General features: G+C 61.2%; 48 protein-coding genes and 2 pseudogenes (1 of these 50 running past the window's edge). 23 read left to right on the forward strand and 27 right to left on the reverse strand.

Annotated features, from left to right (window positions below):
- Nucleotides 1–165: 165 nt before the first annotated feature.
- The gene (locus HX814_RS25100; RefSeq protein ID WP_177009505.1) at nucleotides 166–1,026 is read right to left on the reverse strand and encodes a universal stress protein; all 861 of its coding nucleotides are present in this window, start codon (nucleotides 1,024–1,026) and stop codon (nucleotides 166–168) included.
- A gap of 151 nt (nucleotides 1,027–1,177) precedes the next feature.
- On the opposite strand from HX814_RS25100, the gene HX814_RS25105 reads away from it, so the two are divergent.
- Nucleotides 1,178–1,780 carry a tRNA-(ms[2]io[6]A)-hydroxylase gene (locus HX814_RS25105; RefSeq protein WP_008431008.1) on the forward strand — a complete coding sequence of 201 codons (603 nt, stop codon included), beginning with the start codon at nucleotides 1,178–1,180 and terminating at the stop codon, nucleotides 1,778–1,780.
- Here the strand turns inward: HX814_RS25105 and HX814_RS25110 are convergent.
- On the reverse strand, nucleotides 1,736–2,935 hold the full coding sequence (locus HX814_RS25110; RefSeq protein WP_177009506.1) for an MFS transporter: 1,200 nt from the start codon (nucleotides 2,933–2,935) through the stop codon (nucleotides 1,736–1,738). The two genes, HX814_RS25105 and HX814_RS25110, sit on opposite strands and share 45 nt — an antisense overlap.
- Nucleotides 2,936–2,966: 31 nt before the next feature.
- A complete protein-coding gene (locus HX814_RS25115) occupies nucleotides 2,967–3,353 on the reverse strand; it encodes an ectoine synthase (RefSeq protein WP_003217559.1) in 387 nt (128 codons plus the stop codon).
- A gap of 246 nt (nucleotides 3,354–3,599) precedes the next feature.
- Between HX814_RS25115 and HX814_RS25120 the strand changes: the two genes are divergently transcribed.
- On the forward strand, nucleotides 3,600–4,307 hold the full coding sequence (locus tag HX814_RS25120) for a winged helix-turn-helix domain-containing protein (protein WP_003217561.1): 708 nt from the start codon (nucleotides 3,600–3,602) through the stop codon (nucleotides 4,305–4,307).
- Nucleotides 4,308–5,585, forward strand: a complete 1,278-nt coding sequence (locus HX814_RS25125; RefSeq protein ID WP_177009507.1) for an ATP-binding protein — start codon at nucleotides 4,308–4,310, stop codon at nucleotides 5,583–5,585.
- A 135-nt stretch (nucleotides 5,586–5,720) separates the two neighbouring features.
- Here the strand turns inward: HX814_RS25125 and HX814_RS25130 are convergent, their stop codons facing one another.
- Together HX814_RS25130 and HX814_RS25135 are read right to left on the reverse strand one after the other, a co-directional pair.
- Nucleotides 5,721–6,524, reverse strand: coding sequence for a MipA/OmpV family protein (locus tag HX814_RS25130; RefSeq protein ID WP_087693017.1), 804 nt, complete (start codon nucleotides 6,522–6,524; stop codon nucleotides 5,721–5,723).
- Nucleotides 6,525–6,530: 6 nt separating this feature from the next.
- A complete protein-coding gene (locus HX814_RS25135; protein WP_177009508.1) occupies nucleotides 6,531–8,354 on the reverse strand; it encodes a serine hydrolase in 1,824 nt (607 codons plus the stop codon).
- 197 nt (nucleotides 8,355–8,551) lie between these two features.
- Between HX814_RS25135 and HX814_RS25140 the strand changes: the two genes are divergently transcribed.
- Complete coding sequence (locus HX814_RS25140; RefSeq protein WP_177009509.1) at nucleotides 8,552–9,223, forward strand: DUF3313 domain-containing protein; 672 nt, start codon at nucleotides 8,552–8,554, stop codon at nucleotides 9,221–9,223.
- Between the two features lie 30 nt (nucleotides 9,224–9,253).
- On the opposite strand, the gene HX814_RS25145 is transcribed toward HX814_RS25140, so the two are convergent.
- From HX814_RS25145 to HX814_RS25155, 3 genes are all read right to left on the reverse strand, one after another.
- Nucleotides 9,254–10,654 (reverse strand): DUF1254 domain-containing protein, encoded by a 1,401-nt coding sequence (locus HX814_RS25145; RefSeq protein ID WP_003217572.1) that lies wholly within the window; start codon nucleotides 10,652–10,654, stop codon nucleotides 9,254–9,256.
- A gap of 233 nt (nucleotides 10,655–10,887) precedes the next feature.
- Nucleotides 10,888–11,247: a response regulator gene (locus HX814_RS25150; RefSeq protein ID WP_003217574.1), complete on the reverse strand. Its 360-nt coding sequence runs from the start codon at nucleotides 11,245–11,247 to the stop codon at nucleotides 10,888–10,890.
- 216 nt (nucleotides 11,248–11,463) lie between these two features.
- Nucleotides 11,464–15,030: a hypothetical protein gene (locus HX814_RS25155; protein ID WP_256344040.1), complete on the reverse strand. Its 3,567-nt coding sequence runs from the start codon at nucleotides 15,028–15,030 to the stop codon at nucleotides 11,464–11,466.
- 280 nt (nucleotides 15,031–15,310) lie between these two features.
- Between HX814_RS25155 and HX814_RS25160 the strand changes: the two genes are divergently transcribed.
- The 5 genes from HX814_RS25160 (at nucleotide 15,311) to HX814_RS25180 (ending at nucleotide 21,863) form a co-directional block, all read left to right on the forward strand.
- Entirely contained in the window at nucleotides 15,311–18,808 is a 3,498-nt protein-coding gene (locus tag HX814_RS25160) for a response regulator (RefSeq protein ID WP_177009510.1), read from the forward strand.
- Nucleotides 18,809–19,624, forward strand: coding sequence for a protein-glutamate O-methyltransferase CheR (locus HX814_RS25165; RefSeq protein ID WP_003217583.1), 816 nt, complete (start codon nucleotides 18,809–18,811; stop codon nucleotides 19,622–19,624).
- Complete coding sequence (locus HX814_RS25170; RefSeq protein ID WP_008431027.1) at nucleotides 19,621–20,220, forward strand: chemotaxis protein CheB; 600 nt, start codon at nucleotides 19,621–19,623, stop codon at nucleotides 20,218–20,220. Before HX814_RS25165 ends, HX814_RS25170 begins: the two co-directional genes overlap by 4 nt.
- Complete coding sequence (locus HX814_RS25175; protein ID WP_003217587.1) at nucleotides 20,214–21,407, forward strand: hybrid sensor histidine kinase/response regulator; 1,194 nt, start codon at nucleotides 20,214–20,216, stop codon at nucleotides 21,405–21,407. Before HX814_RS25170 ends, HX814_RS25175 begins: the two co-directional genes overlap by 7 nt.
- Before the next feature lie 78 nt (nucleotides 21,408–21,485).
- On the forward strand, nucleotides 21,486–21,863 hold the full coding sequence (locus HX814_RS25180) for a response regulator (RefSeq protein WP_003217591.1): 378 nt from the start codon (nucleotides 21,486–21,488) through the stop codon (nucleotides 21,861–21,863).
- A gap of 30 nt (nucleotides 21,864–21,893) precedes the next feature.
- Here HX814_RS25180 and HX814_RS25185 read toward each other — a convergent pair whose 3' ends face one another.
- From HX814_RS25185 to HX814_RS25200, 4 genes are all read right to left on the reverse strand, one after another.
- The gene (locus tag HX814_RS25185) at nucleotides 21,894–23,564 is read right to left on the reverse strand and encodes a response regulator (RefSeq protein WP_008431031.1); all 1,671 of its coding nucleotides are present in this window, start codon (nucleotides 23,562–23,564) and stop codon (nucleotides 21,894–21,896) included.
- A complete protein-coding gene (locus HX814_RS25190; RefSeq protein WP_102369051.1) occupies nucleotides 23,561–25,063 on the reverse strand; it encodes an ATPase domain-containing protein in 1,503 nt (500 codons plus the stop codon). Before HX814_RS25190 ends, HX814_RS25185 begins: the two co-directional genes overlap by 4 nt.
- A gap of 111 nt (nucleotides 25,064–25,174) precedes the next feature.
- The gene (locus HX814_RS25195) at nucleotides 25,175–26,233 is read right to left on the reverse strand and encodes a lipopolysaccharide assembly protein LapB (RefSeq protein WP_102369052.1); all 1,059 of its coding nucleotides are present in this window, start codon (nucleotides 26,231–26,233) and stop codon (nucleotides 25,175–25,177) included.
- A gap of 75 nt (nucleotides 26,234–26,308) precedes the next feature.
- Entirely contained in the window at nucleotides 26,309–27,199 is an 891-nt protein-coding gene (locus HX814_RS25200) for a bestrophin family protein (protein ID WP_177009511.1), read from the reverse strand.
- A 517-nt stretch (nucleotides 27,200–27,716) separates the two neighbouring features.
- Here HX814_RS25200 and HX814_RS25205 point away from each other — a divergent pair.
- Genes HX814_RS25205 through HX814_RS25225 form a run of 5 tightly spaced genes read left to right on the forward strand, consistent with a single transcriptional unit; the run spans nucleotide 27,717 to nucleotide 33,272 of the window.
- The gene (locus HX814_RS25205; protein WP_177009512.1) at nucleotides 27,717–29,366 is read left to right on the forward strand and encodes an AMP-binding protein; all 1,650 of its coding nucleotides are present in this window, start codon (nucleotides 27,717–27,719) and stop codon (nucleotides 29,364–29,366) included.
- A 22-nt stretch (nucleotides 29,367–29,388) separates the two neighbouring features.
- A complete protein-coding gene (locus HX814_RS25210) occupies nucleotides 29,389–30,156 on the forward strand; it encodes an SDR family NAD(P)-dependent oxidoreductase (protein WP_177009513.1) in 768 nt (255 codons plus the stop codon).
- Between the two features lie 11 nt (nucleotides 30,157–30,167).
- Nucleotides 30,168–31,352, forward strand: coding sequence for an acetyl-CoA C-acyltransferase (locus tag HX814_RS25215; RefSeq protein WP_008433457.1), 1,185 nt, complete (start codon nucleotides 30,168–30,170; stop codon nucleotides 31,350–31,352).
- A gap of 9 nt (nucleotides 31,353–31,361) precedes the next feature.
- Nucleotides 31,362–32,489, forward strand: a complete 1,128-nt coding sequence (locus HX814_RS25220; protein ID WP_008433455.1) for an acyl-CoA dehydrogenase — start codon at nucleotides 31,362–31,364, stop codon at nucleotides 32,487–32,489.
- Between the two features lie 9 nt (nucleotides 32,490–32,498).
- Nucleotides 32,499–33,272 (forward strand): enoyl-CoA hydratase, encoded by a 774-nt coding sequence (locus HX814_RS25225; protein ID WP_177009514.1) that lies wholly within the window; start codon nucleotides 32,499–32,501, stop codon nucleotides 33,270–33,272.
- 141 nt (nucleotides 33,273–33,413) lie between these two features.
- On the opposite strand, the gene HX814_RS25230 is transcribed toward HX814_RS25225, so the two are convergent.
- The 12 genes from HX814_RS25230 to arnC all read right to left on the reverse strand — a co-directional run bounded on the left by HX814_RS25230 (nucleotide 33,414) and on the right by arnC (nucleotide 46,705).
- Nucleotides 33,414–34,565, reverse strand: coding sequence for an acyl-CoA dehydrogenase family protein (locus HX814_RS25230; RefSeq protein WP_134326621.1), 1,152 nt, complete (start codon nucleotides 34,563–34,565; stop codon nucleotides 33,414–33,416).
- 3 nt (nucleotides 34,566–34,568) lie between these two features.
- Complete coding sequence (locus HX814_RS25235) at nucleotides 34,569–35,672, reverse strand: enoyl-CoA hydratase/isomerase family protein (protein ID WP_102604351.1); 1,104 nt, start codon at nucleotides 35,670–35,672, stop codon at nucleotides 34,569–34,571.
- A 124-nt stretch (nucleotides 35,673–35,796) separates the two neighbouring features.
- Nucleotides 35,797–36,513: an HPP family protein gene (locus HX814_RS25240; RefSeq protein ID WP_102369056.1), complete on the reverse strand. Its 717-nt coding sequence runs from the start codon at nucleotides 36,511–36,513 to the stop codon at nucleotides 35,797–35,799.
- Between the two features lie 176 nt (nucleotides 36,514–36,689).
- On the reverse strand, nucleotides 36,690–36,869 hold the full coding sequence (locus HX814_RS25245) for a type VI secretion system contractile sheath small subunit (protein ID WP_256344058.1): 180 nt from the start codon (nucleotides 36,867–36,869) through the stop codon (nucleotides 36,690–36,692).
- 521 nt (nucleotides 36,870–37,390) lie between these two features.
- Nucleotides 37,391–39,013, reverse strand: a complete 1,623-nt coding sequence (locus HX814_RS25250) for a phospholipid carrier-dependent glycosyltransferase (protein WP_177009515.1) — start codon at nucleotides 39,011–39,013, stop codon at nucleotides 37,391–37,393.
- Between the two features lie 3 nt (nucleotides 39,014–39,016).
- On the reverse strand, nucleotides 39,017–40,396 hold the full coding sequence (locus HX814_RS25255) for a UDP-glucose/GDP-mannose dehydrogenase family protein (RefSeq protein ID WP_177009516.1): 1,380 nt from the start codon (nucleotides 40,394–40,396) through the stop codon (nucleotides 39,017–39,019).
- Nucleotides 40,393–40,806: a 4-amino-4-deoxy-L-arabinose-phosphoundecaprenol flippase subunit ArnF gene (arnF, locus tag HX814_RS25260; protein WP_177009517.1), complete on the reverse strand. Its 414-nt coding sequence runs from the start codon at nucleotides 40,804–40,806 to the stop codon at nucleotides 40,393–40,395. The genes HX814_RS25255 and arnF overlap by 4 nt, the downstream gene beginning before the upstream one ends.
- A complete protein-coding gene (arnE, locus tag HX814_RS25265) occupies nucleotides 40,803–41,150 on the reverse strand; it encodes a 4-amino-4-deoxy-L-arabinose-phosphoundecaprenol flippase subunit ArnE (RefSeq protein WP_003217625.1) in 348 nt (115 codons plus the stop codon). Before arnE ends, arnF begins: the two co-directional genes overlap by 4 nt.
- A complete protein-coding gene (arnT, locus tag HX814_RS25270) occupies nucleotides 41,147–42,802 on the reverse strand; it encodes a lipid IV(A) 4-amino-4-deoxy-L-arabinosyltransferase (protein ID WP_177009518.1) in 1,656 nt (551 codons plus the stop codon). Before arnT ends, arnE begins: the two co-directional genes overlap by 4 nt.
- Complete coding sequence (gene arnD, locus HX814_RS25275) at nucleotides 42,799–43,683, reverse strand: 4-deoxy-4-formamido-L-arabinose-phosphoundecaprenol deformylase (protein WP_023658828.1); 885 nt, start codon at nucleotides 43,681–43,683, stop codon at nucleotides 42,799–42,801. The genes arnT and arnD overlap by 4 nt, the downstream gene beginning before the upstream one ends.
- Nucleotides 43,683–45,674, reverse strand: a complete 1,992-nt coding sequence (gene arnA, locus HX814_RS25280) for a bifunctional UDP-4-amino-4-deoxy-L-arabinose formyltransferase/UDP-glucuronic acid oxidase ArnA (RefSeq protein WP_177009519.1) — start codon at nucleotides 45,672–45,674, stop codon at nucleotides 43,683–43,685. Before arnA ends, arnD begins: the two co-directional genes overlap by 1 nt.
- Nucleotides 45,671–46,705, reverse strand: a complete 1,035-nt coding sequence (gene arnC, locus HX814_RS25285) for an undecaprenyl-phosphate 4-deoxy-4-formamido-L-arabinose transferase (RefSeq protein WP_003217633.1) — start codon at nucleotides 46,703–46,705, stop codon at nucleotides 45,671–45,673. Before arnC ends, arnA begins: the two co-directional genes overlap by 4 nt.
- Before the next feature lie 469 nt (nucleotides 46,706–47,174).
- On the opposite strand from arnC, the gene HX814_RS25290 reads away from it, so the two are divergent.
- From HX814_RS25290 to HX814_RS25300, 3 genes are all read left to right on the forward strand, one after another.
- The gene (locus tag HX814_RS25290) at nucleotides 47,175–47,963 is read left to right on the forward strand and encodes a M949_RS01915 family surface polysaccharide biosynthesis protein (protein WP_023658829.1); all 789 of its coding nucleotides are present in this window, start codon (nucleotides 47,175–47,177) and stop codon (nucleotides 47,961–47,963) included.
- Nucleotides 47,964–48,066: 103 nt separating this feature from the next.
- Complete coding sequence (gene xerC / locus HX814_RS25295; RefSeq protein ID WP_087692998.1) at nucleotides 48,067–48,981, forward strand: tyrosine recombinase XerC; 915 nt, start codon at nucleotides 48,067–48,069, stop codon at nucleotides 48,979–48,981.
- Between the two features lie 115 nt (nucleotides 48,982–49,096).
- On the forward strand, nucleotides 49,097–49,321 hold the full coding sequence (locus tag HX814_RS25300; RefSeq protein ID WP_003217639.1) for a DUF2188 domain-containing protein: 225 nt from the start codon (nucleotides 49,097–49,099) through the stop codon (nucleotides 49,319–49,321).
- Nucleotides 49,322–49,440: 119 nt separating this feature from the next.
- Here HX814_RS25300 and HX814_RS25305 read toward each other — a convergent pair.
- Nucleotides 49,441–49,752: pseudogene (locus HX814_RS25305) on the reverse strand (SDR family oxidoreductase); the annotation flags it as partial.
- On the opposite strand from HX814_RS25305, the pseudogene HX814_RS25310 reads away from it, so the two are divergent.
- Nucleotides 49,753–49,902, forward strand: a pseudogene (locus HX814_RS25310) (DUF2188 domain-containing protein); the annotation flags it as partial.
- Between the two features lie 119 nt (nucleotides 49,903–50,021).
- Here HX814_RS25310 and HX814_RS25315 read toward each other — a convergent pair.
- A complete protein-coding gene (locus tag HX814_RS25315; RefSeq protein WP_003217640.1) occupies nucleotides 50,022–50,879 on the reverse strand; it encodes an SDR family oxidoreductase in 858 nt (285 codons plus the stop codon).
- A 99-nt stretch (nucleotides 50,880–50,978) separates the two neighbouring features.
- Complete coding sequence (locus HX814_RS25320) at nucleotides 50,979–51,251, reverse strand: DUF2790 domain-containing protein (RefSeq protein ID WP_008433423.1); 273 nt, start codon at nucleotides 51,249–51,251, stop codon at nucleotides 50,979–50,981.
- 229 nt (nucleotides 51,252–51,480) lie between these two features.
- On the opposite strand from HX814_RS25320, the gene HX814_RS25325 reads away from it, so the two are divergent.
- The 5 genes from HX814_RS25325 to HX814_RS25345 form a co-directional block, all read left to right on the forward strand.
- Nucleotides 51,481–54,402 (forward strand): TonB-dependent receptor, encoded by a 2,922-nt coding sequence (locus HX814_RS25325; RefSeq protein WP_023658830.1) that lies wholly within the window; start codon nucleotides 51,481–51,483, stop codon nucleotides 54,400–54,402.
- Nucleotides 54,403–54,571: 169 nt separating this feature from the next.
- On the forward strand, nucleotides 54,572–55,333 hold the full coding sequence (locus HX814_RS25330; RefSeq protein ID WP_008433419.1) for a GntR family transcriptional regulator: 762 nt from the start codon (nucleotides 54,572–54,574) through the stop codon (nucleotides 55,331–55,333).
- Nucleotides 55,330–57,060 (forward strand): fumarate reductase/succinate dehydrogenase flavoprotein subunit, encoded by a 1,731-nt coding sequence (locus HX814_RS25335; RefSeq protein WP_177009520.1) that lies wholly within the window; start codon nucleotides 55,330–55,332, stop codon nucleotides 57,058–57,060. Before HX814_RS25330 ends, HX814_RS25335 begins: the two co-directional genes overlap by 4 nt.
- 40 nt (nucleotides 57,061–57,100) lie before the next feature.
- A complete protein-coding gene (locus tag HX814_RS25340) occupies nucleotides 57,101–57,346 on the forward strand; it encodes a ferredoxin family protein (protein ID WP_003217650.1) in 246 nt (81 codons plus the stop codon).
- Between the two features lie 122 nt (nucleotides 57,347–57,468).
- Nucleotides 57,469–57,671, forward strand: the 5' end (the start) of a protein-coding gene (locus HX814_RS25345; RefSeq protein ID WP_177009521.1) for an ABC transporter substrate-binding protein. The gene runs 1,204 nt beyond the window's last position; 203 of the gene's 1,407 nt are visible here — the first part of the coding sequence; it begins with the start codon at nucleotides 57,469–57,471; its stop codon lies beyond the right edge, outside the window.

A 57,671-nucleotide genomic window follows, 5' to 3' on the forward strand; every position in this document is an offset into this window, starting at 1 on the left:
ACGGTCCAAAGCCGGAGTGAGGGTACACCGAGCCTAGGCGAGGTGCCGAGTGGTGGGGCAAGAGCCTTTTGGTTACTTTTGGGCTCCTTTCAAAAGTGACCCGCTGTAAGAGCGGAACCAATACAAGCCATCACCCAAAAACGGATATGCCCCCAAAAAGAAGCATCACCCATTAGCCAGCTCTTCCAGATGATCCATCAACTCCTGCGGCTTAAGCACCAACACATCACTGTCCACCGCATCCAGCACTACCTCCGCCGTATTCCCGATCAACGCCCCGGAAATCCCGGTGCGCGCCACCGTACCAATGATGGTCACCGCCGCCTGCCACTTGTGCGCCGCGTGAGGAATCAACACATCCGCCGGCCCTTCCTCGATATGCAGATGAGTGTCGTCAATATCAAACTCCGCCTGGAACGCCTTGCACTGCTCACGATAGCGTGCCTCGATCGTCTCCTTGAGCTGAAATACCGGATCCGCCGCCGACAGCATCGGCGACGGATGCGCACTGATCACATGCAACTGCGCCTTCGCCAAACTCGCGATATCAAAACCATGATCAATGATCGAGTTATGCAGCGCCTGGTGCTCCGCATCAGAGTTCCCCACATCAATCGCCGCCAGAATCACCCCGCCAGCCCAAGGCCTGGACGTCTTCACCAGCAGCACCGGAGTCGGGCAGTAGCGCATCAACTTCCAGTCGGCAGGCGTCAACAGCGCCTTTTTCAGCGGGCTGTCAGCGAAATGCTGCTTGACCACCAACCCACACCCCTCTGCCTGCTGCACGTCGATGATGGTTTCATGCAGGCTGTCATTCCACGCCTGTTCGGTGGTGACGCTGTAGCCATCCTCCTGCAAACCGGCCTTCAGCAGGCTCAACATCGCCGAATGCTCATGCCGCTTGTCACACACCAACAAATGCAAATGTGCCCCGGTGACGCCGGCAATCAGCTTGGCGCGCTTGAGGGCCAGGCTTTCCGAATGCTCAGGCTCGATGACCACCAGGATGCTGCGTATGGCTTGCATGGTCGGGTTCTCCAAAAAAGGGTGGGCGTGGAACAACTATAGTTGCTGCCCGGCACACGTCATGTTGATGCACATCAAGCCCGGTAGCTGGCGGTCTGCGGCGCGGTCGGTATAATCGCCGGCCTTTTGTGAATCTTTGCCCGTGAGCCCGATGAACCTGCCAGAAATCCACGAATTCCTCGGTTGCCGCACCCCCGACGGCTGGGTCCAGGCCGCGTTGGCCGACCAGGAAACCCTGCTGATCGACCACAAGAACTGTGAATTCAAGGCCGCCAGCACCGCCTTGAGCCTGATCGCCAAGTACCATTCCCACGTCGACCTGATCAACCTGATGTCACGCCTGGCCCGGGAAGAACTGGTGCACCACGAGCAAGTCATGCGCCTGATGAAGAAGCGCAAGATCGAGCTGCGCCAGCTGTCCGCCGGCCGCTACGCTTCGGGTTTGCGCAAGGTGGTGCGCAGCCATGAACCGGTCAAACTGGTGGATACCCTGGTGGTCGGCGCGTTTATCGAAGCCCGCAGTTGCGAGCGTTTCGAAGCACTGGTGCCGCATTTGGACGAAGAACTCGGCAAGTTCTATTTCGGCCTGCTTAAAAGCGAGGCCCGGCATTTCCAGGGTTACCTGAAACTGGCTTACCAGTACGGCGACGCCAAGGACATCGCCCAGGTCATCGACCGTGTACGCGCCGCCGAGCAGGAACTGATCGAGTCACCGGACGTCGAGTTCCGCTTTCACAGCGGCGTGCCAGCCTGACACAACCGCTGCACCGAGCAACGCGGTGATCCCGGCGAGTATCAGGATCACCGCCTGCGTCCCCAGCGGCGCCGCCAGCAGTGCGATCAGCAACCCGGCCAGCGGCTGCGAGAGGTTGTTGAGCAAGGTCAGCACGCCCACCGTCTTGCCAAAGTCCCGGGCCGGGATTACCCGTTGTCGGACGCTGCGGATGTACACGTTGAACATCTTGTCGAAACCGGTCAGCAGCAGGAAACCCACGGCATAAGCCCACACATTCGGGCTGATGGCCGTGATCAACGCTCCCACGGCAATCATCGAATACGACAAACCGCCCAGCACCTTGAGCGGCAGGGAAGCGCGCGCCAGGAAAAACAGGATGGCGATGGTCACCAGCGCGCCGGCCGCCTGCAACCCGGCGTAGGTGTCCTTGCCGGCGGCGTATTGGCCAATGACCATCGCGGCGGAAGTGGCGAGGGTGACGCCGATGATCAGGTTCACACCCACCGCCAGGGCGATAATCCTTTTCAGCTCCGGCAGGTCGCGGATATGCCCGAAGGCAACGCGCAACGGCTGCAGCCAGATGTCGTTGTGCTGCTCGAAGGTTTCAAGATTGACCGTGGTGTGGCGTTGCCAGATGCGCATCGCCAGGTCCGCCAGCAGGAACAGCCCTGCAACTCCCAGCACGACCCAGTGCCAGGCCCAGACGCCCAACATCAGCGCGGCCACCAGCGGGCCCAGCACCAGCCCGGTCTGGTCGGCAATCTGCGAGTAGGACAAGGTCTTGGCGTAGGTGTAATGCTTGAAGATATGCGGCAGCAGCACTTCCCGGGCCATGATGCCCTGGGTGGTCAACACGCCGCACAGCGCCGAAAGCATGACAATCCAGTAAATCCCGTCGAACATTCCATACAGCAGCACCGCCGCCACACACGCCAGCGCCCGGTACACCTGGCTGATATGCAGGACGCGCACGGCGGGATATTTGTCGCACAACGCCCCGCACACCGGGAACGACAGGTACCGCGGCAAGGATTCGACAAAAAACGCCAGGCCCGCCCAGGACACGCTGTTGGTGGTCTGGAACACGATCAGCGGCACGATGAACAACAGAATCTGGTCGGCCAGGCGTGACAGAAACAACGAAATGAAGAAAGCCAGGTAATCCTTGCGCATGGTGTGCTCGTGTCCGTGAGTCAAATTGTCGTCAGTAGCCGGAGCCGGATTTATCCGTGAGATTGTGGCGCTCGTCGCCCTTGAGCGGCGGGTTGAATACGCTGACCAGCACCAGGTCCTGCTCCTTTCCGCCTCTTAGATAATGGCAGTCGTGTTGGTCCAGCGCATAAATATCACCGGGGCGGATCGGGTAGACGTTACCGTCCATATCTTCGACTTCACCCTCACCGGCGATGCAGTAGCAAGCCTCCAGGTGATTACGGTATTGCAGCAGTGACTCGGTGCCGGCACGCACGACGGTGTGGCAGACGGTATAACCCATCCCGTCCTTTTCCGTCAGCAACCGATGGCTGGTGCCAGCGCCCCATTCGACAAAGTGCGCGGTGTTTTCTATGTCTGATTTGTGACGAACGAACATGGTTTTCTCCCGCTATGTAGGTAGAGGGCCATGATTCTCTTGTGTTTGTGGTGTTGTCATCAGCGACACTTCCGAAAAGCGTGTGGGGCGCATCTGGCGGACGGTACCGAGTTAAAGACTGCGGTGAAACTGTTAAAAACTCTTAAAAGCATGAAGCTTCGTCGGCCAGTGATGGCCAGCTGCTTTAGTCTGCCGGCTTGCCACCTATAATGCGCACACTTCAATCCGCGCGTGCACTGGAAATTTATGGATAACTTGGGTCTCGGCAAGGTCTTGCTCGTGGAGGACGATGAGAAGCTGGCAGGGCTGATCGCCCATTTCCTGTCCCAGCATGGCTTCGAGGTGCTGGCCGTGCACCGCGGCGACCTGGCGCTGGCGGCGTTCCTGGAGTTCAAGCCGAAGATCGTCGTGCTCGACCTGATGCTGCCCGGCCAGAGCGGCCTGCATGTGTGCCGTGAAATTCGCAACGTGTCCGACACACCCATCGTGATCCTCACCGCCAAGGAAGACGACCTCGACCACATCCTCGGCCTGGAGTCCGGCGCCGATGATTATGTGATCAAGCCGATCAAGCCGCCTGTGCTGTTGGCTCGCCTGCGCGCCCTGCAACGTCGCCAGGCGCCGGAACCCACGGTGCGCGGCGCCCTTGAGTTCGGCCGCCTGGCCATCGACCGCAGTTGCCGGGTGGTGAGCCTGGGCGGGGAGAAGATCGACCTGACCACCATGGAATTCGAACTGCTGTGGTTGCTGGCCAGCGCCGCCGGGAAAATCCTCTCCCGCGATGACATTCTCAACCGCATGCGCGGTATTGCCTTTGACGGGCTCAACCGCAGCGTCGACGTGTACATCAGCAAGCTGCGCGGCAAGCTCAATGACAACCCCCGGGAACCGGTGTGCATCAAGACCATCTGGGGCAAGGGCTACCTGTTCAATCCGTTCGCCTGGGAGGTCTAGATGTTAAGGCTGTTTCTGCGTCTGTATATCATCCTGGCCATTGGCTTGGCCGGGGCGATCTGGCTGGTGAACTACACCTTCGATGAGCTGTTGCCGGAAGCCAACGAAACCTACAACCGCGAGGCCCTGCGCGGCCCGGCGTATGGGGTGGTGGAACAATTGCGGCCGGTGACGGGGGAAGCGCGCGCCGCCCGCCTGGCCGAGTTGCAACCGCACTATGGGCTGCGCCTGGCGCTGGTGCAGCGGGACAGGCTGAAACTCACCGAGCGTGAACAGCAACTGCTGGCCAGTGGCGAGTTGGTGGTGCGTGGGGATTTCATGGAGTTCATCTCCAACATCGACGGCGGCCACCAACTGCTGGAAATCAAACTGCCGGAAGAGCCTAAGTGGCTGTACATGTGGGCCTATGGCTTTCTCGGCCTGTGCCTGGCGATTGTCCTGTACTTCTGGGTTCGGCCCCATTGGCGTGACCTGGAGCATATCCGCCTGGCCGCGCAACGTTTCGGTGACAACGATCTCGGCTCGCGCATCCTGCTGCCGCGCCGTTCTACCGTGCGCGAGCTGGCGGGGCACTTCAACCAGATGGCCGAGCGCATTGAAAGCCTGATCGCCAACCAGCGCGAGTTGACCAACGCCGTGTCTCACGAGCTGCGTACGCCGATTGCGCGGCTGTCGTTTGAGCTCGACCAGCTCAAGCAACAGGCCGATCCACGGGAGAGCCGCGCACTGATCGCCGACATGTATGCCGACCTTGGCGAGCTGGAAGAAATGGTCTCGGAACTGTTGACCTACGCCAGCCTGGAACGCGGCGCCACGCAGATCACCCGGGAAAGCATCGAGGCCCACAGCTGGCTCGACAGTGTGCTCGGCAGCGTTGCCCTGGAGGCCGAGGCGGCAGGCGTGCAGTTGCTGCTGCGCACCTGTGAAGTCGATTACATCCGTATCGAGCCGCGCTTTATGGCACGGGCGGTGATCAACCTGTTGCGCAATGCAATTCGCTATGCCGACCGGCGCGTGGAAGTGTCGCTGGTGAAGTTTGGCACCGGCTATGAAGTACGGGTCAATGACGATGGGCCCGGTGTGCCGGTGGAAGGGCGAGGGAAGATTTTCGAGCCGTTCCTGCGCCTGGACGCCAGCCGTGACCGCCGCACCGGTGGCTTCGGCCTCGGCCTGGCGCTGGTGCGGCGGGTGTGCCAATGGCATGGCGGGCAGGTTGAAGTGCTGGATTCGGAGTGGGGCGGGGCATCGTTCCGGATGACCTGGGCGTATGCCGAGTAATCATCCAGGAGCCATGGAGATCAAATGTGGGAGCGGGCTTGCTCGCGAAGGCGGTGAATCAGTCGTCGGATACATTGACTGAAACACCGTCTTCGCGAGCAAGCCCGCTCCCACATTTTGATTGGGTTACCAAAGTTAGAACGTGTACTCGACCATCCCCATCACCGACGTCTGCAAGCGTCTCTCCACAATCGGGCTTTGCCCGGCCTTGTCTGCCAGGTACTGCACATCCAGCAGCGTCGAAAACTGTGTGTGTTCGCTGATCGGCAAGCTCCACACCAGATTCATCCCGTTGCTGATGTTGCCGCCGCTGGCCTTGTAGGCCTTGAAGCGACTCTGTGCGGCCTGGCCGGTGGTGACGCCGTACCAGGTCTGCAGGTAGTTGCTGTCGCCAAAATGGCTGCTGAGGCTGGCATCCAGCGAACCGTAGTCGCCGTCGTACAGATTGGTGCCCAGGCTCAGTTCCAGGTGGGTGAACGCCTTGCCGGAATCCTTGTGATCATCTTCCTCAAGCGCATGCTCCAGGGTTGCGCCGAGAATCACCCCGCCCAGGTTATAGCTGCCACTGACACCCACCTGGGCGCGAGTCTTGATCTCGCCCATACCCTTGAGTTTCTTCGAGCCCGGGCGCCCGGTCTTGCTTTCGTCCTTGCGTGAGCCGCTGGCGCCGACGTAGGCGCTGAAGCTCGCACCGCCGCCGTCATAACCCCAGCCCAGGCCCTTGTCGGTGTCGAGGAAAATCCCCCACGGGCTGACGATGGCCGCCCCCAGCACCGGCGCGGTGACTCGCTCGTCGCTGCCGCTGTAGCGGGGCAGGTTGGCCACGCCGGCCTTGAGGGTGTATTCCCAGTCGTCGGCCAGCAGGGTGTCGGCGCTGGCCAGCAGGCACAGCGACGTCAGGGACAGGCACAGGTGTTTTGAACGCATGATGGTCTTCATGTGAGGTCAGAGACTCAAGGGGTTGTGGGGAGAATCGGTACGTTTGAAGTGGTAGCCGGAGGCGCTCAGGCCGTTGACCTGGCGACTCACGGTATCGCCCAGGCCATAGCCGTTGCCGGCCAGCACCGCGTGGGCGTTGTCCACGGGCAGCAGGATGTAGTCGGTCAGCGGCTCGTCGTGCAGTTGGCCGCGGATCACCAGGAAGCCGTTTTCCAGGCGCACGCTGATGCCGCTCAGGGGCGCGTCGGGCTCATGGGTGTTGAGCACTTGATAGGTGCCGATGGTGTCGGCCCAGGCATTGCTCAGCGGGGTCTGTTCGATGCGTTCGCCCACCGGGACGCGTTGGCCGTGGCTGCGGGCGGTGAGCATCTGGCGCCCTTGCACCGTTACCACATCCAGCTGCACACGGCCCAGTTCGCCGAGGTCCTTGAGCCAGAAGCCGAGGAATTTCTGTTGTGCCCGCAGCCAGCCCTGGCCGTCGCGCAGCAGTTCGAAACGGGTGTCGGCCAACTCGCCATACAGCTGGCCGTTTTCGTCCTTGATACGGAAGACACCCCAGGCCGTGGCGTAGAAACCCGCCAGGCGCCTGCGGTCGATCGCGGCGGGCACCTGGCGGATTTTCAGGCCGTGGGCGGGCGCCTGGCAGTTGTCGGCACACACCGGGTCGCCGGTCTGGGCCTGGAGCATCAGGCGCAGGGTGTCGGTGGTCAGGGACACCACCATCTCTTCGGCGTTGCTGTCGTTGGCCATCACGATCACGGCCAGTTGCTGGTCCGGCAGCATCGTCAGTTGCGCCGCGAAATCATCTCCGCCACCGCTGTGCTGGAAGGTGCGAATGCCGGGGCCCACCGGCTCATCGCCGCAAGGGGCGAGAAACCACCCCAGGCCCATCTGGCAGTCGAAGTCCAGGGCGTTGCCGGTGTTTTGCTGGCTGAACATCTCGTCAATCGACTGGCTGCCCAGTACCTGTCTGTCTTTATAGAGGCCCCGGGCGAAGAGCATGCGCACGTAGTGGCTGAGGTCCTTGGGGCTGCTCCACAAGCCACCGGCCGCAAGGTCGCGCACCTGGGCGTCGGCGCTGACGGTGCCGTCTGCATAACCCCTGGCGCGAAAGCCCGGTTGCGCGCCGGTGCCGACGAAGCTCGACTGGTTCATCTCCAGGGGCTTGAGCAGGCTGCTTTGCAGTCGGGTTTCGAAATCCTGCCGACTGCTGCGTTCGATGGCGGCGCCGATCAGGGCGTAGCCGAGGTTGGAATAGGCCACCTGGGTCCCCGGTGGCGTGCTCAGCCAAACCCCTGAAATACGCATCGGCATCTGGCCCATGGCGAAGGTGTTGCGCACGTCCCGCAGGTGTTCGCTGGGCAGACCGGACTGGTGGCTGAGCAGGCGGCGCAGGGTGATGTCGCGGTCGGCGGCAGCCTGGTCGGAATGAAAGCGCGAGCGTACGTAGAACTCCCGCAGCGTGTCCTGGATCGGGGCGTCGAGGGCCAGGCGCTGTTGCTCCACCAGTTGCAGGGCGGCGGTGGCGGTCAGCAGTTTGGAGAGGGCGCCGGCGCGGAACGCGGTGTTGGGGGTGACGGGTTTGCCCAGGGCCTTGTCGGCCAGGCCAAAGCCCTGGGCCCAGATCAGTTCCTGGCCGTTGACCAGGGCGATGGACAGGCCGGGTATGTTTTGCCTGGCCATTTCGCTGGGAATGCGTTTTTGCAGGTAGCGGATGATTGCGCTGTAGTCGCCCTTGGGAATGGGCGGCGGGGCCGGCGGCTGGCCGTGGCAGCCGAGGCTGCCCAGCAGGCAACCCAGCAGCGGAATACTGCGCAATGTGCGAAACATGATGAGCACCCGAGGGGTGGTTTGGATGCTCGAATGCTAGGGGCGGGCCGTCGATGAGTCTTTGTGAGCTTTGTCGGGAAACTGTCAAAGACTGTTAATACAGGCCGCCCCTAGCGGGTTTGCTCCATTGCCGCAGCTCCAGCATCAGCTATACCTAATGCTCAACGCTTCCTCAACGTCAGCCAAGGAGTCTCGCGATGAAACTGGGAATAATGATCAGCACCGTGTGTATTGCCACGATCGGGGTGATGGGGTGTTCCAGCAAGGTGACGCAGCCGGACGAATACTCCGGGTTTCTCTCCGACTACAGCAACCTCAAGGAAGCCAAGTCGCCATCGGGCGCGCAGGTGATGCGTTGGGTGGACCCCAACCTGAGTCTGAGCCGCTATAACGCGGTGTACATCGAGCCCACCCAGTTCTACCCCAAGCCGCAAGCCAGCACCAAGATCCCTGAAAGCACCTTGCAGGGCATCAGCACCTACTACAGCCAGGCGCTCAAGCGCGAACTGGAAAAGTCCTTGCCGCTGGCCGACGGACCAGGCCCGGGCGTGATCGTGGTGCGCGCGGCGATCACTGCCGTCAGCAGCAAGACCGAAAGTCTCAAGCCCTATGAGTACATTCCTGTCGCCCTGGTGGTCGCCACGGTCAGCACGGGCGCCGGGATTCGTGACCAGGAAACCACCTTGGGCACCGAAGCCCAATTCCTCGACGGTGCCAGTGGCAAGGTGGTCGCCCAAGTCGTGCGCAAAGGCACCGGTAAACCGTTGGCAAACGACTCCCAGGTGATGAAAGCCGATGACGTGAAAAACGTCATCGACGGCTGGGCGTCGGACCTGCATCAATCGTTTTTGAAGCTTAAAAAGGGCTAAGCCTCAAACGGTGCGCGACTTGAGCGGGTGCTATTTGATCGGTGTGAGCGGTGGCTGCTTCCATTGCCCGTTACCCACTTCAGGCTTGGGCAGGTAAATGCGCAATAGGGCATAGAACGGGCCGGGTGGTGCTGGCAGCCAGTTGCTTTGTTCCGCCTTCGGTGGCTCGTGGTGCGCGACCAACAGCGTCAGGCCGCCATCGGCGTCGAGCTTGAAGTTGGGCAACATCCCCGACGTGAGCACGTAGCGCTTCTTCAGGTTGGGGGTCAGCAGATTGGTCTTGGCGTTGTACATGGTCAGTGACCAGAATGCGTCGGTCGGTGGCAACTGGTCCTTGGCGAAGTGCAGGGTGTAGCTGTGGCGTGCGCCGTTGGCGGGTTTGCCCTCGCTGTCCACGGAGTAGCGCAGGTAGGCCGTTTCATCGCCGGAGTTGCCAAACAGGTGCAGGTTGGCGCCAGCGTAGCGGTACAGGTAGTTGTTTTGAAGGTGGTCGCGATTGCCGAACAGGTCTGCACTGGATACTTGATGGGTATCGATCTTGTCTTTTTTGAAGGCTGCATACTCGGCTTTGCCGTCGGCGATGCCGTCATCCAGCGCTTTGCGTTGCTCAACCGTCAGGGCCTTGAGGTCGAACGGTTTACCCGCCTCGACGCCGATCCTGGCAAAACGCGCGAGCACGTCTTTCTCACTGTCCTGCGGTGCTGCGTAGGCCAGCATGAAGTTCAGATAGCGGAACAGATGCACGCTGTCGCTCATGTTCGGCGTAGGCTTGGGCCAGGCAATTTTCGGCGGCTTGATGGGTTTGGGCTGCTTCACGTAGCTGCTCAGGGTCTGGACCTTATAGCCGCCCTGGATCTGTCTGACTTTGCCCAAGTCCTTTTCATCGAACAATTGAGTGCGGTACAGGGCGTAGGCGATGTTGCTTTCGCTGTACACGACGCGGTCGATATCGGTTGGCTGCTGGCCTTTCCAGCCCGGGCCGGCAATCATGTAGTGGCCACCGTTGTTACCGGTGCTGCGGGTGCCCAGATAGCCGAAGTTCTGCGTATAGAGGTCGACCAACTGCACGGCGTAGTAGCGGTTGTCTTCGATCCTGGGCAGGGTCAACACCACGGGCTCGGCCCGCAGATCGAGCCAGACAAAGGAGTTGGGCGTGTCCGGGTTGGGGGTGGGGATCGCTGTATCTTTAGGGGTTATCGCCTGCGCGGTGTTCCCGATGTGGTTGAACGGCGCCTTGAAGTTCGCCCCGGTCTTGTCGACAGCCTGGGTGTAGAGAGTCTTGTACATCTCCACCACCGGGAAGCCATAAAGATAGGCTTCCTTGGCGATGGCCCGGGCTTCACTCGGCGTGGCGGTGAAATCGGCCCAGGCGCCGGTACTCATGAAAATCGAGAGGCTCGCCAACAGCAGGCGCGTCGGTGTTCGAATCATGTTGTTGCGTCCTTACTGAGTCAGTCGGATGTCGTCGAGTTTTCAGCTGTTATAAAAGCAGGCTCCGGTGGGCGCGTACAGTCGCAACTAGCTGAACCTTTGCGTGTCAGGCAGAGTTTGCACTCAGTTGCTCGGGAAGTCTTTTGGCACGTGAGGTTCAACGCAAAGATCTATCGATCAGTTGACATCAACGAGATCAAGTGCCGCCTGTGAAAGGCGGCATCGGGGGGCAGTCAAGGCAGTATGGACTTGACCTTGTCACGCAACTGATCAATCGAGAACGGCTTGCCGATCACCTGCATGTCGGCTGGCGAATCGATATTTTCGGCATAACCGCTGGCGAACAGGATGGGCAGGGCGGGGCGTATTTCACGGGCCTTGAGGGCGAGTTGCTTGCCGTCCATGTCCGGCAGGCCGACGTCGGTCATCATCAGGTCGATGGTCTGGTCGGTGTCTTGAACAATTTTCAAGGCTTCTTCGGCGTCGGCCGCTTCAAGCACTTGGTACTCCAGCTCTTCGAGGACATCGACGATCAACATGCGCACGATGGCGTCGTCTTCGACTACAAGGATGGTGGAGGGGGCGGCTGACATAGTGGAGGTTCCCGAACAGTGGAAGGGGCAGGTCTTGGGCAATGGGAAGACCGTTTTCATCCTGAGTATTGTCGGTCCCGGCAAGTTCCCCAGATAAGCAAAACATTGTGCCGGTAACGGCTACAAATGTCGCGTATCACCGCCACTCACTTGCCAGGGGCTTGCTGGAACAACCAGCAAGCCCCTGGCATGGTCTCAAGCTGCCGGTTTTATCGGTTAAAGGGATCCGTACACCAACCCATGCACCCGGCTCTGGTTCTCGCTTGCCTTGAATGTGCTGACCGTATATTCCGGGTTTGTCGGCGTCCCAAACGCTCCCGGGATAAGCTGCGCCTTACTGTTGGCCAGCGATTCCTTCATTCCTTTCTTCATGGCGTCCTCGGTCGGAAAATTGACCAATCCGAAATTGGGGTCGAAATAGAACCATTTTCGCGTGCCACCTTCCACGATCACTCCCGCTGTCATCGCGTGGACGGGCGTGGCGATGATGAGTGTCTTGGACGTCGTCGCGTTGGCCAGGTCATCGATGATGGCCTGATAGGACTTTTGCGTGACGACTTCGGCCGAGTGCGGTCGCTTTCTGAAGTGATCCTGGGCTTCGCTCATGTCCTTGATGAACCTCGCCGATTTTGGGTTGGTTTCCTTGGTCGCCGCCGCAATGAAAAGCTTGTCGATGTACTCGTCCTGTTTTCCAACGGACACGGCGTAGGCCATTGCGTTGGCTAACACGCCACATTCGCCTCCGGTCACCGTGTCCACCTGGCTCAAATAGAAATTCTGGGGCATGCCCCTGAGCTTGATGCCGGGGATGCGCTCAATTTCGGCTTTGTAGAACTCATAGTTTTTAAGGCCGACTTCTGATCGCTTTTTGCCTATTGACTGTGCCAGGGCGCCGATTTCTTCGGGGCTTCGATTCGGCTTAAGTGCCAGTTCCATGAGCTCTGCGATATCCATGGAGCCCGAGTAGCCCGGGATGTCATCCACTACCCCGTTGTTATAGCCACGCATATACGCATCGTGGCTCGTTGTTCTGGCGTGTTCCTGCGTAGCCTTGAATGAGTTGGATAATTGCTTGGAGGGTGTGTTTTGCGCCGTGGTGGCCGGCCCTCCGACAAAGTACTCCCAGAAGCTTTCAACGTTGTCCTGGACCGACACGGTCTGTGGCGTGAACCCCTTCAGCGGTGGGCCATAGGGTTGTTTCTTGAGGGCGTCGTACGCGTACCATTCGCCCTTGTTCAATACAGCGGAGGCTTCGACGGTTTGATCCGCCAGCTTGATGGTGCCGATTGCCGCGACGCCATGTTCCTTGCCGGCGGCTTTCAACAGGTCATAGCTGCCGGCTGCCCCCTTGAGTTTGTTTAGCCCGTTAATGCTTTTTTCGACTACAAACTTGCCGCCCCGGTTAATCAGTCCTGCGCCTCCCAGAAGCAAATCGCCCAAGCCGCCCACCGGGTTCAAGGCGCCGATGGTGGCGACACCGATCTTTTTGGCAACATTCAGCGCCTTGGCGCCTGCACTGAGGGCTTTTGTGCCCGCCTGTGCCGCTTTGGACGAACCCAGGCTGACAAAGCCCAGCAGGTCCAGCTGGAGGTCAATCGCCCCCTCCAGGTAATTACCCTTGGTAAAGTTGGCAATCGCTGACTTGAAGGGAATGAGGTCGAGGAAGAAATGGGTCACCTTCAACTCGGTTTCCATTTGCTTGTCGTACGTCGTGGCGCCTTTGGCTTGCTTGACGACATCCTCGTTGCCCAGGTCGAGGTTTTCGACAAATGCATCCGCGATGTACTGGGTACGGGCGGTGGCAAAGCTGTTGGGAGGCAGTGGGTTCGTGTCTGTACTGGCTGAGCGCTCGGGCTCACTGGCCTCTGAAGCGTCGAATTTTTTTATTCTGTTTTCCTCGATCGCCAGTTCCCAGGTACTCGCAGAGAAATCCTGGGGCGTTACTTTTTTGATGCTGCCGTTTTTTATGTCCAGCCTATAGGTAACAGGTTCCGTGCCACCCTCTACCTGTATCAGCAGCTCATTTTTAATCGGTTTGAAAAGCGAGGTGACCAGGTTTGGGCCCAATTGATAAACAGAGGGCTGGTAAAAAGTGAGGTTGCCCTGCTCGATGTTTTTTCGATCTTCCAGCGGCAGGCTGGCGATCAGGTGCTTTACGGTGGTGACAACCCCGTCGTTCAACGACTTGATCGACGCTTCAAACTGCTTTTGAAATGTCGCGTTTACGTCGAACTTGAGCGACTGGCCTTCCAGTGCCTGGGTGATGTCTGGATCCTTGGATTCCCAGGTGTAATCGCCCAAGCCACTCATGGCGATGTCCAGTAACGAATGCAGGCCCGCAGGTGCGCGGTTAGGGTCGTAGAGCGGTACGCCAAACTGTTGTTGGCGGGTGTCCTTCACCGTCAGGGCCTTTTTTTCAAACGGCACATCCTCGCCAAATCGCTCTTTGAGCTGGGCCAGTGCAATGGCCTTGCGGCTCGGGATATCGGTCTCCAGCAGGGTGGAGGCCTTCATGCGTTCATCCACCTGTTGAGTGAACTCGACGCGTATCGCTTCCAGCTGGTCGGGGCTGTAGGCATCGTCGGGTTGTTTGCTGATAACGCCGTTGGCCACGGCCCAATCAATCAGCGCTGCCCTCTGTGCGCTTTGGGTCACGGCGGGCTCGGCGAGTGCAGCGCTTTCGGCCTTGAGCATCACTTGGGCGAAAGTCATGTTCGGTACCGAGCCCGGCGACTGCGCTTCAATCGACGCCGCCGCAACCGCCAGGTTGACCCAGGCCGGGCTGCCATAGGTCACGCTGGCCGGGATGTCTTTGATCAGGAACTCCGGGGCTGTTCTTGCCAGCAATACGTAAGCACCCGCCTGGGCCATCTCGGGGCTCGTTCTGCCCTCGCTCGACAGGTGTGCGCTCAGCCCGTTGACGATGGCAGAGGCCGGCTTGCCCCAATGTTCTTCACTGGCCACGTCGAAACCGGCCAGTTTGTTCCGTTGAGGCGCCTGGACTGACTCGGGATCCATCTGTGCACTGATGGCGGCCAGCAGGTAGTCGTAATGGCTGTTCTTGGTCTCGATACCATTGAGCCCGCGCTGCAGGGCCTGGCCCATCAGTTGGCCTTCGGGCGAGCTTAAAAGAAACTCGAGGATCTTCGCCGGGTCGTTCAAGGCGGCCACAGGAATGGGATTCTGGTACGCGAGAAAGTCCAGGACGCTCTTTGTCTGCGTGACTTGCGGCTGATCGCCGAGGTGGTGGGCGTGGTTCATCGCAAGCAGGCGCAACTGAGTTTGCTGGTTCTGGTCCAGCGGTGCGGGCCAGGACAGGGCACCGCCCAGGTCACCGAAAGGGTGGGCGGCGATCCTGACGGTCGCTTCCAGTTTCAGCTTGAGCAACTCGGCCTTGGAGGTTGGCAGAGGCACCCCGTTGGCATTCAGGAATGCCTCCAGGCTTTGGTTGACCCTGGTCCCCATGTCCAGGGTGTTGTGATGGGACGAGTCCGGATGAATGGCCATTTGTGTGAGCTTCAGGACGGACTGTACATAGGCGGCGGTGTCGTAGTCTTGCAGGGCCGGGGCTGCGAGGTTGATGGCGTCCAGCAGGTTCTGCCAGTTCTGCCGGTCGGCCATGGGCTGTTTCAGCACATCGGAGCGGCTGGCGGCTGATGCTGGCGCTGCTGCAACGGCAGGGGGCGTGGCTGGCTGGGGGCTCAGGGACGATGCCCCGGAAGCAGGGGAGGAAAAGAATTGGGGCGCAGGCTGTTGCACGGAGAGGTTGCTGACATTTTGCATCGGTGGGTACCTGTTTTATTAGGAGATACGCGCCTTTTCCGAGGAGGTTCCCTGTTCCCCACGGCACCCCTTTGGGTGGGGCGGCCCACACACAACGTTCCAGGCTCACTTCGGTTCCCATGTAAGAAGGAAAGTCAATTGCCGAGTGTTAAAAACACATCCATTCGTCTATTTATCAATGGGTTATGTAATCCATGTCGCTACGGGTAGCAGAAAAATAGCGCTCAGGCGCAACTTTGGGGCAAACTCCTCGTTTTTCCGTATTGGCCAAGGCATGCCCATGACTCCCGCGTCGTCTGTCGATGAGAAAAGCTTCCGTAAATTGCTGGGCCGCAACGTGGCACTGCCGTTGGGCGTTGGCGTGCTCAGCGCGGTGTTTTTCGTCGTTCTGATCACCTACCTGTTGTCGGTGATCCAGTGGGTCGAACACACCGACCGGGTAATCAACAATCTCAACGAAACCTCGAAACTGACCGTGGACCTGGAAACCGGCATGCGCGGCTTCCTGATTACCGGTGACGAGCATTTCCTCGACCCGTACGAAGTGGCCAAGCCGCGGATCATTTCCGACTTGCGCAACTTGCAGGCACTGGTGGCGGACAATCCGGAGCAGGTGGACCGGCTCAAGCGTCTGGAATCGTTGCAACAGGCGTGGAACACCTACGCCCAGTCGATGATTGACATGCAGCGGCAAAACGGCGATTACCGCACCGCCGTGAAAGCCGGGCGTGGCAAGAGCCTGACGGACGAGATTCGCAAGGAGTACGACCGGGCGGTGGCGATGGAGCAACAGTTCCGCATCACCCGCAATGAAGACGTTACCCGCACCACGATCATCAGCGTCACCTTGTACCTGGTGTTTGTGCTCGGCCTGAGTGGCTTCCTGGCGTATGTCGGCCGAAAAAATCTTTTAGAACTTTCAAACAGTTACAGCGAAAACCTGATGTCGCAGCAGAGGATCGCCAAGCGCCTCGAGCAGCAAGCCTGGTTGCGCAACGGCCAGACCGAGCTGGCCGAGCAGGTCCTTGGCCAACTGACGCTGAACCTGCTGGGGCGCAACATTTTGCAGTTCTTTGCCCAGTACATGGGCTCGGCGGTGGCGGCGTTGTACGTGCGTGAAGAGCACGGCGGCCTCACACGCGTGGCTACTTATGGCTTCTCCCGCGAGCAGGAGCAGCAGGAACAGTCGATCTACAACGACGAAGGCATCGTCGGCCAATCGGCCCGGCAGGACCGCCTGATTCGCCTGGACGATGTGCCGGTGGATTACTTCAAGGTCAGTTCCGGCCTCGGCGAAGGTGCGACCCGCAGCGTGCTGGTGGTACCGACCAGCGATGATGGCCGGGTCAACGGGGTGATCGAACTGGGTTTCCTGCGTGCACTCGATGACCGTGATGTCGAACTGCTGGAGTTGATTGCCGACAACATCGGCACCTCCATCGAAGCCGCGCGTTATCGCCAGCGCCTGCAGGAAGTGCTGGCCGAAACCCAGCAGCTCAATGAAGAGCTGCAAGTGCAGCAGGAAGAGCTCAAGACGGCCAACGAAGAGCTGGAAGAACAGTCGCGCATCCTCAAGGAGTCCCAGGCCCACCTGGAAACCCAACAGGCGGAGCTGGAGCAGACCAACGAACAATTGGCCGAACAGACCCAGACCCTGGCCGAGCAGCGCGATGCCATGGACCAGAAGAACGTCCAGCTCAACCGCGTACAGATCGAGCTGGAAGAGCGTGCCGACGAGTTGCAGCGCTCCAGCAAGTACAAGTCCGAATTCCTCGCCAACATGTCCCACGAGCTGCGCACGCCGCTGAACAGCTCGTTGATCCTGGCCAAGTTGCTGGCGGAGAACCCCCAGGAAAACCTCAGCGCCGAACAGGTTAAGTTCGCCGAGTCGATCTACTCGGCCGGTAACGACTTGCTCAACCTGATCAATGACATCCTCGATATCTCCAAGGTCGAAGCCGGTAAGCTGGAAATGCGCCCGGAGAACACCAGCGTTGCGCGCCTGGTGGATGGGCTGCGCGGCATGTTCGAGCCGCTGGCGGCCGACCGCAAGCTCGGGTTCCAGGTGGAGGTGCAGGAAGGCTCGCCACACATGCTGTTCACCGACCGCCAGCGCCTGGAGCAGATTCTGAAGAACCTGCTGTCCAACGCCATCAAGTTCACCGAGAAAGGTGAGGTCAGCCTGTCGGTATCCCGGGCACCGGGGGAGGGCATCGCCTTTACCGTACGCGACTCGGGGATTGGCATCGCCCCGGACCAGCAGGAAAGCATCTTCGAGGCCTTCCGCCAGGCCGATGGCACCACCAACCGTCGTTACGGCGGCACCGGCCTGGGCCTGTCGATTTCCCGGGACCTGGCGAACCTGCTGGGCGGCTATATCAGCGTCACCAGCGAACCTGGCCAGGGCAGTATCTTTACCCTGGTGGTGCCCGAGCACTATGTAGAGCGTGACGAAGACGCCCCGGCGCTGGAACAGCCGCGCGCGGTAGTCCCTGTGCCTGCACCGGCGCCGATCAAGGTGTCGCCGATGCCGATCGCCCACGAAGCGCAGATCCCGCGCTTTATCGATGACCGCGACAAGGCTCCGTTCGCCACGCGTTGCATCCTGGTGGTGGAAGATGAGCCCAACTTTGCCCGCATCCTCTTCGACCTCGCCCATGAACTGGGTTACCACTGCCTGGTGGCCCATGGCGCAGACGAAGGCTACGCCCTGGCGGAACAGTACATTCCCGACGCGATCCTGCTGGACATGCGCCTGCCGGACCATTCCGGCCTGACCGTGCTGCAACGTCTCAAGGAACATGCCGGGACCCGCCATATCCCGGTGCACGTGATTTCCGTGGAGGACCGCGTCGAAGCCGCCATGCACATGGGCGCCGTGGGCTATGCAGTCAAGCCGACCACCCGCGAAGAGCTCAAGGATGTGTTCGCCCGCCTGGAAGCCAAGCTGACGCAGAAGGTCAAGCGTGTGCTGCTGGTGGAAGACGATGACCTTCAGCGAGACAGCATTGCCCGCCTGATCGGCGACGATGATATCGAGATCACCGCCGTAGGCTTCGCCCAGGAGGCCCTGGACCTGCTGCGCACCCACATCTACGACTGCATGATCATCGATCTCAAGCTGCCGGACATGCTCGGCAACGAGCTGCTCAAGCGCATGTCCATCGAGGACATCTGCTCGTTCCCGCCGGTGATCGTCTACACCGGGCGCAACCTGACCCGCGATGAAGAGGCCGAACTGCGCAAGTATTCGCGCTCGATCATCATCAAGGGCGCGCGTTCCCCCGAGCGCCTGCTGGACGAGGTGACACTCTTTCTGCACAAAGTCGAATCGCAGTTGTCCCATGAACGCCAGACAATGCTCAGGACTGCCCGCAGCCGCGACAAGGTGTTCGAGGGCCGCAAGATCCTGCTGGTGGATGACGATGTACGCAATATCTTCGCCCTGACCAGTGCCCTGGAGCACAAGGGCGCGATTGTCGTGATCGGCCGTAATGGCCGCGAGGCGATCGAGAAACTCAATGAAGTCGATGACATCGACCTGGTACTGATGGACGTGATGATGCCGGAGATGGACGGGTACGAGGCCACCGCCTTGATCCGCCAGGACCCGCGCTGGCGCAAGCTGCCGATCATCGCGGTGACGGCCAAGGCCATGAAGGACGATCAGGAGCGCTGCCTGGCGGCAGGCTCCAACGATTACCTGGCCAAGCCCATCGACCTGGACCGGTTGTTTTCATTGATTCGCGTGTGGCTACCCAAGATGGAACGGATTTAATTGGAACGAAGCACTGACATCGAACTGCGCTTGTTGATTGAGGCGATTTACCTCAAGTACAGCTACGACTTTCGCGACTACTCCGGCGCTTCGGTCAAACGCCGCGTGGCTCATGCGTTGCGTCAGTTCGACTGCGCCACCATCTCGGCCTTGCAGGAACGGGTGCTGCATGACCCGACGGCGTTCATGCAGTTGCTGCAGTTCCTGACGATTCCGGTCAGCGAAATGTTTCGCGACCCCTCGCACTTCCTGGCGATTCGCAAGGAAGTGGTGCCGCTGCTCAAGACCTACCCGTCGATCAAGATCTGGATCGCGGGCTGCAGTACCGGGGAGGAGGTGTATTCCATGGCCATCCTGTTGCGTGAGGAAGGCCTGCTGGAACGCACCATCATCTACGCCACCGACATCAACCCCCGGTCCCTGGAAAAAGCCAAGCAGGGGATCTTTTCCCTCGAGAACATCCGCGCCTATACCCACAACTACCAGCAGGCCGGTGGCCAGCGTTCGTTTGCCGATTACTACACGGCGGCTTACGATCATGCGATCTTCGACAAGACCCTGCGGGAGAACGTGACGTTTGCCGATCACAGCCTGGCCACCGATAGCGTGTTTTCCGAAACTCAATTAATTTCCTGTCGCAACGTATTGATTTACTTCAATAAAAAGTTGCAGGATCGGGCGTTTGGACTGTTCCATGAGTCGCTGTGTCACCGCGGCTTCCTGGTGCTGGGCAGCAAGGAAACCCTGGATTTTTCCGCCTACAGCAAACAGTTCGAACCCCTGGTCAAGCAAGAACGGATCTACCGAAAATTATGAATGAAGCTACTGCCAGCCCGGTATCCGGGATCGAGGCCATTGTGATCGGCGCTTCCGCAGGCGGTGTCGAGGCATTGCTGAGCATTTTTGGCGAGCTGCCGGCGAGCTTCGGCCTGCCGATCATTACCGTGCTGCATTTGCCCGACGAGCGCCGCAGCCAGTTGGCGGAAGTGTTTGACCGTCGCGTATCGATGAAGGTGGTGGAAGCGCGGGACAAGGAAGTGATCCAGCCCGGTACCCTGTATTTTGCCGGCCCCGGTTATCACCTGTCGGTGGAGCACGACCGCAGCCTGTCACTGAGCCAGGAGGACCGCGTGCACCATTCCCGCCCGGCAATCGACTACCTGTTTGATTCAGCCGCCGATGTCTACGGCAAGGGCTTGCTGGCGATTTTGCTGACGGGGGCCAACCAGGACGGCGCCCGGGGCCTGGCCCACGTCAAGCAGAGCGGCGGTACCACGGTGGTGCAGGACCCTTTGGAGGCGCGCGTCGCCGTGATGCCCCGGGCCGCCCTGGCGCTGCATGAACCTGACCATATCCTCACCTTGAGCCGCATCGGCACCTTGCTGGCTTCCCTGGAATCCTCCCCATGTTAAGTACTGTCCAGGCCAAACTGCTGATCGTCGACGATCTGCCGGAAAACCTGCTGGCCCTTGAAGCGCTGATCAAGCGCGAGGACCGCCAGGTCTATAAGGCATTGAGCGCCGACGAGGCCTTGTCGCTGCTGCTGGAGCACGAGTTCGCCATGGCCATTCTCGACGTGCAGATGCCGGGCATGAACGGCTTCGAGCTGGCCGAGCTGATGCGCGGCACCGAAAAGACCAAGAACATTCCCATCGTGTTTGTCAGCGCTGCCGGCCGTGAGCTCAACTATGCGTTCAAGGGCTACGAAAGCGGCGCCGTGGATTTCCTGCACAAGCCGCTGGATATCCACGCGGTCAAGAGCAAGGTCAACGTATTCGTTGACCTGTACCGCCAGAGCAAGGCGATGAAGCAGCAGGTTGAAGCCCTGGAGCAAAGCCGGCGCGAGCAGGAAGCCTTGCTCACGCGCTTGCAGGCCACCCAGGCCGAACTGGAGCAGGCCGTGCGCATGCGCGATGACTTCATGTCGATCGTCGCCCACGAAGTGCGCACGCCCCTCAACGGGCTGATCCTGGAAACCCAGCTGCGCAAGATGCACCTTGCCCGGGACAACGCCGCAGCGTTTACCCTGGACAAGATGCATGCCATGGTCGACCGCGATGAGCGGCAGATCCAGAGCCTGATTCGCCTGATCGAAGACATGCTCGACGTGTCGCGCATTCGCACGGGCAAGCTGTCAATTCGCCCCGGTCGCTTTGACCTCACGCAACTGGTGCACAACCTGCTGGAAAATTTTGCGCCGCAGGTGGCGGCGGCGGAGTCTTCGGTGGCCTGGGTCCAGGAAGGGCCGGTGGTGGGCAACTGGGATGAATTCCGTATCGAACAGGTGGTGTCCAACCTGTTGACCAACGCCTTGCGCTACGGGGCCAAGAGCCCGGTGGAAGTGCGGGTGTACGCCGAGCATGGCGAAGCACGGGTAGAAGTACGTGACCACGGGATCGGCATCAGCGAAGACAACCAGAAGCGTATTTTCCAACAGTTCGAGCGCGTGTCGGCCAACCATGCCGTGGCGGGCCTGGGCCTGGGGTTGTTTATCTCCGAGCAGATTATCGCGGCCCACGGCGGGACCATTGAAGTGGAAAGCCGGATAGGCGAGGGCGCGCTGTTCCGCGTCTGCCTGCCCCTGGAGGCCGGGGCATGAAATCAATCGCAAATCCGACGCAACCTCTGCGTGACCCCATGGTCGTATCAGCAGCAATTGACCGGACAAAGGCTTCCCATGAGTGAAGATGCACAAGATGTTGTACTGATCGTCGAAGATGACGAATCGATTATGTTTGTGTTGGGCGAGTACCTGGCGGGCCTGGGGTATCGGGTGTTGAAGGCGATTGACGGTGAGCAGGCGTTTGAAATCCTGGCCACCAAGCCGCACCTGGACCTGATGGTGACCGACTACCGCCTGCCTGGCGGCATTTCCGGGGTGCAGATCGCCGAGCCTGCGATCAAGCTGCGACCGGAATTGAAAGTGATCTTCATCAGCGGTTACCCGCAGGAGATTCTCGACTGCAACAGCCCGATCACGCGCAATGCGCCGATCCTGGCCAAACCGTTTGACCTGGATACGTTGCAGGAACATATCCAGCGGCTGTTGGCTTAACGTCTTGAGAAGAGGGAGCACACTCCCTCTTCAAGCCTTGATCATCTCCCTCACCTTTGCCGTCAACAGATCAAAGGTGAACGGCTTGGTGATCATCTGCATGCCCGGGTCCAGAAAACCGCCCCGTACAGCCGCATGCTCTGCATAGCCGGTAATAAACAACACCTTCAACTCGGGCCGCACCTGTCGGCCGATCTCCGCCAGTTGCCGGCCGTTCATGCCGGGCAGGCCAACGTCGCTGATCAGCAGGTCAATGCGCTGGCTGGACTCGATGATCGGCATGGCGCTGTCGGCATCACCGGCTTCGACGAAGGCATAGCCCAGTTCACTCAGCACGGCGCTGACCAGCACTCGCACGGCCGGGTCGTCCTCGACGATCAGCACGGTCTCGCCGGCATTGGCGAACGGCAGCAATGCCGGGTTGAGCGGTTCATCTGCAATGACCTCGCCGACATACCTCGGCAGGAACAGGCTGACGGTGGTGCCTTGGCCCACCACACTGTGGATCGACACATGCCCGTGGGATTGGCGCGCAAACCCGTAGATCATCGACAACCCCAGCCCGGTGCCCTGGCCGATGGGTTTGGTGGTGAAGAACGGGTCAAATGCACGGCTGATCACGCTCTCGGGCATGCCGCAGCCGGTGTCGCTGACGCTCAGTTCCACATAGTCGCCAGGGGTGAGGGTGCCGTAGGCTGCGGTAAACACGCTGTCGAGGTGGCGGTTGGTGGTTTCCACCACCAGTTTGCCGCCATTGGGCATTGCATCCCGGGCATTGATGGCGAGGTTGAGCAGGGCGCTTTCCAGCTGGTTGGGGTCGGCTTCGGCGGTCCAGAGTTGCTCGGTCAGGCGGATATCCAGGGCAATGCTTTCATTCAGGCTGCGTTGCAGCAGCTCACCCATCGAACTCACCAATTGATTGATCTGTACCGGTTTTGAATCCAGCGACTGGCGACGGGAAAACGCCAGCAAGCGGTGGGTCAGGGCGGCCGCGCGGTTGGCTGAAGTGACACCCAGGTCGATCAGGCTGTCGAGGTCTTCGGTGCGGCCCCGAGCCACGCGCCTGCGCAGCAGTTCCAGGCTGCCGATGATGCCGGTCAGCATGTTGTTGAAGTCATGGGCGATGCCGCCGGTCAATTGGCCGACGGCTTCCATTTTCTGTGACTGGCGCAACGCTTCTTCGTTATTGCGCAACTGCGCCGTACGTTCTTCCACCTGTTGCTCAAGGGTTTCCAGGGTGCTTTGCAGGCGCTGCTCGCTCTGGCTCAGGTCGATCAGCCGGTCGCGGGCCTCGTATTGCCGACGACGTCCGCGCAGCGCCGTGGTCACGAGGCTGATCAGGGTGATCGGGTGGAACGGACGCTCCAGGAACGTCACGTTGCCCAGCAAGGTGCTCAGGTGCGACGAGCCATTCTGTTCGCTGCCGCCGTGGTGCGTCATCAGCACAATCGGCAGGTCTGACCACGCCGGTTGTTGATGCAGGTGCGTGAGCAGCGGTTCCAGGTCGATACCGCGCAGGGCTTCGGCAGCAATGACCAGCAAGCCGGCACCGTGCTCCAGCTCCTCGCAGAGCATCTGCAAATGGCTGGCGATGATGCCGTTGAAACCAGCCTCATTGAGCATCATCAACGCCAGGGAGCTGTCGCGACCCAGGGGCGCCAGAATGATCGCCCGTTCGAAAATGGCCGGCAGGCCACTCATGAACTTTCATCCTTGAGCAGCGGGTTGTCGGTGCCCATGTAGGTCGGTACGCCGCGCAATACACCCTGGAACGCATCAAGCGGTTCGCCGATGGTCATGCCACGACTGCCGATGCGGTATTCGCGAATGGTCGATTCGTGGCTGCCGGTGCGTTTCTTGATGATCGAAATAGCGCGCCGCACCTTGCCCAGCGCTTCGAAGTAACGCAGCAGGATCACGGTGTCGGCCAGATAGGTAATGTCCACCGGCGCCTGCATGTCGCCCACCAGCCCGTGCTGGGCGACGGTCATGAAGGTCGCGGCGCCACGGCGGTTGAGGTACAGCAGCAGTTCGTGCATGTGCAGGATCAACGCGTTCTCTTCCGGCATCGCGGCCTGATAGCCATTGACGCTGTCGATCACCACGGTCTTGATCCCGCGTTCGTCCACACAGCGGCGCACCCGATGGGAGAACTCGCCGGGGGACAACTCGGCGGCGTCTACCTGTTCGATCAGCAGGTTGCCGGTGGCTTGCAGGGCCTCCAGGTCGATGCCCATGTTCTTCATGCGCTCGAACAGCAGGCCCAGCTCTTCGTCAAAAATGAACAGCGCGGCTTTTTCGCCCCGGGAGACGGCTGCCGCGGCAAAGATCATCGAGATCAGCGATTTGCCGGTACCGGCCGGGCCCAGGATCAAGGTGCTGGAACCTGTCTCGATCCCGCCGCCCAACAGGGCGTCCATCTCGCGGATGCCGCTGGTAAGGGTCTGGCGGTTGTAGCCGCCACGGTGCTCGGCTGCCACCAGGCGCGGGAACACATGTACGCCGTCTTCCATGATGGTGAAGTCGTGAAAACCGCCACGGTACTTCTGGCCACGGTACTTCACGATCCGCACGCGGCGGCGCTCGGCGCCGTAGTTGGGGGTCAGTTCTTCCAGGCGAATCACACCGTGGGCCACGCTGTGTACGGTCTTGTCGAGGGACTCGGTGGTCAGGTCGTCCAGCAGCAGCACGGTGGCGTCGTAGCGCACGAAGTAGTGCTTGATCGCCAGGATCTGCCGGCGATAGCGCAGGGAGCTTTGCGCCAGCAGGCGGATTTCCGAAAGGCTGTCGATCACGACGCGGGTAGGTTTGACCCGTTCCACCACTTCGAAGATCTGCCGGGTGGCTTCGCCCAGCTCAAGGTCCGAGGAATACAGGAGGCTTTGCTGGTGCTCGGCATTGAGCAGGCTTTCGGGGGGAGTCAGTTCAAAGATGTGAATGTGTTCGTCCAGGTCCCAACCATGGGACTTGGCACCCTGGCGCAACTCGCGCTCGGTTTCCGACAGGGTGATGTACAGCGATCGTTCGCCGTTTTTTGCGCCGGCCTGGAGGAAATGCAGGGCCACGGTGGTTTTACCGGTGCCGGGTTCACCTTCCAGCAGGAACAAATGGCTACGGGAAAGCCCTCCGGCAAGAATGTCGTCCAGACCTTCAATACCGGTGGCCGCCTTTGCTGTGAACAGCTCTTTGGATGTAGACAAGAAGTGCCCTCGGGTCACAAATAAGTAGTCGGCAGCGCCGTCTGGGGCGCGCCATATTTACTTGACCTTGGCGCCGTGTGGCGGTTCAACGTTTTGTATCAAATACCGCTTTTACAGGCCCTGTTGCAGCGCCGGGTCATCCGGATTCTGCTGTTCAAGCTGTGCCAGCAGCACCTGCACATTCTGCAACTGGCCGGTTTCCTTCCAGTAATTGACCAGCAGCACCCTGGCTTTGCGATTGGCCGGGTTGCGCTGGATGATTTCTTCCAGCTGGCGCTGGGCGGCCTCCAGTTCCTGCTGGGCGTGCAGGGTGGTGGCCAGGTCGTAGCGGTAATCCTGATTGTTCGGTTCGAGCTCCACCGCCCGGGACAGGCTGAGCAGGGCAAAGGCGCGCTCGCCATGGTGCAGCAGCCACATGCCCAGGGCATGTTGCAGGTAGGCCGAATCGGGGTGGGCCTGCAACTGTTTGGCCAGGAGTTGGCGGGACTCGTCGACCTTGCCCTGCTTGTCCAGCAGTTCAATTTGCGCGACCACGGCTTGCAGGTTGTCCGGTTGCAGGCGCATCGCCTGCTCCAGGGCGTTTTGTGCGTCGGGCAGCAGCGCGCTGTGAATGTACAGGCGTGCCAGCTGGATCCAGCCTTCGGGGCTTTCGGGTTGGCCCTTGAGCAGCTTTACGTATTCGTCGAGCACTTGCTGCAACGGGCCGAAGTACAGGCCCAGGGTATCCGGGGACAGCCCGAGCAAGGCATTGGCCGCGGCAAACCTGACGCTTTGCTCGGGGTCATCCAGCAGTGGCCCGAGCAACAGCGTGCGCTGGCCGCTGGGCACCAGGCCGACAATGCTGTGAATCGCCGCCTCGCGCACCATTGGCGCGTCGTTGGCCAGATCCTTGTCCGCCAGCTTGAGGGCCTGGGGGCTGGGGTAGTTGGGCAGTTCGGCATGCAGGGCGGCGCGGCGCACATCGGAGAGGTCCGGGCGGCCCAACTGTTGATACAGCACCCGGGCAGCGCCGGGTTCACCGTTGTGCGCCTGTTTCAAGGCCTTGGCGTAACCATGGGCGATGGCCGGGGGCACCACCACCGGCGTGGTGCGGGTGAAATACCAGGTGATCAGCACAATAAACAACAGGGCGCACAGGCCGACGATGGAATAACGGCGTGACTTTGACATGCAGGCGTCCGAAAGCTGGGCAGCTAGTGCAAAGCCATCAGCTTCGGTCAGGTTATCGCGAGTGTCAAACCCGCATCACGTCAGCACGAACTCAATCGGCTCAAGGGCCGGCGGCAGCGTGGTTTCGCCGAGGGCGGCGAGAATCTCGCGCTCCAGGGTGCGCACGATGGCGTTGCAGGGCAGGTCGTTTTCGTCGAAGCCGAACGGGTCTTCGAGGTCGTCGCCGATTTCGTCCAGGCCGAAGAAGGTGTAGCTGACGATGGCGGTGAACACCGGGGTCAGCCAGCCCAGCGGCTCGGCCATGGCGAAGGGCAGCAGGATACAGAACAGGTAGATGGTGCGGTGCAGCAGCAAGGTGTAGGGGAAGGGCAGCGGGGTGTGTTTGATCCGCTCGCAGGAGGCCTGGACCTGGCTCAGGCCGTACAGCCGGGTTTCCAGTTGGGTGTAGCGCCAGTCGCTGATGTGGCCCTGTTCGGCGAGGTTCGAGCAGCGGGCGCCGAGGTCTTGCAGGATGCTGTCGGGGAGGTTCGGGTGGCCGGGTTCTGGGTTGGCCCACGGTTTGATCGCCTGGCTTTCGTCTTCCAGGCGCAGGCGGGCGATCAGGCCATGGGCGAAACCGCACAGGCTGCGCAGGACGTGTTTGCGTTCGGCAGGGTTGAGGACCTGGGTTTCGCGGATCAGTGAGCGGATCTCGATGATCATCTGGCCCAGTTGTTTGCGGCCTTCCCACCAGCGGTCGTAGCAGGCGTTGTTGCGAAAACTCATGAAGATGGACAGTGACAGCCCCAGCAGTGTGAAGGGTGTGGCGTTGATCTTGGAGAAATAGGCCGGGTGCAGGGTTTCTACCAGCACGATGACTGAGGCCAGGAGGGTGACCAGCAGGCTGCGCAGCGCAATGCGTTTGGCGATCGAGCCCTTGAGGGAGAACAGGATGCCGAGCAGGTTGGGTTTGGGACGGACGATCATGGGCGGGCTTCTTGGGTGGCGCAGGCTGTCAGGTTAGAAGCATGTTTGCGTTGCGTCCAATTGCTTGGGCTGACTGGGTGATTGGTGGGGTCTATCGGGATTGAGTACATATCCGTTTTTTCGGTGACCAGAGCGAAAGCAGATCTGCTTTTCTGTGGGAGCGGGCTTGCTCGCGAAAAACCTGAGAGCGCCGCGTTCATCCAGAATGCCCGCGTCATCGTTAACGACCTTCGCGAGCAAGCCCGCTCCCACATTTGGACCGTGCCCGCTTTAGCTTTTGATTTTGCTCTTCAACACTCTTTTGCGCTTTTCAAAAGTGAGCCGCTGTAAGAGCGGAACCAATACAAGCTATCACCCAAAAAACGGATATACACACACCAGACAGCGCCCCCCATTGGCCAAACCAGTCAACCAAGTTGAAAGCTTTGACCATTGCCCCCCCCACCGCTCTAGAGCGACTATTTCACCGGTCTACGTACCCATCCTGAAAATAAAAAACACACAGGGATTTGAAGCGATGCGTGATTACTCGGCTGCCACCACCCAGTTCAACTACCAACACACCGTCGACGCTGCCTTGTCGGGCAACCTGCAGGCCCTCAACGCCTGCGTCGAATGCTGCGACCGCCACGCATTACCTGGCCGCATCGCACTGTTCTGGGAGGGCAAGGACGGCCGCAGCGCCACCGTCACCTTCACCCAACTGCAAGACCAGGCCGCACGCTTCGCCAACTTCCTCCTGGCCCAGGGCGTCAATCGCGGCGACAAGGTGGCAGGCCTCCTGCCACGCACCGCCGAGCTGCTGGTGGTCGTCCTCGCCACCTGGCGCATCGGCGCGGTCTATCAGCCGCTGTTCACCGCCTTCGGCCCCAAGGCCATCGAACACCGCCTGAACAGCTCCGGCGCCGCGCTGGTGGTGACCGATGCAGTAAACCGTCCCAAACTGACGGAAGTGGCCGACTGCCCGACCATCGTCACCGTCGCCGGCCCCAACGGCGAAGGCATCGCGCGCGGCGATTTCAGCTTCTGGGCCGAGCTGCCCAACTATTCCAACCTCTGCGAACCCGTATTGCTGGGCGCCGACGACCCGTTCCTGCTGATGTTCACCTCAGGCACCACCGGCCCGTCGAAAGCCCTCGCCGTGCCGCTCAAGGCAATCGTTGCGTTCCAGAGCTACACCCGCGACGCCGTCGACCTGCGCCCCGAAGACGCATTCTGGAACGTCGCCGACCCGGGCTGGGCCTACGGCATCTATTTCGGCGTGACCGGCCCCTTGTCCATGGGCCACCCGATCACCTTCTACGATGGCCCGTTCACCCTCGAAAGCACGTGCCGTGTCATCAACAAATACGGGATTACCAACCTCACCGGTTCTCCCACGGCCTATCGCCTGCTGATCGCCGGGGGTGAGCAGTTCGCCAAGTCGATCAAGGGCAAGCTGCGTATTGTCAGCAGCGCCGGCGAGCCATTGAACCCGGAAGTGATCCGCTGGTTCGCCGATAACCTCGGCGTGACCATCCACGACCACTACGGCCAGACCGAGTTGGGCATGGTGCTGTGCAATCACCATGGCCTGGAGCATCCGGTGCACGTCGGCTCCGCGGGCTTTGCCTCGCCGGGCCATCGCATTGTGGTGCTGGACGACAACCATCAGGAGTTGCCCGCCGGCCAACCGGGCATCCTCGCCATCGACCGCGAGCAATCGCCGATGTGCTGGTTTGCCGGTTATGACGGCGTCAAGACCAAGGCCTTCGTCGGCAAGTACTACCTCAGCGGCGATACGGTGGAGCTGAACCCCGATGGCAGCATCAGCTTTGTCGGGCGCAGCGACGATGTGATTACCACTTCCGGCTATCGCGTGGGGCCGTTCGACGTAGAGAGCGCCTTGATCGAGCATCCGGCCGTGGTGGAGGCCGCCGTAGTGGGCAAGCCATGTCCGGAACGCACCGAGATCGTCAAGGCGTTTGTGGTGCTCAGCGAGCAGTACCGCGCCGAGCCGGCCCTGGCCGAAGAGCTGCGCCAGCACGTGCGCAAGCGCCTGGCCGCTCACTCGTACCCGCGGGAAATCGAATTTGTCAGCGAGCTGCCCAAGACCCCGAGCGGCAAGCTGCAACGCTTCATTTTGCGTAATCAGGAAATTGCCAAGGCCCAGGCGGCCACGGCGTGACCCATTCTTCAAGGAAACAATGATGCAGATTGAGAACAAGGTTTTTCTGGTCAGCGGTGGCGCTTCAGGCCTCGGCGCGGCAACCGCCGAGATGCTCGTGGCGGCCGGTGCCAAGGTGATGCTGGTGGACCTGAACGCCGACGCAGTGGCCGCCCAGGCGCAAAAGCTCGGCGCGCAGGCCCGCAGCGCGGTCGCCGATATCAGCCAGGAAGCCGCTGCCGAAGCGGCGGTACAGGCCACCGTCGCCGCCTTTGGCGGTTTGCATGGGTTGGTCAACTGTGCCGGTGTGGTGCGGGGCGAGAAAATCCTCGGCAAAAATGGCCCGCACGTGCTGGCCAACTTCGCCCAGGTGATCAACGTCAACCTGATCGGCAGTTTCAACCTGCTGCGCCTGGCTGCAGCGGCTATCGCTGAAACCGAGGCGAATGCCGATGGCGAGCGCGGTGTGATCATCAATACCGCTTCAGTGGCAGCGTTTGACGGCCAGATCGGCCAGGCGGCCTATGCCGCTTCCAAGGGCGCGATTGCCAGCCTGACCCTGCCGGCGGCCCGCGAACTGGCGCGCTACGGGATTCGGGTGATGACCATCGCCCCCGGTATTTTCGAAACTCCGATGATGGTGGGCATGACGCCGCAAGTGCGCGAATCCCTCGCCGCCGGCGTGCCATTCCCGCCGCGCCTGGGCAAGCCGGGCGAGTACGCCGCGCTGGTGCGGCATATCATTGAAAACAGCATGCTCAACGGCGAGGTGATCCGTCTCGACGGGGCCTTGCGCATGGCAGCCAAATAAGGAGATTTTTCATGACTGATCCAATCGTTATTGTCAGCGCGGTACGCACCCCGATGGGCGGGTTCCAGGGCGATCTCAAAGGCCTCACCGCTCCGCAACTGGGCGCTGCGGCGATTCGTGCAGCGGTCGAACGCGCCGGTATCGCTTCCGATGCCGTGGATGAAGTGCTGTTCGGCTGCGTGCTGCCCGCCGGCCTCGGCCAGGCGCCGGCACGCCAGGCGGCGCTGGGTGCTGGCCTGGACAAGTCCACGCGCTGCACCACCCTCAACAAGATGTGCGGCTCGGGCATGGAAGCCACGATCCTGGCCCATGACGCGTTGCTGGCAGGCAGCGTGGAGGTGGCCATCGCCGGTGGCATGGAGAGCATGTCCAACGCGCCGTACCTGCTGGACCGTGCCCGCAGCGGCTATCGCATGGGCCACGGCCGGGTGCTCGACCACATGTTCCTCGACGGCCTTGAAGACGCCTACGACAAGGGCCGCCTGATGGGCACCTTTGCCGAGGACTGCGCCGAGCACAACGGCTTTTCCCGCGAGGCCCAGGACGCGTTCGCGATTGCGTCCCTGACCCGTGCGCAACAGGCGATCACCGACGGCAACTTCATCGCCGAAATCGTCCCGGTGCAGGTCACCGTGGGCAAGGAACAGAAAACCATCATCCACGACGAACAGCCGCCGAAAGCCAAGCTGGACAAGATCGCCACCCTGAAGCCGGCCTTCCGTGAAGGCGGCACGGTGACGGCAGCCAACTCCAGTTCGATTTCCGACGGTGCGGCGGCGCTGCTGCTGATGCGCCAGTCCGAAGCGCACAAGCGCGGGCTCAAGCCTCTGGCGGTGATCCATGGCCACGCGGCGTTTGCCGATGAGCCTGGCCTGTTCCCGGTAGCGCCGGTGGGGGCGATCCGCAAGCTGATGAGCAAGACCGGCTGGAACCTCGACGAAGTCGACCTGTTTGAAATCAACGAAGCCTTTGCCGTGGTCAGCCTGGTGACCATGAGCAAGCTGGAGATTCCCCACAGCAAGGTCAACATCCACGGCGGTGCCTGTGCCCTGGGCCATCCGATTGGCGCGTCCGGCGCGCGGATCCTGGTGACCCTGCTTTCGGCCCTTCGCCAGAAAGGCCTCAAGCGCGGCGTTGCAGCGATCTGCATCGGCGGCGGTGAAGCCACGGCCATGGCCGTTGAATGCCTGTACTAAGGAACACCTATGCTGCCGAATGACGAACAACTGCAAATCAGCGAAGCCGCCCGGCAATTTGCCCAGGAACGCCTTAAACCGTTCGCTGCCGAGTGGGACCGCGAGCATCGCTTTCCCAAGGAAGCCATTGGTGAAATGGCCGAGCTGGGCTTTTTCGGCATGCTGGTCCCGGAGCAATGGGGCGGCTGTGATACCGGCTACCTGGCCTACGCCATGGCCCTGGAAGAGATCGCTGCCGGTGACGGCGCCTGCTCGACCATCATGAGCGTGCACAACTCCGTGGGCTGCGTGCCGATCCTCAAGTTCGGCAATGATCAACAGCGCGAGCAGTTCCTCAAGCCCCTGGCCAGTGGTGCGATGCTCGGTGCGTTTGCCTTGACCGAGCCCCAGGCCGGTTCCGACGCCAGCGGCCTGAAAACCCGTGCCCGGCTGGAGGGCGATCACTACGTCTTGAATGGCTGCAAGCAGTTCATCACCTCCGGGCAAAACGCCGGGATCGTGATTGTGTTTGCAGTCACCGATCCGGCTGCCGGCAAACGCGGCATCAGCGCCTTTATCGTGCCCACCGACTCGCCGGGCTACAGCGTCGCGCGGGTCGAGGACAAGCTCGGCCAGCATGCTTCCGACACCTGCCAGATCCTGTTTGAGGATGTGAAGGTGCCGGTGGCCAATCGTTTGGGCGAGGAGGGCGAAGGCTACCGGATCGCCCTGGCCAACCTCGAAGGCGGGCGTGTCGGCATTGCTTCGCAAGCGGTAGGCATGGCGCGGGCGGCATTTGAAGCGGCCCGGGACTACGCCCGCGAGCGGGAAAGCTTTGGCAAGCCGATCATCGAGCACCAGGCCGTGGCCTTCCGCCTGGCGGACATGGCGACGCAAATCGCCGTGGCGCGGCAGATGGTGCATTACGCCGCCGCCCTGCGTGACAGCGGCAAGCCGGCGCTGGTGGAAGCGTCCATGGCCAAGCTGTTTGCTTCGGAAATGGCCGAAAAGGTCTGCTCGGCAGCCTTGCAAACCCTCGGCGGTTACGGTTACCTGAGCGACTTTCCCCTGGAGCGGATCTACCGCGATGTGCGGGTCTGCCAGATTTACGAAGGCACCAGCGATATTCAACGCATGGTCATTTCACGCAATCTCTGAGGAGTCTCTATGAGTTACGAAAGCATTTCGCTGGACGTGCAGGGCCGGGTCGGGCTGATCACCCTCAATCGCCCGCAAGCGCTGAACGCCCTGAACGCGCAACTGGTCAGCGAGCTGAACCAGGCGCTGGACAGCCTGGAAGCCAACCCGGAAATCGGCTGCATCGTGCTCACCGGCTCGAAAAAAGCCTTTGCCGCCGGTGCCGACATCAAGGAAATGGCCGAGCTGACCTACCCGCAGATCTACCTCGACGACCTGTTCAGCGACAGCGACCGCGTGGCCAACCGCCGCAAGCCGATCATCGCGGCGGTCAACGGGTTTGCCCTGGGTGGCGGCTGTGAACTGGCCTTGATGTGCGACTTCATCCTGGCGGGTGACAACGCCAGGTTTGGCCAGCCGGAAATCAACCTCGGCGTGCTGCCGGGCATGGGCGGCACCCAGCGCCTGACCCGCGCCGTGGGCAAGGCCAAAGCCATGGAAATGTGCCTGACCGGGCGCTTTATCGATGCGGTGGAAGCCGAGCGCTGCGGGATCGTCGCGCGCATAGTGCCGGCGGATGAGCTGTTGGACGAAGCACTGAAGGTCGCGACCCTGATCGCCGGCAAGTCGGTGCCCATCAGCATGATGGTCAAGGAAAGCGTGAACCGCGCATTTGAAGTGAGCCTGTCCGAAGGCGTGCGCTTTGAGCGCCGGGTGTTCCACGCGGCGTTTGCCACGCTGGATCAGAAGGAAGGCATGGCGGCGTTTGTGGCCAAGCGTGCGCCGGAGTTCAAGGACAAGTAAACACTGTCCTGAAACGCTGAAGATCAAAAAATGTGGGAGCGGGCTTGCTCGCGAAGGCGGTATTACAGTCACCCGATGTATCGACTGATCCACCGCCTTCGCGAGCAAGCCCGCTCCCACATGGGTTATGCGAAATACCTGTTACAGCTGGTAGTTTTTCAATTCTCTGGCAATCACCATCCGCTGAATCTCGCTGGTGCCCTCGTAAATCTGGGTAATCCGCGCATCCCGGTAGTAACGCTCCACCGGGTAGTCCTCCAGATAGCCATAACCCCCATGAATCTGCATGGCTGAAGAGCACACCTTCTCGGCCATTTCCGAGGCAAACAGCTTGGCCTGGGAGGCCTCCGACAGGCATGGCTTGCCCGCACTGCGCAATCGGGCAGCATGCAGGATCAGCAGGCGCGCCGCATTCAGCCGGGTTTGCATGTCGGCCAGCAAGTTGGCCACGCTCTGGTGCTCGATGATCGCCTTGTCGAACTGCACCCGGTCACGGGCATAGGCCAGCGCGGCCTCAAAGGCGGCACGGGCGATACCCAGCGCCTGGGCGGCAATCCCGATGCGTCCGCCTTCGAGGTTGGACAGGGCGATGGCCAGGCCCTTGCCGCGTTCACCCAGCAGGTTGGCTTCCGGTACGGTGCACTGGTTGAGGGTGACGGCACAGGTGTCGGAGGCACGAATGCCCATCTTGTGTTCGGTACGGTCCACCGCGAAGCCCGGGGTGTTGGTCGGCACCAGGAACGCCGAGATGCCTTTCTTGCCCAGCTCCGGGTCGGTCACTGCAAATACGATCGCCAGCTTGGCGCGCTTGCCGTTGCTGACAAACTGCTTGGCGCCGTTGATCACCCACTGGCCGTCCCGCAGTTCGGCACGGGTGCGCAGGTTGTGCGCTTCGGAACCGGCCTGGGGTTCGGTAAGGCAGAAGCAACCGATGGCCTGGCCGCTGGCCAGTTCCGCCAGCCAGGTTTCCTTTTGTGCTTGTGAGCCGTAGTTGAGGATTGGCCCGCAACCCACTGAATTATGGATACTCATCAGTGCGCCGGTAGCGCCGTCGCCAGCGGAAATCTCTTCCACTGCCAGGGCGTAGGCCACGTAGTCGACGTAGGTGCCGCCCCATTCTTCAGGCACCACCATGCCCAGCAAACCCAACTCGCCCATCTTGGCGACCAGGGCATCGTCGATCCAGCCGGCCTTTTCCCAAGCCTGGGCGTGGGGGGCGATTTCGCCACGGGCAAAGTCCCGCGCCATGTCGCGGATCATCACTTGTTCTTCTGTAAATTCAATATCTTGCATGATTTAGTTCCCGTTCTTGTCGAAGTCGCGGAAGAAGCTTTCGACATGATCAGCCTCCAACGCCTGCAGGGTTGGAGGGTTCCAGCGAGGGGTTTTGTCCTTGTCGATCAGCAGGGCGCGGACGCCTTCGATCAGGTCGCCACGGGCAAACCATTGGCGGTCCAGGTGCAGTTCCAGGGCAAAGCACTGCTCCAGCGGCAGGTGGCGCCCGCGACGCAGCATCTGCAGGGTCACGGCCATGGCCAGGGGGGAGCGCGTCTGCATCAGGCTGGCGGTGGTCAATGCCCAGTCATGGCTGTCGGCGACGGTGACTTGCTGCAATTGCTCAACGATGCTCGGCACGTCCGGCAAGGCAAAGAAGTGATCGATGGCTGGGCGTAGCGCCGCCAGAGGGGCGTCGGGCAATTGTTGCACCGCGAGGCTGGCCAGCAGGCCTTGCAGGTCCTTGAGGGGAGAATCGTGCCATTCCAGGCGGTCCAGGCGCTGGTCGAGGTCGGCGAGCCGGGCGCTGTCGAGGTACCAGTCCGCCAGGCCGCAATACAGGGCGTCGGCGGCACGAATCTGCACGCCGGTCACCCCGAGGTAGATCCCCAGTTCCCCGGGAATGCGCGGCAGGAAATAGCTGCCGCCCACGTCAGGGAAATACCCGATGGCCACCTCGGGCATTGCCAGGCGGCTGCGGTCGGTGACCACCCGCAGGTCGGCGCCTTGCACCAGGCCCATGCCACCGCCAAGGACGAAGCCGTCCATCAGTGCCAGGACCGGTTTGCGATAGTTGTGAATGGCGAGGTCGAGGGCGTATTCCTCGACGAAGAAGTCTTCGTGGAGGGTGTCGCCGCTCTTGAAGCTGTCGTACAGCGAGCGAATGTCGCCGCCGGCGCAGAAGGCTTTTTCACCGGCACCGCGCAACACCACGGCATGCACCTGGGGATCCTCCGCCCACGCCTGCAAATGCCGGCTGAGGCTGCGGACCATGTCCAGGGTGAGGGCGTTAAGGCCTGCGGGGCGATTGAGGGTCAGGTGGCCAATATGGTTGCGTACGTGCGCCAGGACCTCGTCTTGCACAATCCCGGCGCTGCTTGCCTCGGATGAAACCTGAGCAGTCATCTCTAACTCCCTGCTTTTATTGTTCTTTATCAAGATGTTCGCGGGCGAACCATCTCGCGATCGTACCAGTGCAAATTTGCCCAGTACAAGTCGGAATCATGCAGGTCGTTTTTGCATTTTTGCCTTATGGAGGAGGCTGGCCCTGGTGCTGGAAAACCGCGCCGATGGTGCGCCGCCGGGCATATCGCTCGCTGGCCTGGATCAGCTCCTCCAGCTCCTGCGGGGTAACGTCCAAGAACTGCTCGCGCTCGGCGAGGGCCTGCTTGAGGTCCTCGGCGCTGATCCCGGGGTTTTCGGTGGCGATTGGCATAAAGATCGGCGCAGCCGGTTCGCGGGTGCCCTTGGGGTAACGCGTGCGCGTGGCGTTGTTGTAGGCCAGCGCGCAGGCCAACAAGGCCGTGGCTCCCAGCATGACTGCGGCAAGTTCGTGCCAGCCCATGGCAATCGAGGCGGGGTCAGCCAGCACCAGGCTCATGGCCAGGCCGCCCGCCGGTGGATGCAGGCAGCGCAGCCAGCAGATCAGGATCACGGTCATCCCGGCAGCCAGGCATGCGCTGCCAAGCGTTCGGCCCAATACCCGGGCCACCAGCAGCGCAACGATCCCGGCACACAGGTAGCTGCCGATGATCGACCAGGGCTGGGCCAGCGCGCCGGAGGATACGGCAAACAGCAGCACCGCCGAGGCTCCCAGCGGGCCTATCAGGTGCAGGGCCACCTCGGTGCCGAACACCTGGGCGCACACCCAGACGCTGAACAGTGTGCCCAGGGCCATGCCGATGGCGGCACGACTCCATTCGGCAGGGCGGGTATTGATGGCAGCGGGTAACCAGCGAGCGAGCATTGACAGACGATCCGTGAAAAGCGGGCGAAAAAAAAGGCTTGCCTGGTTTCCCGGAAAAGCCCTTTAAAGAAGTTCCTGCATTTGGGGGAGGAACCTGCGCAGTGTGCCAATCGATGAAGACTGCTGCCAATGCATATTAATGCAGGTCAAGTGCAGTATTTTTGCTGTAAAACGTGTCAGCCAAACGGTATCAGGCGGGTTGGCGGTGGCATGGGGTTGCTGATCTTGCCCAGCACACGGTCATCGGTTTCCTCGTTGATCAGCAGGTTTTGTACATTTTCCCGCAGCGATGGATTGTTGGCCAATGGCCCCTTGAGCACCACCAGTGCATCACGCAGTTCCATCAGCCGATCCAGTTTTGGCAGCGGGATGTAACCCGCATTGACTCTGTCGCGGGACAAAGGCGCGACAGCGTCAGAGGTTGAGGGGTCGGGCAATCGACGGTCGGACACAAAACATTCCTCTAAATGAAATAAACGGCAGCGCTGAATGCTGTTTAAAAGGTCTTTATTGTTATTTCGACTGTTCGTTTAAGCGGGGCATGTCTTGATTGATGGCTTGCTGCTACGTTCGTCGAGTTTCTTTCGAAAGTAACAGGAATGCCTTACACCGCACCTTTGGAACTTCTGAAAATAGTTAGAAGGTATTAAATAATTAACTCGCTTGGCAGGCGAGTCTACAGTCGAGGGCTGGGGGCGGGAAGAGGGCGTGTTATCGGTAGCAGCGTATAGATGCGTAGGATGTTTCTCGATAGTTGCTACGCTAAAAGTTTCGAAGTTGAATGGGCAAAGAAGTTTCTTACATACACTTGGATTTATAACTACTGAATGTACTGGCGCGGGATAAGCGGTTGGTTCCGCTTATCCCGCGCCCTGTATCAAGGTTGTGCGGGTTTGATCAAATGCAGCAGTACGTAGGGGTTCTTGTCGAACTGGCCGATCAGTACCGGCTGCAGTGAACGAAAACGCGGGTCGCTCAACGCTTCATAGTCCGACTGGCTCATGATCAGCCATGCAGGAGCCTGGATCGGCGCCAGGTCGGCAGGCAACTGGGTAAACAACGGCACCCGGTCGCAATCGAGGTTGACCATGAACTTGATGGCTTTTGCGTCCTTGCCCAGTGCGTGCAGTACCAGCGGCGCCGGTTGTTGCTGGGTCAGCGCATGGGCCTGGAGGGTAAAGGTGCGCGTGTCATACAGGCGACGCTCCAGCGGCTCGACCATCACGATATACGCCAGCCACACCGCCAATACCGCGGCGAAGGCCGGGCCCACGTAGCGAAGGCGCTGGTTGAACAGCAAGCCCAGTGCCAGCACCTGGATCGCGATCAGGATCCCGAACACCGGATTGAGGCTGCCAATCTGCTCGGGGAAGCGGTGACGCGCCACGAACAAGCCTGCGATCAGCAGCCCCGGAATGACCGTCCACAACCCCAGCATCAGCCAGCGCAGCCCGGCGAACAGTCTGCCTCGCGACACCTGGAACGGGTACGCGGCGATGATTGCTGCCAGGGGCAGCATCGGCAGCACATAGCGCGCTTTTTTCGCCTGGGGCACCGACAAGCCGATCATCACGATCAAGCCGGCGGCGAGGCAGTACAGCACCAGTTTCAGCGCCGGGCCCTTGTCCTCGCGGCCACCGGCGACAATCGCAATCAGCGCGAGTATTGCCAACGGATACGCCGGCGCGTAGTTACCCAGCGAACTGCTGAAGTAATACAGCGCGCTGCCGGAGCCTTCGGTGCCGTCCATGCGACCCAGGAACTGCATGCGGATCACGTCCTGCATGAACGTTTCACCGCCACTGAGCTTGGCCAGCAGCAACAGCAGGCCCACGCACGCCGCCAGTAACGCCAACGCCAGCAGGCCGAAACTGAACAGCTGGCGCCATTGCCGATTGATCAGGTAATAGCTGCACAGCATGCCGGTGGGGATCACCAGGCCGATCGGCCCACGGATCGCGAACCCCACGATCAGCAGCGCAAACAGCCAGTGCAGGCGCTTGCCGGCGCCGAAGTGGTCGTGGGCGTAACCCAGGTAGAAGACTGTCAGAGCCACTGCCGCCAGCATCTGGTCGAGGGACACCGCGCGGGTTTCGCTGATGAAGGTGCTGCTGAGCAGCATCACCGCGATGCTCAGCAGTGCCCAGCGCCGGGAGTAGGGCGCGGTCAGCCGGTAGAGCAGCACCACGATCAGTGCTGAAGCGATGGCCGTGGGCAGCCAGGCCGTCAGGCTGGTGACCTGCCCCAGGGGCACCGACAGCAGCCAGGTCAACAGCGTCGAGGTGGCCAGGTAATCGGCATAAGGTTGCCCGTACGTGGTCGGGAAGAACCCCGGCCCGTGGCGCAGCATCTCCTGGGCGAACAGCACGAAGCGCGAGTCAAAGCCGATGATTGCCTGGTTCCAGTTGCCCGCGACAAACAGGATCAGGGCCAGCAGCCCCAAAATCCATGAGTGTCGGCGGATCGTCGGGCTGAGCAGGGGCCGATGAGCTTTGTCCACGTCTCAGGCTTCCTCGGCCTGAGGCGCCCAGTTTTGCTGGGGGATCGGCAAGTTGCAGGAATCGCCGCGGCCCATCGGGAAGTACTGGATGCCTTTGCGTGCCAGGCGTTCGCCGTCGTACAGGTTGCGGCCGTCGAAGATCACCGGGGTTTTCAGGCGTTGCTGGATCAGGTCGAAGTCCGGAGCCTTGAACTGCTGCCATTCGGTGCAAATGATCAAGGCGTCGGAGCCGCTCAAGGTGGATTCCGGGGTCCCCATCAGCATCAGGCGCGGGTCATCACCGTAGATGCGCTGGGTTTCCTGCATGGCTTCCGGGTCAAACGCACGTACATTGGCGCCGGCGGCCCACAAGGCTTCCATCAGCACCCGGCTTGGCGCATCGCGCATGTCGTCGGTGTTGGGCTTGAACGCCAGGCCCCACAAGGCGAAGGTCTTGCCGCGCAGGTCGCCCTTGAAGAATGCATTGGCGCGTTCGAACAGCTTGCTCTTCTGGCGCTGGTTGATGGCTTCCACGGCCTCCAGCAGGTCGCTGGAGCAGTTGGCGGCCTTGGCGCTGTGGATCAGGGCGCGCATGTCCTTGGGGAAACACGAGCCGCCATAACCGCAGCCTGGGTAGATGAAGTGGTAACCGATACGCGAGTCGGCACCAATGCCCAGGCGCACGGCTTCGATGTCGGCGCCCAGGTGTTCGGCCAGTTCGGCGATCTGGTTGATAAAGCTGATCTTGGTGGCCAGCATGCAGTTGGCGGCGTACTTGGTCAGTTCGGCGCTGCGCAGGTCCATGAAGATGATGCGGTCGTGGTTGCGGTTGAACGGTGCATACAACTCACGCATCACCTCGCGCACTTCTTCACGTTCGCAGCCGATGACGATCCGGTCCGGGCGGCGGCAGTCGGCAACGGCCGAGCCTTCCTTGAGGAATTCCGGGTTGGAGACGATATCGAACTCCAGGTGGCGGCCGGCAATGCGCAGGGCTTTTTCCATGTGCGCACGCAAGGTGTCGCCAGTGCCTACAGGTACGGTGGATTTTTCCACGAGGATCACCGGGTCGATACGGTGGCGAGCCACTGCATCGCCCACGGACAGCACGTATTTCAGGTCGGCCGAGCCGTCTTCATCGGAGGGGGTGCCCACGGCGATGAACAGCACTTCGCCATGTTCGACGGCGATTTTTTCATCATAGGTAAACGTCAGGCGTCCGCCTTCGAGGTTTTCCTTGACCATGGCCGCCAGCCCCGGCTCGAAGATGCTCACGTGGCCCTGTTGCAGCAGCTTGACCTTGTTCTCGTCAACGTCCATGCAGATGACATCGTGGCCGACTTCGGCCAACACGGTGGCCTGTACGAGACCGACGTAACCGCTACCAAATACACTGATTTTCATGGGGCATTCCTGGGACTTGTGGTGCTAGCACGACGAGAGTTGATAGTCAGGACTCCGAGAATGACCAAGGCCACTCCGGCAGTTTTTGAAAGCGAAAAATGTTCGTTGAACACCGGCAGGCTGGCGGCCAGCAGGTAGACCAATGCGTAGCTGATGCTGAGCAGCGAGTAGGCACGGCCCAGCGGCAGGTCTTTGAGCGCGCCAAGCCAGCAGAGCATCGACAGGGCATAGGCGATGATCGCCAGGATCACCACGCCCAGTGCGCCGAGGTCGATGGCACCCGTGTTGAGTGCCGTCAGCCATTCAGCAGGCAGTGGCAGGCGCGTCATGCTCCAGCGCATGCCCAACTGGGCACCGCTGACCAGTGCCACGCTGCCCAGGGCCAGGGCAAAACCGCGAGTGCGACTCATACCTGGCGCCCCAACAGCACCACACCGGCAATCACCAGCAGCACGCCGAACCAGTGACGACCATCGATGTGTTCGTGGAACACAAAGCGCGCCACGAGGGTGACCAATACAAAGTTGAGGCTCAGCATCGGGTAGGCGATGCCGACTTCCAGGCGTTGCAGCACCAGCAGCCACACCAGCAAGCCCAGGCCCAGGCACACCAGCGCCGACCACAGCCACGGCGAGCGCAGCTTCAGGGCCCAACCGTCGGGCTGGTCACGCCAGCCTTCCACGGCAAACTTCTGGGACACCTGGCCCATGCAGGTCAGCAGGCAGGCACCTAACAACAGCAGCAGAGTGGTCATGGCGCGCTCTGCGGGAAGATCAGAATCACGATATTGCCCTGCTCGTAACGCTTGCCGTCTTTGGGCAGCAGGTCCACTTCCTGGCGTTCGTCGTCACCCTTGACCCGCATCACCACGCCCACCGAGCCTTGCTTGCGCGCCTCGCTCATCCATTGCTGGACGCTGGCGGCATCGATCTTGCGGTAAGCGGTGTCCGGGAAGGCGATGCCGTATTTCACTTCGCCAACGGTGTTGTAGAGCATCACTTCAGGACGCTGCAGGCGCCATGACAAGGCCGATGCGGCGCCGAGGTCGTTGCTCAGCAACGCAGTGGTCGGCTGCAGCTCCTGGAGGTGGTCGATGATGAACTGGTCGGGGGTCTTGTTATAAACCACCGAGTGCGGCAACGCGGCCGGCACCAGCGCCACCAGCAACCAGCTGCCGATCACCGGTGCGGCCCACATGTGCAACGGGCGGGCGGCTTGCAGCAGGTTGGCGATGATCCAGCCGAACAGGAAGATGAACACCAGCACCAGGCTGAGTGTTTCCTGGCCGTGCTCGTACACCGGTTTTTTCAGCTGGAACCAGGTCAGGGTCAGCAACGCCAATACGCCAATGACCAGATTCACCCAGCCGTTGATGCGCAGTACGCGGCCACGGGCCTGGGCCAGTTTGTCGGCGAGGGTATGCCCCATCAGCAGCGCCAGTGGCAGCAGGCAGGGCATGATGTACGACGGCAGCTTGCCCTTGGCCAGGCTGAAGAACGCCAGCGGCATCAGCAGCCACAGCAGCAGGAAGGCGACCTTGCTGTTGCGTTTTTCCAGCCATGCCTGCTTCACGGTGGACGGCAGCAACGCCATCCACGGCAGGGTGAACGCAACCATCAGCGGCAGGTAATACCAAAAGGGCTCGGAATGCTGGGCGTCGTCGCCGGCAAAGCGCTGGATGTGCTCGTGCCAGAAGAAGAAATTCCAGTAGTCCGGTTCCTGGGCATGCACCATCAGCGCCCAGGGCAGGCTCACGACAATCGCCACCACCACGGCCACCAGGCCATAGGTGAGCAGTTCACGAATGCGTTTTTGCCAGAGCACGTAGGGCAGGGCGATCAGCACCGGTAGCAACCAGGCAAGGAAACCCTTGGTCATGAACCCCATGCCGCAGGCGAACCCGAGCAAGGCCCACGACCACAGCCGGCCGCGGGTGGTGGTGCTGTCGAAGCAGAACCACAGCGCCGCCCCGGTCAGGTTGACCCAGAAGGTAAACTGCGGGTCGAGGTTGGCATAGCCCGCCAGGAACGCGACGCTGACAAAACTCATGTACAGCACGGCGCTGACCAGGCTCTTGCGCGGGTCGTTCCACAAACGCCGGGCCACGAAATACACCAGCAGGATGCTCAAGCCGGTGCTCAAGGCCGAGGCAAAACGCACGCCGAACAGGTTCTGCCCGAAAATCGCCTGGCCCAGCGCGATCATCCAGTACCCGGCCGCCGGTTTCTCGAAGTAGCGAATCCCCATGAAGTGTGGCGAGGCCCATTTGCCGGTCAGCAGCATTTCCTGGCTGATCTGCGCATAGCGGGTTTCGTCGGGGATCCACAGGCCGTGGGTGGCCAACGGGATCAGGTAGAACACCCCGAAGGCCAGCAGGAGCAGGGGCAGGGCCCAGCGCCGGATCATGCCTTTTGCACTCCGAGCCAGCCTTCACGGCCGCTCAACGCACCACGCACCAGCTGTTGCTGGGGCAGGGTGGTGAGGTCGGCGGGCAACAGGTCGCCCAACGGTTTGAACGCGATGCCGCGCTGCCCTGCCTGGGCGAGCAACTGGCGAAAATCATTGGCCATCAGAATCCCTTCTACTTCTGCGTGGATCGTATAGACGTTGAGCTTCGACGGCTTGAAGCGGTCGAGGATGTAGCTATTGAAATCCTTGGCGGCCACCACCGGGCCCACGACTTCGTCGAAGGTCGGCATGTCCACCGGAATTTGTGGTGTGCCGGCACTGCCATCCGCCAGGGTCGGCCGGAACAGGCTGGTACCACGGCAATCGCTGTTGTAACGGAAATTGAACTGTTGCTTGGCTTGCACCACGCGCTCATCGGCACGCCAGCCGGCGGCGGCTGAGCAGTCGATGGGTTCACCGAGGATGTCGCTCAAGGTGTCGACGCCACGGCGAATCTGCTCGATCAGCTGTGCATCGCTCCAGCGCCCGGTGTTGGCTTGCCAGCCGTGATGATCCCAGGCGTGCAGCCCGACTTCATGCCCGGCGGCCTTGGCCTGGCGCATCAGGTGCCCCAGGTCGCGACCGATGGGTTTGCCCGGCCACGCGGTGCCGGCCAGCAAAATGTCCCAGCCGTACAAACCGGCAGCGTTGGAGCGCAGCATCTTCCACAGAAACTGCGGGCGGATCAGGCGCCACAAGTGGCGCCCCATGTTGTCCGGCCCGACGCTGAAGAAGAAGGTCGCCTTGACCCCGGCTTCATCAAGCGACTCCAACAACCTTGGCACCCCTTCGCGGGTGCCTCGGTAGGTGTCGACGTCGATGCGTAGACCCGCTTGCATCAACGCTTGTCCGCGATTTCGAGCATGGCTTCACGCAGGAAGAAATCCAGGGTGTTGCCGATGGTTTCGCTCATCTCCACGGTAGGCTCCCAGTTCAGAAGGCGCTTGGCGTTGTCGATGCTTGGCTTGCGGTGCGCCACGTCCTGGTAACCGGTGCCGTAGAACGCCTTGCTTTCCACGTCGCGGAAACCGGCAAACGGAGGGAAGTTGCTGCGCAGCGGGTGAGCTTCGAACTGACGCAGCAGTTCTTCGCCCAGCTGACGGATGCTGGCTTCGTTTTCCGGGTTACCGATGTTGATGATCTGGCCGTTGCAGTTATCGTTGTCGTTATCGATGATGCGGGCCAGGGCTTCGATACCGTCGGCGATGTCAGTGAAGCAACGCTTCTGCTCGCCACCGTCGAACAGACGGATCGGCGTGCCTTCCACCAGGTTCAGGATCAGCTGGGTGATGGCGCGGGAGCTGCCGATACGGGCCGAGTCCAGGCGGTCGAGGCGCGGGCCCATCCAGTTGAATGGACGGAACAGGGTGAACTTCAGGCCCTTGTCGCCGTAGGCCCAGATCACGCGGTCCAGCAGTTGCTTGGAGACCGAGTAGATCCAGCGCTGCTTGTTGACCGGGCCCACCACCAGGTTGGAGGTGTCTTCGTCGAAGTACTGGTCCTGGCACATGCCATACACTTCGGAGGTCGACGGGAAGATCACGCGCTTGTTGTACTTCACACAGTAGCGAACCAGTTTCAGGTTCTCTTCGAAGTCCAGTTCAAATACGCGCAGCGGGTTGCGGGTGTATTCGATCGGGGTGGCGATGGCCACCAGCGGCAGGACCACGTCGCACTTCTTGATGTGGTACTCGATCCACTCGGAGTGGATGCTGATGTCGCCTTCCACATAGTGGAAATTCGGGTGGCTGCGCAGGCGCTCAATGGCGTCGGAGCCGATGTCCAGGCCGTAGATTTCGTAGCGGTCGTCACGCAGCAGGCGCTCGGACAGGTGGTTACCGATGAAACCGTTCACGCCCAGGATCAGCACGCGGGTACGACGGGGCTTGCGGCCGGACTCGGCGCCGCGCAGTACGGAACCGTCCACCAGGCCCAGTTCATCAGCCAGGGACGGGCCGGCCAGGTACAGGCCGTTCTCGTTGCGCTGGCCGAACTTGACCACCAGGGAGTCTTCACCGCAGGCGATGCGCAGCGGGTTGACGCTGATCACGCGGCCTGGCGCCAGGCCTTCGTTGCCCTTGACGACTTCGGCGTTCCAGACGATCAGCTTGTGCTCGCCCACGGCGCAGAAGGCGCCCGGGTACGGTTGGGTAACGGCCCGAACCAGGTTGAACAGCTCTTCAGCCGGTTTTTTCCAGTCCAGCTTGCCGTCCGCTGCGGTGCGACGACCGAAGTAGGTGGCCTTGCTTTCGTCCTGTGCGGTTTCGGTCAGCTTGCCTTGCGCCAGTTGCGGCAGGGCGTCGCGCAGCAGGTTGGTGGCGGCGTCACGCAGTTTGGCGTGCAGGCTCAGGCCGGTGTCGGTGCGCTCGATCACGACTTTCTGCTGGGCCAGGATCGCGCCGGCATCGGCACGCTTGACCATGCGGTGCAGGGTCACGCCGGTTTCGGTTTCGCCGTTCACCAGCACCCAGTTGGCCGGTGCGCGGCCACGGTATTTAGGCAGCAGGGAGCCGTGCAGGTTGAACGCGCCTTTTTTGGCGGTGGCCAGCAGGGCTTCGCTCAGCAGGTTGCGGTAGTAGAACGAGAAGATGTAGTCCGGGTTCAGCTTGGCGATGCGCTCGATCCACAGCGGGTGGTTGGCGTCTTCCGGGGCGTGCACCGGGATGCCGTTGCGGGCGCACAGCTGGGCGACGGAACCGTAGAAATTGTTTTCCTTGGGATCATCGGCATGGGTGAACACGGCAGCAATTTCGTAACCCGCATTGAGCAGGGCTTCAATGCCAGCACAGCCAATATCGTGGTAAGCGAAGACAACAGCGTTTGAATTCATGACGAAACCTGATCGGAAGGAGAAGTAGAGGTGTGGGAGGACGTCAGGCCGTCGACCGTAAAGGTCTCGGCCGGTGCTGCCGGTTGGTTGCGCAGCACTTTTTCGATAAAGAACCGTGGGCGGGCCCGCACATCGCTGTACATGCGGCCCAGGTATTCACCCAGGAGGCCCATGCCGATGAACTGGCCACCGGTGAACACGAACAATACGGCGAACAGCACGAACATGCCGTCGCCGGCCCAACCGGAACCGAAAGCGATACGCAGCACGATCAGTGCAAAGGCGAAGAGCATACCCAGGGCCGCCAGGCTGAAACCGACGATGCTCAACAGGCGCAATGGCGTGGTGGTCATGCAGGTCAGCAGGTCGAACATCAGGCTGATCAGGCGCATCGGGCTGTATTTGGACTCGCCGTGTTCACGCTCGGCGTGATGCACCAGGATTTCCGTGGTGTGGCGCGCAAAGCTGTTGGCCAGGATCGGGATAAAGGTGCTGCGCTCGCGGCAGGCCAGCATGGCGTCGACGATGGTGCGGCGATAAGCACGCAGCATGCAGCCGTAGTCGCTCATGGCCACGCCGGTGGAGCGTTGCACGGCGAGGTTGATCAGGCGCGACGGCCAGCGGCGGAAGGCCGAGTCCTGGCGGTTGTTGCGCACGGTGGCAACCACGTCGTAGCCCAGGGCGGCCTGTTCGACCAAACGCGGGATTTCTTCCGGCGGGTTTTGCAGGTCGGCGTCCAGGGTGATCACCACGTCGCCCCGGCAATGCTCGAAGCCGGCCATGATTGCGGCGTGCTGGCCGTAGTTGCGGTTGAGGATCACCGCCACCACGTTGCTGCCTTCGAGCGCGGCGGCGTCTTCCAGCAATTGCGCGGAATTGTCGCGGCTGCCGTCGTCCACCAGGATGATTTCGTATTCGTAAGCCAGTTGTTTGCAGGCGGCCATGGTGCGGCGCAGCAGTTCAGGCAGGCTTTCTTGTTCGTTGTAGACCGGGATAACGATCGACACGCAATGAATTGGATAGGGTTTCAAAGATTCATTACCTCGGGGGTTAGAGCAACTTGGAGCGTAAAGACAGCAGTTATCGTCAGCCTCGGATGCCGGGCATCCGATCAAAAATAGCGTTGATTTGTGGCATTCATTCGACAGTCCTGACAGGTCACAGTGGGTCTTCCATGGCTTTCGTGAGTAAAGACCAAAATGCTCAAAGGTAAAGCGGAATCAACGAGTTAACCTGCAAAGTACGGTTCGTTCTCAAGTCGTGCCGCCAAGATTAAGCGCAAAAATGTTCAACGAATATGAAACGCAGATGAAAAAGTCGTTTTTTTGGCAGGTAGACAGCTAGGGTTCAGGTAAACAGCAGAAGCACGGCCAACGCCGTGCCGATGAGGGGAGAAGGGCCGGTAGGCTTTTTCCGCGCGCGGGCTGGTTCCTGAAGAATCTTCTCTGCAATGCCGCGCAAGTGCCGGTAAAGTAAGCCATCTCTTGCCAGGGCAGTCGGATGAATAGCGTGCAGCGTTTACGGCCAATGTTGATGGTGTTGTTGATGACGGTGGCCTGGGCCACGAGTGTGCGGGCCGATGACGGCGTGGCACTGACGTCCATCGACCAGGTGCCCGATGGCGTAGAAGTGCGGGGTAAACAGGTCGGCGCCTTCGTCTGGAGTGACAAACAGGGCAAGAACCTGTTGGTACTCGCAGAGCAAGTCAGCGAACGCGACGACGACGGTGCGCAGTCGGCCTTTGTCTACGCCGCCCAGTACCTGCTCGACGGTGACCGGCCCAAGCGCCTGTGGATGCTCTACGACGACGTGCAGCATTGCGAGTTCGATGCAGGCGCGCACTTCAACAGCGACGCCACCCGGGTCACCGACCTGCTGGGCGATGGCATCAGCCAGGTCACCGTGGGGTATAGCCGCACCTGCACCAGTGACGTCAGCCCCAATGATTTCAAGCTGATCATGCACATCGGCAAGTCGCAGAAGTACCGCCTGCGCGGCATCGACCGCTATGGTGCCAGCTGGTGGGATGAAGACGCCGGCGCCCTGCAAGGCATGCCGTTGCCCAAGGATTGCAGCATCGCCGCCCAACAGGCGCTGGTCAGCCAGTACAAGGAGCAGGGTACCGAGCTGCCGCTTCCTGGCTGTTACGGCGACGAAGAAGATTTTGCCAAGGCGCCCAAACCGTACCTGGAGTTCATGCGCCAGCACTGGTTTGCCTTGATGCAGAAGCAGGACACCGACTGGAGCCAGCAGCAGACACCAGCCCCGGCAGAAGACGATCAGGAATAGCCCCGGGGATTGACCTGCGCTAGACTCGGCGCTCGCCAATTCACTAAATATGTCGATTAAACAGATGGTTAGTCGACATATTTAATCCAAAGGCTGATCTACCTTGACTGAGTCTACCCGCAACCCGCTGACCCTCTATCTCACCCGCCTGGCGCCCTCCAGCCAGCTGACCATGCGCTACGTGCTGCAGGACGCCGCCGACCGCCTGGGCTTTGAAGACATCAACCTCGAAGACATCGACTGGCACCTGCTGCAGCCCGAACACGTCATGGCCCTGGTGGCGGTGCTGCGGGAAGACGGGTATGCGCCGAACACCTCATCGCTGTACGTCAACGCCGTGCGCGGGGTGATGAACGAAGCCTGGCGCATGAGCCTGATCAGCCAGGACCACCTGCTGAAGATGCGCTCGGTCAAGGCCATGGCCGGCACCCGCCTGAGCCAGGGGCGCAACCTGCGGCGTACGCTGATTCGTGAGTTGATGGAAGTCTGCGCCGCCGATCCGCGCCCCCAGGGCCTGCGGGATGCGGCGGTGATCGGGATCCTGTATGGCTCGGGCATGCGCAAGTCGGAATCGGTGAACATCGAGCTGGGCCAGGTCAACTTTGACGAGCGCAGCCTGCAGGTTACCGGCAAGGGCAACAAGCAATTGATCAAGTACGCACCGGCCTGGGCCTTTGCCAAGCTGGAGGCGTGGCTGGCGTTTCGCCGCAGCCAGTTGAAACCGGGTGAGCAGGACGATGGTTTCCTGTTCAACCGGATTCGCCGGGGCAGCCATATCACCCGCGAGCGCATCACCAAACACGCGATTTACTACATCGCCCGCCAGCGTGGGGAACAGGTCGGCGTGAAAATCATGCCCCATGATTTCCGCCGTTCGTTTATCACGCGGGTCATTGAAGAGTACGACCTGTCGATCGCCCAGAAGCTGGCGCACCACACCAATATCCAGACCACCGCCACCTACGATGTGCGCGACGACAATGAGCGGCGCAGGGCCGTGGATCGGTTTGACCTGTAGGGCCGCCCGTAACCTGGCCCGCCAACTGCCTTGAACTCTGCCCGGCAGCCGCGCTCGCAATAGTAGGGCGCGGGTTTTGCCGCGTGCCGTGTTTATTCAGTCGAAGGAGCAGACCATGGATACCTACAACATCAACAAGACCGGCACCGGTTGGGCGTTGACCAAGCAGGGCTCGGCACGGCCGTCGAAAACGGCGGAGACCAAGGAGGCGATCGTTGAGTTGGCGAAAGAGTTTCTCAGCGACAAGACGGCGTCGCTGAGGATTCACAGCATGGATGGGCGGATTCAGGAGGAAAGAACCTACCCGCGCAAGGCTGACCCGACACGATCTCCGGGCTGACCGAGCACCCAATGTGGGAGCGGGCTTGCTCGCGAAGGCGGTGGTTCAGTCACAGATGCATTGCCTGACACTCCGCCTTCGCGAGCAAGCCCGCTCCCACACTGGATTTGCATTCCACCCTAGAGAATCGGCTTGCCGCCCGTCACCGCATACCGCGAGCCCGAGATGTAACTCGCCTCATCCGACGCCAGCAACACATAGATCGGTGCCACTTCCACCGGCTGGCCGGGGCGGCCCAGCGGTGTCTCGCTGCCGAAGCTGTTCACGTCTTCGTCCGGCATCGTCGAGACAATCAACGGCGTCCAGATCGGCCCCGGCGCCACGCTGTTCACGCGGATGCCCTTGCTGCCCAGCAGTTGCGCCAGGCCACCGGTAAAGTTCGCAATCGCGCCCTTGGTGGCGGCGTATGCCAGCAACGTTGGCTTGTGCATACGGCGGAGACCAAGGAGGCGATCGTTGAGTTGGCGAAGGAGTTTCTCAGCGACAAGACGGCGTCGCTGAGGATTCACAGCATGGATGGACGGATTCAGGAGGAAAGAACCTATCCGCGCAAGGCTGACCCGACACGATCTCCGGGCTGACCGAGCACCCAATGTGGGAGCGGGCTTGCTCGCGAAGGTGTTGGATCAGTCACAGATGCATTGCCTGACACTCCGCCTTCGCGAGCAAGCCCGCTCCCACACTGGATTTGCATCCGACCCTAGAGAATCGGCTTGCCGCCCGTCACCGCATACCGCGAGCCCGAGATGTAACTCGCCTCATCCGACGCCAGCAACACATAGATCGGCGCCACTTCCACCGGCTGGCCGGGGCGGCCCAGCGGTGTCTCGCTGCCGAAGCTGTTCACGTCTTCGTCCGGCATCGTCGAGACAATCAATGGCGTCCAGATCGGCCCCGGCGCCACGCTGTTCACGCGGATGCCCTTGCTGCCCAGCAGTTGTGCCAGGCCACCGGTAAAGTTCGCAATCGCGCCCTTGGTGGCGGCGTAAGCCAGCAACGTTGGCTTGGGCATATCGGAATTCACCGAGCTGGTATTGATGATCGACCCGCCGGCCTTCATATGCGGCAGCGCCGCCTTGCAGATGCGAAACATCGCGGTGATGTTGATATCGAAGGTCTTGACCCATTCCTCGTCGGGTATCTCTTCGAGGGTCTCGTGGGTCATCTGGAATGCGGCGTTATTGACCAGCACGTCGATCCGCCCGAACTGCTCGACGGTCTGGTCGACAATTGCCTGGCAGTTGGCTTTTTGCGCGAGGTCGCCGGGCAGCAACAGGCATTGGCGGCCGGCTTCTTCCACCCAGCGTGCGGTTTCCTTCGCGTCCTCGTGTTCGTCCAGGTAGGCGATAGCCACATCGGCACCTTCGCGGGCAAAGGCAATCGCCACGGCGCGGCCGATACCGCTGTCGGCGCCGGTGATCAGGGCGATCTTGTTGGCCAGGCGGCCGGAGCCGGTGTAGCTCTTCTCGCCGCAGTCGGGATAGGGGTCCATCTTCTTCTGCGAACCGGGAACGGATTGGGCCTGGCTGGCGAAAGGTGGGCGTGGGTAGTCAGTCATCTCAATCTCCATAGATCACAACGGGTTCTATGGATTAGTGATTTTCAGTTGCCGGATAGTTGTAATCGATGCCGGCCGAGCCCGACGAATGGTTTGCGCTCAACCGTGCTGGCAGGCATCGCCCAGGCGCATGTAGTCCAGTTCATGACGCACCCCGTGGCTGTCGATGTAGACCATGTGACCCTTGACCGGCCCGCACTCGGTGGAGGATTCGGTACTGACGCGCACCACCTTGGCGATGTCCAGGTCCTGGGAATAGTCGTACGCCTCGCTGGCGGGGGCGTTGGCACTCACAGTGGGCGCCGGGGTTTCGCCCTGGGCGAAGGCAAGTGTGCTGAACAGGCCCAGCACGGCGATAAGCAGATAACGCATGAGAACCTCCGACACCACGAAGGTGGTGGCTTGACTGTGGGGTTCATTCTACAAAGCGCCTGGCGCGGGGATGAACGCTTGCGGGCCAATAGAAGACATCAGCCAAATCGATGCAGCAAGCCTCTTATAACCGGTTATAAACTCATAGCATCTTCGCCTAAACGCAGCCCTATAAATATCCGTCTGCCGTTGCTCATCCCTGTAGACACATACAACAGGGAGCTCCTCGATGTTTTTATTCAAACAACAACTACCAAGGCTGACGCTGGCGGCGGCGCTGGCGATGGGAGTGTGCACGACATCGGTGATGGCCCAGGAAGTGGCCGGCCAGGTGTTCACCTTCGATATCGCTGGCGGCCCGCTTGATACGGTGCTGCTGGATATCTCCCGGCAGACCGGGGTGATGATTTCGTTCAATCAACAGTGGGTGCAGGGCAAGCGCAGTGCCGCCATCCGCGGCGATTTGGGCAGCCTGCAAGCGGTGGACAAGGCATTGCAGGGCAGTGGCCTGCAAGTAAGCGACAGCGAACAAGGACTGACGGTGCATCCAGCACCCGTGACGTCCACCAGCGTCGCACCGGCCGAGGGCAAAAGTACTGATTACCGCCTGGAAAAAGTCACGGTGACCGGCTCGGCGATTCGCCGGGTGGACGCGGAAACGGCAGTGCCGGTAACCATCCTGCGGGTCGAGCAATTGCGCGAGCAGGGTGTGAGCACCACCGAGGAGTTGATCAACCGCATTTCGGCCAACCAGTCTGCCGTTGGCTCCGGGCGTTCGGTGGGTTCCAGCAGCGGCGGTGCGGCGTATGCCGACTTGCGCGGGATTGGTGCGAACAAAACCCTGGTGCTGCTCAATGGCCGGCGCCTGAGCAACAACGCCGTCAACACCACCAACGGTTCCGGGGTGGACTTGAACACCATCCCGTTCGCCGCCATCGACCGCGTGGAAGTCCTGCGCGATGGCGCCTCGGCACTGTACGGCACCGATGCGATTGGCGGGGTGATCAACTTCATTACCAAGACCAGCCTCACCGGGGGGCAACTTTCCACCAACTACGATTCGCCCACACGCTCCGGCGGCGGCGACAGCCATAACTTCAGTGGCAGCTACGGTTTCGGCGACCTTGAAGAGGACCGCTTCAACGTGTTCGGCGTGGTCAGCTACGACAAGCAGACGCGCCTGGCGGCCAAGGACCGTGACTTCACCTACAACTACCAGCCAGGTCGCGGCCTGGATTTCACCTCCGGCACCGCCGCGCCGGCCAACTGGAGCCAGGGCAGCAACGCGACCAACCCGCTGGCCGGCTCCGGTTGCAATTCCCCCGGGCTGCTGTCACGCAATGGCATCTGCCGCCAAAGCCTGTGGAGTTACCTGGACCTGGTGCCGGAAACCGAAAAAACCTCGGCCTTTGCCAAAGCCACCGGCAAGCTGGCCGATGACCATACCGTCAGCCTCGAATACTTCTGGGCGCGCAACGAAAACCGCACGCAGATTGGCCCAGGCACCCTGATGGGGGCCCAGGTCAATCCGGGTACGCCTTTCTATCCGGGCAACGGCATCACCCCGGGGCCCACGGGTTTCGCCCTGGACCCGACACAGCCGGTAGACGTGAACTGGCGTGAAACCGATGCCGGCGCGCGCAAGCACGAAGATGACAACACCAGCCAGCGGCTGCTGCTGAGTTTCGAAGGTAATGTGGCGAACTGGGACTACAACGTCGGCGCGTCCTACAACCAGAACAAAGTGGTGCAAACCATTCTTGATGGCTATGTAAACGACCAGACCATCAGCCAGGGGATTGCCAACGGTGTGATCAACCCGTTCGGGCCGCAGAGTGAAGCGGGCAGGGCGTTGCTCGCCTCCAGCCGCGTCGATGGCGATTACGCCACTGCCGTGGGCCGAGTGAAGAGTATCGACGGGCGCGTAAGCCGTGAAATCGGCGACTGGTTCGGTGCGGGGCCGACGGGCCTGGCGCTGGGCGGTGAATATCGCAAGGAGGATTTCCACCAGGATTTCGCCCAGTTTGCCGAGACCGTGCAGAGCCTGGGCGTAGACCCCAATGGCGCGGTGCGCGGCAATCGCAGCGTGTCGGCCGAGTACGCCGAGGTCAACGTGCCGGTGCTCGAAAGCCTGGAACTGTCTGCCGCCGTGCGTCATGACAAATACAGCGACTTTGGCAGCACCACCAACCCGAAATACTCGTTCCGCTTCCAGCCGTTCAAGGAACTGGTGGTGCGCGGTGCCTACAGTGAAGGCTTCCGTGCGCCGTCGCTGTACGAGTTGTACAACCCGACCTACACCAGCTACACCGTGGCCAACTACAACGACCCGCGCCTGTGCCCGGGCGGCACCCCGGCCAATGGCGGGATCGGCAACCGCGACTGCGCCCAGCAGTTCCGCCGGCAAAGCGGGGGCAACGGCAGCTTGAGCCCGGAAACCGCACGTAACGTGACCTTTGGTTTCGTGTTCCAACCGATCGAGCGCCTCAGTGCCGGCCTGGATTTCTGGTGGATCACCATCGCCAACCAGATCGCCGAATTTCCTGAATCGTCGGTATTCGACGACCCGGATGCCTACGGCGACCGCCTGATTCGCAAGGCGGATGGCTCCATCGATCACATCGTTACCGGCCTTGCCAACCTGGGTAAGACCAAGACCAACGGCGTGGATGTGAGTTTCGACTACCGCTTCCCGAGCACCGCCATCGGTGACTTCGGCATCGGCCTGCAAGGCACCTACGTCAACGAATACAAATACCAGCAGGAGCTCAAGGGCGACTACATCGACAAGCTCGGTGATTTCCGTGGCGGCGAGTTCTCCACCGCGGGCGCCGTTGCACGCTGGCGCCACAGCCTGACCGGCACCTGGGCCCGCGGACCGCTGGGCGTCAGCCTGACCAACCGCTACACCAGTGGCTATCACGACTCGGACCCCGACACCCACGACTCCGTAGGCTCCTACAACGTCTGGGACCTGGCGGGTACCTACAACTGGAGTAAGTCCCTGGCCGTCACGCTGGGCGCGAAAAACCTGTTTGACCGCGCGCCGCCGTTCAGCAACCAGACCTATGCGTTCCAGAGCGGGTACGACCCGAAATACGCCGACCCGTTTGGCCGCATCCTCTATACCCGAGTCAGCTATAACTTCTGATTGTTCATCCGCTTCAGACACTGCGCTATAAAACCGACGGATCCACTGCGCCTGCCTCGCAGGTGCAGCGGGTTTCGCCTGTCCATAACCTTATTCCAAAACGGTATTTCCAGGCTTTTCATAAGACTCCTTATGATCACGTCATAACTCGTTATGACAAGTGGTCCTGATGAACGAATCAACCGTCGCCTTATCCCCTCTGTCCAGCGTTCCGCTGCATGCCCAACTGCGGGACCTGCTGCGCAGCCGCATCCTCGATGGTGAGTACGCGCCGAACACCCAGATGCCTTCCGAGAGCGAACTGGGCACGCGCTTCAAAGTCAGCCGCATCACCGTGCGCCAGGCCCTGGGTGATCTGCAAAAGGAAGGCCTGATCTACAAGATCCATGGCAAAGGCACCTTTGTTTCCAAACCCAAGGCTTATCAGAACGTCAGCACCCTGCAGGGGTTGGGCGAGTCCATGACCGAGCGCGGCTATGAAGTGATCAACCGCCTGCGCAGCTACCGCTTCGTGCCCGCCGACAAGCTGGTGGCCGAGCGCCTGGGCGTTGAGGAGGGCAGCACTGTCGCGCAGATCAAGCGGGTACGGCTGATCAACCGCGAGCCGGTGTCGCTGGAAATCACCTACCTCAGCCAGGCCCTGGGCGAACGCCTGGAAAACGCCGACCTGGTGACCCGCGACATCTTCCTGATCCTGGAGAACGACTGCGGCTTGCAACTGGGTCACGCCGACGTGGCGATTGACGCGGTACTCGCCGACAGCGAGCTGACCCAGGCGCTGAACGTCGAGGCCGGCTCGCCGATCATGCGCATCGAACGCCTGACCCACACCGCAGACGGTCAGCCCGTGGACTTCGAACACCTGTATTACCGTGGCGACGCGTTTCAGTATCGCCTGCGCATCGACCGTCAGCGAGGTAGCCGCCCGTGAGCCGCCAAACCCTGGAACTGGAATACGACATCGTGGTGATCGGCGGCGGTACAGCCGGCCCCATGGCGGCGATCAAGGCCAAGGAGGCCAACCGCGATCTGCGCGTATTGCTGATCGATAAGGCCAACGTCAAGCGCAGCGGCGCCATCAGCATGGGCATGGACGGCCTCAACAACGCGATCATTCCCGGCCACTCCACGCCGGAGCAGTACACCAAGGAAATCACGATTGCCAACGACGGCATCGTCAATCAGGCGGCGGTGTACGCCTACGCGACCCACAGTTTTGAAACTATCGAGCAGTTGGACCGCTGGGGCGTGAAGTTCGAGAAGGACGAAACCGGCGATTACGCGGTGAAAAAAGTCCATCACATGGGCGCCTACGTGTTGCCGATGCCTGAAGGGCACGACATCAAGAAGGTGCTGTATCGCCAGCTCAAGCGCGCCCGGGTCAGCATCACCAACCGCCTGGTGTGCACCCGCTTGCTGACCGACAGCGAAGGCGCGGTGAATGGCGTGATGGGTTTTGACTGCCGCACTGCGGACTTCCAGGTGATCAAGGCCAAGGCGGTGATCCTCTGCTGCGGCGCGGCCGGCCGCCTGGGCTTGCCGTCCTCGGGTTACCTGATGGGCACCTATGAAAACCCGACCAATGCCGGCGACGGCTACGCCATGGCCTACCACGCCGGAGCCGAACTGGCGAACCTGGAGTGCTTCCAGATCAACCCGCTGATCAAGGATTACAACGGCCCGGCGTGCGCCTATGTCACCGGCCCCTTGGGCGGCTACACCGCCAACAACAAGGGTGAACGCTTCATCGAGTGCGACTACTGGAGCGGGCAGATGATGTGGGAGTTCCACCAGGAACTGGAAAGCGGCAACGGCCCGGTGTTCCTCAAGCTCGATCACCTGGCGGAGGAAACCATCCAGAACATCGAGCAGATCCTGCACAGCAACGAGCGCCCCAGCCGTGGCCAGTTCCACGCCAACCGGGGCACCGACTACCGCAGCCAGATGGTCGAGATGCATATCTCCGAGATCGGCTTTTGCAGCGGGCATTCGGCGTCGGGCGTGTGGGTCAACGAGAGCGCGGAAACCTCGGTCAAGGGCCTGTATTCAGCGGGCGACATGGCGGCGGTGCCACATAACTACATGCTCGGCGCGTTCACCTATGGCTGGTTTGCGGGCACCAACGCGGCAAGCTTTGTGGCCGGGCGCGAATTCAGCGCGGTGGATGCCCGGCAAGTGGCCGCCGAGCAGGCTCGGGTCTATGCGCCACTGGACCGCGAAAGCGGTCTGCCGCCGGCCCAGGTCGAGTACAAGCTGCGGCGCTTCGTCAACGATTACCTGCAGCCGCCCAAGGTCACCCGCAAGATGGAAATCGGCTTGCAACGCTTCGCCGATATCGAGCGCGACCTGGACCAGATGAAGGCGCACAACCCCCATGAATTGATGCGCGCCATGGAAACCAGCGTGATCCGCGACTGCGCCGAAATGGCTGCCCGCGCCTCGCTGTACCGCGCCGAAAGCCGCTGGGGCCTGTACCACTACCGGGTCGACCACCCGCAACGCAACGACGCCGACTGGTTCTGCCATTGCCACCTGAAAAAGGGTGACGACGGGCAGATGGTCAGCTTCAAGAAACCCGTCGAGCCCTATGTGATCCCGCTGGATGCCGAAGAGATGCAGGCTTACGACCGCCTGCGCGTAGGGGCTGACGCCGCCTGAATGTGCCCCCCAAAGCTCGCTCACCACAGGACACCGTGAAATGGCCTATCAGCCCCAGGAAATATTCTTTCGCTCCAACGCCCCGGTAACGGTGGACGAGGACAAGTGCATCGCCGAAAAAGGCTGCACGGTCTGCGTCGACGTGTGCCCGATGGACCTGTTGGCGATCAACCCGGCAACGCAGAAGGCGTACATGGCGTTCGATGAATGCTGGTACTGCATGCCCTGTGAAAAAGATTGCCCCACCGGCGCAGTCAAGGTCGAGATTCCGTACCTGTTGCGCTGAGACCTGCCGCAAACGCCATCCGCCAACCCCGGACGCAGCCCTAGCCACACCCCCTCGTTTCCCACCGCGCCAGACCGTGGCGGAGACGATTCCTTCAACCATGATTCGAGGGGAACTACCCAATGTTATTGCGCGCAACCCTGGCCGGCCTGGTGCTGGCTTGCTTGAGCCTGTCGGCCCAGGCACAAACGATCCGGGTGGCCATCGGCACCCAGGACACCACCATCAACTGTGCCGCGGGCGGCTTGCTGATCCGCGAGCTGGGGCTGCTGGACAAATACCTGCCGCACGACGGCAAGTACAAGGACGCGACCTACGACGTGCA

Source organism: Pseudomonas sp. C8002, assembly GCF_013385765.1.
GTDB lineage: Bacteria > Pseudomonadota > Gammaproteobacteria > Pseudomonadales > Pseudomonadaceae > Aquipseudomonas.

Coding starts and splice junctions, on each gene's coding strand:
- HX814_RS25100 (WP_177009505.1), bottom strand. CDS start 1,026: ATGCAAGCCATACGCAGCATCCTGGTGGTCATCGAGCCTGAGCATTCG.
- HX814_RS25105 (WP_008431008.1), top strand. CDS start 1,178: ATGAACCTGCCAGAAATCCACGAATTCCTCGGTTGCCGCACCCCCGAC.
- HX814_RS25110 (WP_177009506.1), bottom strand. CDS start 2,935: ATGCGCAAGGATTACCTGGCTTTCTTCATTTCGTTGTTTCTGTCACGC.
- HX814_RS25115 (WP_003217559.1), bottom strand. CDS start 3,353: ATGTTCGTTCGTCACAAATCAGACATAGAAAACACCGCGCACTTTGTC.
- HX814_RS25120 (WP_003217561.1), top strand. CDS start 3,600: ATGGATAACTTGGGTCTCGGCAAGGTCTTGCTCGTGGAGGACGATGAG.
- HX814_RS25125 (WP_177009507.1), top strand. CDS start 4,308: ATGTTAAGGCTGTTTCTGCGTCTGTATATCATCCTGGCCATTGGCTTG.
- HX814_RS25130 (WP_087693017.1), bottom strand. CDS start 6,524: ATGAAGACCATCATGCGTTCAAAACACCTGTGCCTGTCCCTGACGTCG.
- HX814_RS25135 (WP_177009508.1), bottom strand. CDS start 8,354: ATGTTTCGCACATTGCGCAGTATTCCGCTGCTGGGTTGCCTGCTGGGC.
- HX814_RS25140 (WP_177009509.1), top strand. CDS start 8,552: ATGAAACTGGGAATAATGATCAGCACCGTGTGTATTGCCACGATCGGG.
- HX814_RS25145 (WP_003217572.1), bottom strand. CDS start 10,654: ATGATTCGAACACCGACGCGCCTGCTGTTGGCGAGCCTCTCGATTTTC.
- HX814_RS25150 (WP_003217574.1), bottom strand. CDS start 11,247: ATGTCAGCCGCCCCCTCCACCATCCTTGTAGTCGAAGACGACGCCATC.
- HX814_RS25155 (WP_256344040.1), bottom strand. CDS start 15,030: ATGCAAAATGTCAGCAACCTCTCCGTGCAACAGCCTGCGCCCCAATTC.
- HX814_RS25160 (WP_177009510.1), top strand. CDS start 15,311: ATGACTCCCGCGTCGTCTGTCGATGAGAAAAGCTTCCGTAAATTGCTG.
- HX814_RS25170 (WP_008431027.1), top strand. CDS start 19,621: ATGAATGAAGCTACTGCCAGCCCGGTATCCGGGATCGAGGCCATTGTG.
- HX814_RS25175 (WP_003217587.1), top strand. CDS start 20,214: ATGTTAAGTACTGTCCAGGCCAAACTGCTGATCGTCGACGATCTGCCG.
- HX814_RS25180 (WP_003217591.1), top strand. CDS start 21,486: ATGAGTGAAGATGCACAAGATGTTGTACTGATCGTCGAAGATGACGAA.
- HX814_RS25185 (WP_008431031.1), bottom strand. CDS start 23,564: ATGAGTGGCCTGCCGGCCATTTTCGAACGGGCGATCATTCTGGCGCCC.
- HX814_RS25195 (WP_102369052.1), bottom strand. CDS start 26,233: ATGTCAAAGTCACGCCGTTATTCCATCGTCGGCCTGTGCGCCCTGTTG.
- HX814_RS25200 (WP_177009511.1), bottom strand. CDS start 27,199: ATGATCGTCCGTCCCAAACCCAACCTGCTCGGCATCCTGTTCTCCCTC.
- HX814_RS25205 (WP_177009512.1), top strand. CDS start 27,717: ATGCGTGATTACTCGGCTGCCACCACCCAGTTCAACTACCAACACACC.
- HX814_RS25210 (WP_177009513.1), top strand. CDS start 29,389: ATGCAGATTGAGAACAAGGTTTTTCTGGTCAGCGGTGGCGCTTCAGGC.
- HX814_RS25215 (WP_008433457.1), top strand. CDS start 30,168: ATGACTGATCCAATCGTTATTGTCAGCGCGGTACGCACCCCGATGGGC.
- HX814_RS25220 (WP_008433455.1), top strand. CDS start 31,362: ATGCTGCCGAATGACGAACAACTGCAAATCAGCGAAGCCGCCCGGCAA.
- HX814_RS25225 (WP_177009514.1), top strand. CDS start 32,499: ATGAGTTACGAAAGCATTTCGCTGGACGTGCAGGGCCGGGTCGGGCTG.
- HX814_RS25230 (WP_134326621.1), bottom strand. CDS start 34,565: ATGCAAGATATTGAATTTACAGAAGAACAAGTGATGATCCGCGACATG.
- HX814_RS25235 (WP_102604351.1), bottom strand. CDS start 35,672: ATGACTGCTCAGGTTTCATCCGAGGCAAGCAGCGCCGGGATTGTGCAA.
- HX814_RS25240 (WP_102369056.1), bottom strand. CDS start 36,513: ATGCTCGCTCGCTGGTTACCCGCTGCCATCAATACCCGCCCTGCCGAA.
- HX814_RS25255 (WP_177009516.1), bottom strand. CDS start 40,396: ATGAAAATCAGTGTATTTGGTAGCGGTTACGTCGGTCTCGTACAGGCC.
- arnF (WP_177009517.1), bottom strand. CDS start 40,806: ATGAGTCGCACTCGCGGTTTTGCCCTGGCCCTGGGCAGCGTGGCACTG.
- arnE (WP_003217625.1), bottom strand. CDS start 41,150: ATGACCACTCTGCTGCTGTTGTTAGGTGCCTGCCTGCTGACCTGCATG.
- arnT (WP_177009518.1), bottom strand. CDS start 42,802: ATGATCCGGCGCTGGGCCCTGCCCCTGCTCCTGCTGGCCTTCGGGGTG.
- arnD (WP_023658828.1), bottom strand. CDS start 43,683: ATGCAAGCGGGTCTACGCATCGACGTCGACACCTACCGAGGCACCCGC.
- arnA (WP_177009519.1), bottom strand. CDS start 45,674: ATGAATTCAAACGCTGTTGTCTTCGCTTACCACGATATTGGCTGTGCT.
- HX814_RS25290 (WP_023658829.1), top strand. CDS start 47,175: ATGAATAGCGTGCAGCGTTTACGGCCAATGTTGATGGTGTTGTTGATG.
- HX814_RS25300 (WP_003217639.1), top strand. CDS start 49,097: ATGGATACCTACAACATCAACAAGACCGGCACCGGTTGGGCGTTGACC.
- HX814_RS25315 (WP_003217640.1), bottom strand. CDS start 50,879: ATGACTGACTACCCACGCCCACCTTTCGCCAGCCAGGCCCAATCCGTT.
- HX814_RS25320 (WP_008433423.1), bottom strand. CDS start 51,251: ATGCGTTATCTGCTTATCGCCGTGCTGGGCCTGTTCAGCACACTTGCC.
- HX814_RS25325 (WP_023658830.1), top strand. CDS start 51,481: ATGTTTTTATTCAAACAACAACTACCAAGGCTGACGCTGGCGGCGGCG.
- HX814_RS25330 (WP_008433419.1), top strand. CDS start 54,572: ATGAACGAATCAACCGTCGCCTTATCCCCTCTGTCCAGCGTTCCGCTG.
- HX814_RS25340 (WP_003217650.1), top strand. CDS start 57,101: ATGGCCTATCAGCCCCAGGAAATATTCTTTCGCTCCAACGCCCCGGTA.